Annotated in this window: 51 protein-coding genes (1 of these 51 cut by a window edge); 24 read left to right on the top strand and 27 right to left on the bottom strand. The window is 62.6% G+C overall.

The genetic code is table 11. The features are described from left to right. Both uvrA and LG30_RS0105845 read right to left on the bottom strand, forming a co-directional pair. Window positions 1–1136, bottom strand: partial view of an excinuclease ABC subunit UvrA gene (gene uvrA / locus LG30_RS0105850; protein WP_033129778.1) — the 5' portion only. It extends 1693 nt beyond the left edge of the window; only the first 1136 of its 2829 coding nucleotides appear in the window; its start codon is at window positions 1134–1136; its stop codon lies beyond the left edge, outside the window. Between the two features lie 95 nt (window positions 1137–1231). Continuing rightward, the gene (locus LG30_RS0105845; protein WP_161785817.1) at window positions 1232–1870 is read right to left on the bottom strand and encodes a LuxR C-terminal-related transcriptional regulator; all 639 of its coding nucleotides are present in this window, start codon (window positions 1868–1870) and stop codon (window positions 1232–1234) included. A gap of 510 nt (window positions 1871–2380) precedes the next feature. On the opposite strand from LG30_RS0105845, the gene LG30_RS0105840 reads away from it, so the two are divergent. Continuing rightward, entirely contained in the window at window positions 2381–2962 is a 582-nt protein-coding gene (locus LG30_RS0105840; RefSeq protein WP_033129776.1) for a single-stranded DNA-binding protein, read from the top strand. Window positions 2963–3129: 167 nt separating this feature from the next. Beyond that, window positions 3130–3900, top strand: a complete 771-nt coding sequence (locus LG30_RS0105835) for a substrate-binding periplasmic protein (RefSeq protein WP_033129775.1) — start codon at window positions 3130–3132, stop codon at window positions 3898–3900. A 47-nt stretch (window positions 3901–3947) separates the two neighbouring features. Here the strand turns inward: LG30_RS0105835 and LG30_RS22875 are convergent, their stop codons facing one another. Then, a complete protein-coding gene (locus LG30_RS22875; RefSeq protein ID WP_100860060.1) occupies window positions 3948–4070 on the bottom strand; it encodes a hypothetical protein in 123 nt (40 codons plus the stop codon). 534 nt (window positions 4071–4604) lie between these two features. Here LG30_RS22875 and yjbD point away from each other — a divergent pair. Both yjbD and cspE read left to right on the top strand, forming a co-directional pair. Continuing rightward, the gene (gene yjbD, locus LG30_RS0105830; RefSeq protein ID WP_033129774.1) at window positions 4605–4889 is read left to right on the top strand and encodes a DUF3811 domain-containing protein; all 285 of its coding nucleotides are present in this window, start codon (window positions 4605–4607) and stop codon (window positions 4887–4889) included. A gap of 390 nt (window positions 4890–5279) precedes the next feature. Then, window positions 5280–5492 (top strand): transcription antiterminator/RNA stability regulator CspE, encoded by a 213-nt coding sequence (cspE, locus tag LG30_RS0105825; protein ID WP_025328559.1) that lies wholly within the window; start codon window positions 5280–5282, stop codon window positions 5490–5492. A gap of 367 nt (window positions 5493–5859) precedes the next feature. Here cspE and LG30_RS0105820 read toward each other — a convergent pair whose 3' ends face one another. Both LG30_RS0105820 and LG30_RS0105815 read right to left on the bottom strand, forming a co-directional pair. Further along, window positions 5860–7245, bottom strand: coding sequence for an ATP-binding protein (locus LG30_RS0105820; protein ID WP_033129795.1), 1386 nt, complete (start codon window positions 7243–7245; stop codon window positions 5860–5862). Window positions 7246–7255: 10 nt separating this feature from the next. Then, entirely contained in the window at window positions 7256–7978 is a 723-nt protein-coding gene (locus tag LG30_RS0105815; RefSeq protein ID WP_033129773.1) for a response regulator, read from the bottom strand. A gap of 200 nt (window positions 7979–8178) precedes the next feature. Between LG30_RS0105815 and LG30_RS0105810 the strand changes: the two genes are divergently transcribed. Next, the gene (locus LG30_RS0105810) at window positions 8179–8544 is read left to right on the top strand and encodes a hypothetical protein (protein WP_033129772.1); all 366 of its coding nucleotides are present in this window, start codon (window positions 8179–8181) and stop codon (window positions 8542–8544) included. A 145-nt stretch (window positions 8545–8689) separates the two neighbouring features. On the opposite strand, the gene LG30_RS0105805 is transcribed toward LG30_RS0105810, so the two are convergent. The 3 genes from LG30_RS0105805 to LG30_RS0105795 form a co-directional block, all read right to left on the bottom strand. Further along, the gene (locus tag LG30_RS0105805; protein WP_033129771.1) at window positions 8690–9109 is read right to left on the bottom strand and encodes a hypothetical protein; all 420 of its coding nucleotides are present in this window, start codon (window positions 9107–9109) and stop codon (window positions 8690–8692) included. A 129-nt stretch (window positions 9110–9238) separates the two neighbouring features. Next, window positions 9239–10240: a sensor domain-containing diguanylate cyclase gene (locus LG30_RS0105800; protein WP_033129770.1), complete on the bottom strand. Its 1002-nt coding sequence runs from the start codon at window positions 10238–10240 to the stop codon at window positions 9239–9241. Window positions 10241–10411: 171 nt separating this feature from the next. After that, window positions 10412–11332: a helix-turn-helix transcriptional regulator gene (locus LG30_RS0105795; protein ID WP_033129794.1), complete on the bottom strand. Its 921-nt coding sequence runs from the start codon at window positions 11330–11332 to the stop codon at window positions 10412–10414. A gap of 75 nt (window positions 11333–11407) precedes the next feature. On the opposite strand from LG30_RS0105795, the gene LG30_RS0105790 reads away from it, so the two are divergent. Both LG30_RS0105790 and drt2 read left to right on the top strand, forming a co-directional pair. Next, window positions 11408–11806, top strand: coding sequence for a VOC family protein (locus tag LG30_RS0105790; protein WP_033129769.1), 399 nt, complete (start codon window positions 11408–11410; stop codon window positions 11804–11806). A gap of 609 nt (window positions 11807–12415) precedes the next feature. Next, window positions 12416–13693 carry an antiviral reverse transcriptase Drt2 gene (gene drt2 / locus LG30_RS0105785; RefSeq protein WP_033129768.1) on the top strand — a complete coding sequence of 426 codons (1278 nt, stop codon included), beginning with the start codon at window positions 12416–12418 and terminating at the stop codon, window positions 13691–13693. Window positions 13694–13755: 62 nt separating this feature from the next. On the opposite strand, the gene recD is transcribed toward drt2, so the two are convergent. The 6 genes from recD to LG30_RS0105755 form a co-directional block, all read right to left on the bottom strand. Beyond that, window positions 13756–15810 (bottom strand): exodeoxyribonuclease V subunit alpha, encoded by a 2055-nt coding sequence (recD, locus tag LG30_RS0105780; RefSeq protein WP_033129767.1) that lies wholly within the window; start codon window positions 15808–15810, stop codon window positions 13756–13758. Next, the gene (recB, locus tag LG30_RS0105775) at window positions 15807–19421 is read right to left on the bottom strand and encodes an exodeoxyribonuclease V subunit beta (RefSeq protein ID WP_033129766.1); all 3615 of its coding nucleotides are present in this window, start codon (window positions 19419–19421) and stop codon (window positions 15807–15809) included. Before recB ends, recD begins: the two co-directional genes overlap by 4 nt. Beyond that, window positions 19421–22792 carry an exodeoxyribonuclease V subunit gamma gene (recC, locus tag LG30_RS0105770; RefSeq protein ID WP_033129765.1) on the bottom strand — a complete coding sequence of 1124 codons (3372 nt, stop codon included), beginning with the start codon at window positions 22790–22792 and terminating at the stop codon, window positions 19421–19423. The genes recB and recC overlap by 1 nt, the downstream gene beginning before the upstream one ends. 242 nt (window positions 22793–23034) lie before the next feature. After that, window positions 23035–23427 (bottom strand): DoxX family protein, encoded by a 393-nt coding sequence (locus tag LG30_RS0105765; protein WP_033129764.1) that lies wholly within the window; start codon window positions 23425–23427, stop codon window positions 23035–23037. An 83-nt stretch (window positions 23428–23510) separates the two neighbouring features. Beyond that, entirely contained in the window at window positions 23511–24197 is a 687-nt protein-coding gene (locus LG30_RS0105760; protein WP_033129763.1) for a pirin family protein, read from the bottom strand. Window positions 24198–24227: 30 nt separating this feature from the next. Beyond that, on the bottom strand, window positions 24228–24554 hold the full coding sequence (locus LG30_RS0105755) for a hypothetical protein (protein WP_033129762.1): 327 nt from the start codon (window positions 24552–24554) through the stop codon (window positions 24228–24230). A 259-nt stretch (window positions 24555–24813) separates the two neighbouring features. Here LG30_RS0105755 and LG30_RS0105750 point away from each other — a divergent pair, with 259 nt between their 5' ends. Continuing rightward, window positions 24814–25728, top strand: a complete 915-nt coding sequence (locus tag LG30_RS0105750) for a LysR family transcriptional regulator (RefSeq protein WP_033129761.1) — start codon at window positions 24814–24816, stop codon at window positions 25726–25728. Window positions 25729–26166: 438 nt separating this feature from the next. After that, window positions 26167–26931 (top strand): helix-turn-helix domain-containing protein, encoded by a 765-nt coding sequence (locus tag LG30_RS0105745; protein WP_033129760.1) that lies wholly within the window; start codon window positions 26167–26169, stop codon window positions 26929–26931. Between the two features lie 71 nt (window positions 26932–27002). On the opposite strand, the gene LG30_RS0105740 is transcribed toward LG30_RS0105745, so the two are convergent. Continuing rightward, the gene (locus tag LG30_RS0105740; RefSeq protein WP_052100865.1) at window positions 27003–27836 is read right to left on the bottom strand and encodes a UTRA domain-containing protein; all 834 of its coding nucleotides are present in this window, start codon (window positions 27834–27836) and stop codon (window positions 27003–27005) included. Window positions 27837–28099: 263 nt separating this feature from the next. On the opposite strand from LG30_RS0105740, the gene LG30_RS0105735 reads away from it, so the two are divergent. The 6 genes from LG30_RS0105735 (at window position 28100) to LG30_RS0105710 (ending at window position 33414) form a co-directional block, all read left to right on the top strand. Continuing rightward, window positions 28100–29146, top strand: a complete 1047-nt coding sequence (locus tag LG30_RS0105735) for an ABC transporter substrate-binding protein (RefSeq protein WP_033129759.1) — start codon at window positions 28100–28102, stop codon at window positions 29144–29146. A 9-nt stretch (window positions 29147–29155) separates the two neighbouring features. Continuing rightward, window positions 29156–29989 carry an alkaline phosphatase family protein gene (locus LG30_RS0105730; protein ID WP_033129758.1) on the top strand — a complete coding sequence of 278 codons (834 nt, stop codon included), beginning with the start codon at window positions 29156–29158 and terminating at the stop codon, window positions 29987–29989. Continuing rightward, window positions 29989–30885, top strand: coding sequence for an ABC transporter permease (locus tag LG30_RS0105725; protein ID WP_033129757.1), 897 nt, complete (start codon window positions 29989–29991; stop codon window positions 30883–30885). Before LG30_RS0105730 ends, LG30_RS0105725 begins: the two co-directional genes overlap by 1 nt. Next, window positions 30878–31654 carry an ABC transporter permease gene (locus LG30_RS0105720; protein ID WP_033129756.1) on the top strand — a complete coding sequence of 259 codons (777 nt, stop codon included), beginning with the start codon at window positions 30878–30880 and terminating at the stop codon, window positions 31652–31654. The genes LG30_RS0105725 and LG30_RS0105720 overlap by 8 nt, the downstream gene beginning before the upstream one ends. A gap of 6 nt (window positions 31655–31660) precedes the next feature. Continuing rightward, entirely contained in the window at window positions 31661–32668 is a 1008-nt protein-coding gene (locus LG30_RS0105715; protein ID WP_033129755.1) for an ABC transporter ATP-binding protein, read from the top strand. 86 nt (window positions 32669–32754) lie between these two features. After that, window positions 32755–33414: an HAD family hydrolase gene (locus tag LG30_RS0105710; protein WP_033129754.1), complete on the top strand. Its 660-nt coding sequence runs from the start codon at window positions 32755–32757 to the stop codon at window positions 33412–33414. Window positions 33415–33429: 15 nt separating this feature from the next. On the opposite strand, the gene LG30_RS0105705 is transcribed toward LG30_RS0105710, so the two are convergent. Then, window positions 33430–34992, bottom strand: a complete 1563-nt coding sequence (locus tag LG30_RS0105705; RefSeq protein WP_052100864.1) for a sensor domain-containing diguanylate cyclase — start codon at window positions 34990–34992, stop codon at window positions 33430–33432. Between the two features lie 167 nt (window positions 34993–35159). Between LG30_RS0105705 and LG30_RS0105700 the strand changes: the two genes are divergently transcribed. Continuing rightward, window positions 35160–35600: a DUF2214 family protein gene (locus LG30_RS0105700; protein WP_033129791.1), complete on the top strand. Its 441-nt coding sequence runs from the start codon at window positions 35160–35162 to the stop codon at window positions 35598–35600. A 133-nt stretch (window positions 35601–35733) separates the two neighbouring features. After that, window positions 35734–36645 (top strand): DMT family transporter, encoded by a 912-nt coding sequence (locus tag LG30_RS0105695; protein ID WP_033129753.1) that lies wholly within the window; start codon window positions 35734–35736, stop codon window positions 36643–36645. Window positions 36646–36806: 161 nt separating this feature from the next. Here the strand turns inward: LG30_RS0105695 and LG30_RS0105690 are convergent, their stop codons facing one another. Together LG30_RS0105690 and LG30_RS0105685 are read right to left on the bottom strand one after the other, a co-directional pair. Then, window positions 36807–37667: an AraC family transcriptional regulator gene (locus LG30_RS0105690; protein WP_033129752.1), complete on the bottom strand. Its 861-nt coding sequence runs from the start codon at window positions 37665–37667 to the stop codon at window positions 36807–36809. Window positions 37668–37820: 153 nt separating this feature from the next. Then, the gene (locus LG30_RS0105685; RefSeq protein WP_033129790.1) at window positions 37821–38309 is read right to left on the bottom strand and encodes a GNAT family N-acetyltransferase; all 489 of its coding nucleotides are present in this window, start codon (window positions 38307–38309) and stop codon (window positions 37821–37823) included. A 163-nt stretch (window positions 38310–38472) separates the two neighbouring features. Here LG30_RS0105685 and LG30_RS0105680 point away from each other — a divergent pair, with 163 nt between their 5' ends. Then, window positions 38473–39921: a catalase gene (locus tag LG30_RS0105680; protein WP_033129751.1), complete on the top strand. Its 1449-nt coding sequence runs from the start codon at window positions 38473–38475 to the stop codon at window positions 39919–39921. A 468-nt stretch (window positions 39922–40389) separates the two neighbouring features. Here the strand turns inward: LG30_RS0105680 and LG30_RS0105675 are convergent, their stop codons facing one another. Continuing rightward, window positions 40390–40701, bottom strand: a complete 312-nt coding sequence (locus LG30_RS0105675) for a DUF1496 domain-containing protein (RefSeq protein WP_033129750.1) — start codon at window positions 40699–40701, stop codon at window positions 40390–40392. Between the two features lie 223 nt (window positions 40702–40924). On the opposite strand from LG30_RS0105675, the gene LG30_RS0105670 reads away from it, so the two are divergent. Continuing rightward, complete coding sequence (locus LG30_RS0105670; protein ID WP_033129749.1) at window positions 40925–42154, top strand: hypothetical protein; 1230 nt, start codon at window positions 40925–40927, stop codon at window positions 42152–42154. 79 nt (window positions 42155–42233) lie between these two features. Here LG30_RS0105670 and LG30_RS0105665 read toward each other — a convergent pair whose 3' ends face one another. Next, on the bottom strand, window positions 42234–42611 hold the full coding sequence (locus tag LG30_RS0105665; RefSeq protein ID WP_033129748.1) for a hypothetical protein: 378 nt from the start codon (window positions 42609–42611) through the stop codon (window positions 42234–42236). Window positions 42612–42805: 194 nt separating this feature from the next. Between LG30_RS0105665 and LG30_RS0105660 the strand changes: the two genes are divergently transcribed. From LG30_RS0105660 to LG30_RS0105650, 3 genes are all read left to right on the top strand, one after another. Then, the gene (locus LG30_RS0105660) at window positions 42806–44194 is read left to right on the top strand and encodes an NUDIX hydrolase (protein WP_033129747.1); all 1389 of its coding nucleotides are present in this window, start codon (window positions 42806–42808) and stop codon (window positions 44192–44194) included. A gap of 10 nt (window positions 44195–44204) precedes the next feature. Further along, on the top strand, window positions 44205–45302 hold the full coding sequence (gene ydiK / locus LG30_RS0105655; RefSeq protein ID WP_033129789.1) for an AI-2E family transporter YdiK: 1098 nt from the start codon (window positions 44205–44207) through the stop codon (window positions 45300–45302). 202 nt (window positions 45303–45504) lie between these two features. Further along, window positions 45505–46209 (top strand): SDR family oxidoreductase, encoded by a 705-nt coding sequence (locus LG30_RS0105650; RefSeq protein ID WP_033129746.1) that lies wholly within the window; start codon window positions 45505–45507, stop codon window positions 46207–46209. 90 nt (window positions 46210–46299) lie between these two features. Here LG30_RS0105650 and LG30_RS0105645 read toward each other — a convergent pair whose 3' ends face one another. From LG30_RS0105645 to LG30_RS0105635, 3 genes are read right to left on the bottom strand one after another with little or no spacing between them, the layout of a single operon-like run. After that, the gene (locus LG30_RS0105645; protein WP_033129745.1) at window positions 46300–47421 is read right to left on the bottom strand and encodes an agmatine deiminase family protein; all 1122 of its coding nucleotides are present in this window, start codon (window positions 47419–47421) and stop codon (window positions 46300–46302) included. Between the two features lie 17 nt (window positions 47422–47438). Then, complete coding sequence (locus tag LG30_RS0105640) at window positions 47439–48551, bottom strand: extracellular solute-binding protein (RefSeq protein ID WP_033129744.1); 1113 nt, start codon at window positions 48549–48551, stop codon at window positions 47439–47441. Between the two features lie 42 nt (window positions 48552–48593). After that, entirely contained in the window at window positions 48594–49646 is a 1053-nt protein-coding gene (locus LG30_RS0105635) for an agmatine deiminase family protein (RefSeq protein WP_033129743.1), read from the bottom strand. A gap of 115 nt (window positions 49647–49761) precedes the next feature. Here LG30_RS0105635 and LG30_RS0105630 point away from each other — a divergent pair, with 115 nt between their 5' ends. Both LG30_RS0105630 and dhaR read left to right on the top strand, forming a co-directional pair. Further along, window positions 49762–50655, top strand: a complete 894-nt coding sequence (locus LG30_RS0105630) for a LysR substrate-binding domain-containing protein (RefSeq protein ID WP_033129742.1) — start codon at window positions 49762–49764, stop codon at window positions 50653–50655. Window positions 50656–50707: 52 nt separating this feature from the next. Continuing rightward, on the top strand, window positions 50708–52630 hold the full coding sequence (dhaR, locus tag LG30_RS0105625; RefSeq protein WP_374941471.1) for a dihydroxyacetone kinase operon transcriptional regulator DhaR: 1923 nt from the start codon (window positions 50708–50710) through the stop codon (window positions 52628–52630). A 79-nt stretch (window positions 52631–52709) separates the two neighbouring features. Here dhaR and dhaM read toward each other — a convergent pair whose 3' ends face one another. The 4 genes from dhaM to LG30_RS0105605 form a co-directional block, all read right to left on the bottom strand. Next, window positions 52710–53426 carry a dihydroxyacetone kinase phosphoryl donor subunit DhaM gene (gene dhaM, locus LG30_RS0105620; RefSeq protein ID WP_033129741.1) on the bottom strand — a complete coding sequence of 239 codons (717 nt, stop codon included), beginning with the start codon at window positions 53424–53426 and terminating at the stop codon, window positions 52710–52712. Window position 53427: 1 nt separating this feature from the next. Then, window positions 53428–54057, bottom strand: coding sequence for a dihydroxyacetone kinase subunit DhaL (gene dhaL / locus LG30_RS0105615; protein ID WP_033129740.1), 630 nt, complete (start codon window positions 54055–54057; stop codon window positions 53428–53430). 15 nt (window positions 54058–54072) lie between these two features. After that, complete coding sequence (gene dhaK / locus LG30_RS0105610) at window positions 54073–55143, bottom strand: dihydroxyacetone kinase subunit DhaK (RefSeq protein ID WP_033129739.1); 1071 nt, start codon at window positions 55141–55143, stop codon at window positions 54073–54075. A 231-nt stretch (window positions 55144–55374) separates the two neighbouring features. Further along, on the bottom strand, window positions 55375–56599 hold a 1225-nt coding region (locus tag LG30_RS0105605), incomplete at its 5' end, for an NCS2 family permease (RefSeq protein WP_033129738.1).

Here is a 56599-nt window from a genome sequence, read left to right as displayed (position 1 = left end):
AGGATCCCCTCGAACGGGTGCTTGCGCACCACAACATCGCCGCGATCGTTCATGTAGCGGAACTCGATCTCGGTGCGGCCCGAACCACGCAGGATCACCTCCTGGGTCTTGGCCGGCAGATCCTCCCAGGGGCTCTCCAGATCGAACTTGTAGTGCTCAGCAAGAGATTTGAGCATCTGGAAGTAGTAGAAGCTGCGCTTGTCCCAACCGCGGATGGCGCCGCCGGACAGGCTCTGGCTCGGGTCGTGGATCAGCTTGGCGGGATCGAAATATTGCTGCACCCCGAGGCCGTCACAGGTCGGGCAGGCGCCGGCCGGGTTGTTGAAGGAGAAGATCCGCGGTTCCAGCTCCGACATGGAGTAACCGCACTCGGGGCAGGCGAAGTTGGCGGAGAAGATCATGGGTTCGACCCCTTCTTCCCCGTCCATGGGCGCCACCAGTACGATGCCGCCGGAGAGCGTCAGCGCCGTTTCGAAGGATTCGGCGAGGCGCAGCGCCAGATCGGCGCGCACCTTGAAGCGGTCCACCACCACCTCGATGGTGTGCTTCTTGTGCAGCTCGAGCGGGGGGGGATCGGAAAGATCGCACACCTCGCCATCGATACGGGCACGGATATAGCCTTGGGCCGCCAGGTTTTCCAGCAACTTGGTGTGTTCGCCCTTGCGATCGCGCACCACGGGGGCCAGCAGCATCAGCTTGCTGCCCTCGGGCTGGGCCAGCACCAGATCCACCATCTGGCTGATGGTCTGGGCGGCGAGCGGGATGGCATGAGTAGGGCAGCGCGGCTCACCGACCCGCGCAAACAGCAGCCGCAGGTAGTCGTAGATCTCGGTGATGGTCCCCACGGTCGAACGCGGGTTGTGGGAAGTGGATTTCTGCTCGATGGAGATGGCCGGTGACAGCCCCTCGATATGATCCACGTCCGGCTTCTCCATCAGGGAGAGAAACTGGCGGGCATAGGCGGAGAGTGACTCCACGTAGCGGCGCTGTCCCTCGGCATAGAGGGTATCGAACGCCAGCGAGGACTTGCCGGAACCGGACAGACCGGTGACCACGATCAACTTGTCGCGGGGCAGGGTCAGGTTGATGTTCTTGAGATTGTGGGTGCGGGCACCCCGAATCACGATTTTTTCCATCTTCTTGCACGCTCGATACACAAATCAGAGCGAATCAGTATGGCATAGAGACTACTGGATGAATAGACAGGTTTTTATCATCCTCACCCTGCTTTTCAGAGAAATTCTTTGGCCCAGCTCACCGCCTGCAGGCGGTTCTTGACGTTCAGTTTCTTGAACACGTTATAGAGGTGGGACTTGATGGTATGCTCGCTCACGAACAGGCTGTCGGCGATCTCGGTGTTGGAGGCCCCCGTCATCAGGTGGCGGACGATCTCCTGCTCCCGGGCCGTCAGCAGCGTCTGATTGCGCAGCGGCTGTCCGCTCCCCTTGCGGTAGTAATCCACCAGATCACAGAGCAGGTGGCGCGGGATCCAGTACTCCCCCTGCAGCACCTTGCCGATGCCGATAACCAGTCGATCCAGACTGTCCTGACGGAAGAAGAGCCCGCTGGTGTGGGGCCACATCAGCAACAGCTCCCTGTCCGTGCTGGTCGGGGCATTGAGCAACACAGCGCTGGCCTTGTCGAAGCGGTCGCAGATCGCCTTGCTCCAGTCGGCTTGCTGCGCCGTCTTGAGGTAATCCAGATCGATCAGGAACAGCGGCTGACTATCCGCCTCCGAGGGGGCAGGCAGCGCATCCAGCTCTCCGACCAACAAAATGGACAAGCCAAGCTGCTCGCCGAGGTGACGCTGGAAACTGACGGCTTGTGCATTATGTTCGGTGATCAGCACTAGGGGATATTCGGGCGTCATCAAGAAAACTTCCTTGCACATTCGGGTCAGGGCTTTTCGGCAAGAAAGAGTACCAATCCCCTTCCTGGCTGCAGCATTAAAAAAGTATTAGGCGCCGCAGCGACCCCTTTGAAGCTTAGTAATTTCTCAACCAATACAAATGACTAGCACGACCTCCCCATTTGGGGGGTCTACTAGTGCCAGCCCACACCTTAACAGCCCTCCCCTGTCGGCGCAGCACTCTGTGGTGTTGCTCCCTTGCTGGCAGCCCCACACCTCGGGTAAGTTACTCAGAAATCCAGCGATTGATTGGCGCACTCCGGGCAGTGAAGGTGTGCGATTATGCCCGCCAACTGATACTATTGCGGGCCAACGCTGCGATGGACGGCCAGTCACTACTCTGTATCGGACACCGTCATGACATGAGTGAAGATGCGCCTCACCACAGTGGGCGCCACTCACCGACAGCAAACGAATGTTGAATGGTCCGGGCATCAGGCCTGGCCGGTATATAAAGGTGGAAGAGAGATTATGGCCAGTCGAGGCATCAATAAAGTCATTCTGATCGGTAACCTGGGGCAAGACCCGGAAGTGCGCTACATGCCGAGCGGCGGTGCCGTGACTAACATCACCCTGGCCACCTCCGAATCCTGGCGCGACAAGCAGACCGGTGAGCAGAAAGAGCGCACCGAATGGCACCGTGTTGTGTTCATGGGCAAGCTGGCCGAAGTCGCCGGTGAGTACCTGAAGAAGGGCTCCCAGGTCTATGTCGAAGGCAAGCTGCAGACCCGCAAGTGGCAGGATCAGGGTGGCCAGGAGCGTTACACCACCGAAGTGCTGGTCGATAGCTTCACCGGCGTGATGCAAATGCTGGGTGGCCGTCCGCAAGGCGGCGCTGGCCAGGGCATGGGTGGTCAACAGTCTCAGGGCAACTGGGGCCAGCCACAACAGGCGGCGCCACAGCAAAACATGCAGCGCCCTGCCGCCGCTCCTCAACAAAACATGCAGCAACAGGGTGGCTACAGCCGTCCTCAGCAACAGCAGCAACCTCAGTCTGCCCCGCCGGTTTACAACGAACCGCCGATGGATTTCGACGACGACATTCCGTTCTAATCCGACAAAATCACTGCCAGGCCCTGACTGTTCAGGGCCTTTTTTTGCCTACTTCTGACGCAGCCACCCGCTCTCACATCATGTTATTGCGACTATCCCTCCCGTCTCGTCTCCCCCGCCTTCGGCTGTGGTTATCATCAGGGCGAGTCATCCGCCTGAGAATATGCATGGGATCCTTCAACCGCCTGCTAAGCGCCATCCTGCTGCTGCATATCGGCCCCCTGATCGCCGAGCCACTGCGAGTTGGTGTCAGTTTTGCCATCCCTCCTTATGTGATAAAGCACCAGGGCCGCGGCATCGAACTCGATCTGCTGACGGAGGCATTTGCCGGCAGTGGCGACGAGATCCGATTCGAATACCTGCCGCTGGAACGCACCTTCCGCATGCTGGAGAGCGGCAAGCTGGACGCCATCATCAATGTGAAACCCGGTATGTTGAGCCACGCCTATTTGTCACAACCGGTGATCACCTTCCACAACCGGGTCTTTACCCTCGGCCAGACCCGGATCCACGCATTGGAGGATCTGAAGTCATTGCGTGTCAGCGCCTTCCAACGGGCACGGCAGATCCTGGGAGAGGATTTCGCTGGCGTGGTCGATCAGAATCCTCGCTATGAGGAGGTCGCAAGACAAGAAGGACAGGTGCAGCGGTTGCTGCTGGGGCGCACGGATGCCGTGATCCTGGAACAGAGGGTGTTCCATTACTACCTTGCGCAGCTGAGCGGCAGTGAGCCCTACTCCGGCCGCTATAACCCCAACCAGGTAAGGCAATTCGAGCTGTTCGCCCCCACCCACTATCACTTCGCCTTTCGCCAGGCGACGCAGCAACAGTGGTTCGATCGCGAGCTGACCCGGATGAAAAAGGACGGACGCTATGAGCGGATCTTTGCCGCCTACGGCACGACTTCATCGACCAAAAACATAAAAGCCAGCCCATGACAGGCTGGCTTGATACTGGCTCCGAAGGAACTACAGCATGGGGAGCGTTACTTTATCGCGCTGCCATTTTTCAGGTCGGCTTTCTGCCGTTTAGCATCGCGCTTCTCTTTCAGTGACATCTGCGGTTTTTTCTTGGCATCTTTGCCGTGATGCTGTTCTTTGTTGCTCATCATCAGACTCCAAAATGTTACCCAGACAGTTGGAACCGGGGTTCCAGCGTGTCAGCCGAATCATAGGTCACAGTACGCTTGCAGTGACGATCTGGGATCGCACTGATACCAGCATACCCCTAACCTCCTACCCGGATCCAGCCTCTCAGGATAACGGCAGATCAGCGGCCAGAGGCTGCATCGACCCCATGGAATGAACCTCAGGGAACTCTCCCACAGCAGCCACAGTCGACTAAATCGAGTCCAAACCTGGATAGCGTCAAGCGGCTCAATCTCTCGTTCTGCCAAGAATGGTGACCGGGTCCCTCTCCTGACTTGCTCCTGGATGGGCCTGGCTCGGGCTGCACAGGCCATGCCCTCATTCGCGAAACACAAAGTCCATGCACCACAAGCCACCGGATGTTGCCTGGAACAGGGTAAAAACAGACTAGAAATAGCACTCAACCTGCACTTTTGATCGCAAGTCGACGATTGCATAAGAGTCGGCCCCCGGAGTGTGCTAGGGTGGACCATCACCTGCCGCAGGAGCGCGCCATGAAAAAGCTGGAAATGAAAGACCTCACCGAGGCAGAGAAGGCCGAGATCACCCTGTTGCTGCAGAAGGCACAGGCCAATGCCGATCACACCCTGACCAATGGGGAACGCAACAAGATCCGTGAAGAGGGGCGCCTGAAAATCGCAGCGGATCGTGCAAAGGTCGCCAAGGTGGCCTCCGCACTGGCACGAGAAAAGGCCAAGGAGCGCGCCAAGAATCAGGTATTACCCGATACCTTCAGCTGGGCCGACTCCGTCAGCAACAAGTACCGCAGCAAACGATAGTCCCTTCATGCCCATGTCCGGGCGCTTATCCTGCCGTCCGGACATGGCAACCCATCCTCGCTATTTTCGTCCTGAACACATCTATAACTATCTGGTGAAAAACAACTTTTACAAAACAAACACCTTCAAACACTCTGGGTGGAGGTAATTAACACCAAGATAAAGATTGCCATGACGAGGAGAGCGTGTTTTAATCACTCTCGATGGTTCGGTAGTTCAGACCTGATTATGTTAGGCAGTCATTTTAAAGCAGTGATTTGTGTATAGAGTTGTCCCAGATGATTCTTGCCAAATAATTTCCTTCTTTAGTGCTCCTCATACGTATTGCTGACGAAAAATCATGGATTGCCGCAACCGTGGCGTTTCAATATCACTATTAAGGAAATTATTATGTCTAACAAAATGACTGGTACCGTAAAGTTCTTCAACGCTGAGAAAGGCTTCGGTTTCATCTCCCCTGCTGACGGTGGCAAAGACGTGTTCGTACACTTCTCCGCTATCCAGTCCACCAGCTTCAAAACTCTGGACGAAGGTCAGCGCGTTGAGTTCACCATCGAGCAAGGCCAGAAAGGCCCGGCTGCTGCCAACGTAGTTGGTCTGTAATTCAAGCCAGGAAGCCTTCCCGTTCATCGGAAAGACCTTCTGCAAGAATTGAAAAAACCCGCCTAGGCGGGTTTTTTGTTGCCCGATTTTCGGCGCACTCTCCTCACGTCCCCTCCCGGCAGCCACAATGTCGCGACCAGTGACACCGCATGATCAGCCACCGGGTGACTATGCCCAAGCTTGCCCGCCTTACCCATCCAGATACGAAATAGCTCGCATCGACCGTTGCTTCGCAGCCAGCTAGCTCCCACAGTCAGCCGCCCAGAAGACTACACCCCAGATCGCCAGCCTCAGCCATCCAGGGGCAGGACGCGGATACAAAAAAGGGCACCCAGATGGGCACCCTCTCGATTGCTGAGGCCAGTGTTCACAGCGGCAGGCGGATCCTCGCCTCCAGTCCACCCTGAGATCGGTTGTGCAGGCTGAGCTCCCCGCCATGCTGATGCACCAGGGTGCGGGCGATGGCGAGCCCTAGCCCCACGCTGCCGGACTCGGTATTACGGGCCTCATCGAGCCGCACGAAGGGCTTGAACACCTCGTCCAGCTGGCTTTCAGCTATGCCCGGTCCCCTGTCACAAACCCGGATCAGCAGTTCATCCTCACCGCGCTCCAGCGACACCTCGGCACTGCCCGCGTACTTGATGGCATTGCCGATGAGGTTTTGCAGCACCCGCCGCAGGGTATTGGCACGGCAGGCATAGACCTGCTTGCCCTCGGCCAGGCAGGTGACTGGCTGACCGGTATCGGCGTAGTCGTCACACAGGCTCTCCAACAGGCTGACCAGATCCAGCTCACGGGTCGCCTCCTGTTGCCCCTCTTCCCGGGCAAAGCTCAGGGTGGCCGCCAGCATCTGCTCCATCTGCTGCAGGGTCTGCTGGATCCGCTCCTTGTCCTCCCCGTCGTTCAGGAATTCGGTGCGCAGCCGCAGGCTGGTGATGGGGGTACGCAGATCGTGGGAGATGGCGGCCAGCATGCGGGTCCTGTCCTGCACGAAGCGAGCGAGTCGGGTGTGCATGCGGTTGAAGGCCTGAATGGATTCGCGGATCTCGGTCGGCCCCTCCTCGCGCAATGGTTCTATGTCCTCCCCGCGCCCCAGCCGATCCGCATTGGCGGCCAGCAGCTTGAGCGGCAGGGTGGCCCGGCGGAACAGCCAGATCATCAGGCCTATCACCAGGCTCGCCACCAACAGCAGGTTGAGGGTGGTCTGCCAGGACCAGCTCGCCGACTCCTTGTCCACCAAAGAGCTGAATTGCAGCCAGCCGCCGTTTGGCAACTGGATGGAGCCATAGAGCCGCATGTCCTGAGGTGGCGGCATGCCGCCGCGATCCTTCATCATGCGGTTATGATGCCGCCAGGCCTGGCTGCGCTGGAACTCCTGCTTCAGCTCGGCACTGATCTCCACCGCCAGCTGCGGCGGATAGTCGAGCTTGGCCCGCACCAGCTTCTCGAAACGGGGGCTACGGTTATCCGGCTGCAACGGCTCGTCGGCGAGGCGCAGCAGCAAGGTTTCGCTGCGGCTCGCCTTCAGGATCTCGTGATAGAGCGAGGGGGGCGAAAGGGTGAGCAGCCGCACCACAGAGACGATCCGTTGCATGGCATTGCGACTGTTGACGTAGCCGAGCGCCTCTTCCCGATCCGAGCGGTAGATCTGGATGCTGAGCAGTTGGATCAACACCAGCCCCACCAGGGCAACCAGCACGATCTGGCCGGTCAGCCCCTTTGGCAAGACTCTGGAGCAGAGTTGCTTGATCATGGCCACCGGCTCACTCCTGCGTCACGTCGGCGGCAAACAGGTAACCGCCACCCCAGATGGTCTTGATGAGCTCGGGATTCTTGGGATCCCGCTCCAGCTTGCGCCGCAGCCGGCTCACCAGGGTATCGACGGCGCGATCGAAGGCCACCGCCTCACGGCCACGGGCTAAGTCCAGCAACTGATCCCGGCTCAGCACCCGCTGGGGCCGCTCGAGGAACACCTTCAGCAGATCGAACTCGGCGGTGGAGAGGCTCATTCCCACACCGTCCTCATCCACCAGTTCCCGGCGATTGATATCGAGCAACCAGCGATCGAAACGCAGATCCCGGGTCAGGGTGTCCGGTGCAGGCTGGGGCTCAGCCTGAGTGCGGCGCATCACTGCCTTGATCCGGGCCAGTAACTCACGGGGATTGAACGGCTTGGCGAGATAGTCATCGGCCCCCATCTCCAGCCCTATGATGCGATCCGTCTCCTCTCCCATGGCGGTGAGCATAATGATGGGCAGACGGGATTTCACCCGCAGCTCGCGGCACAGGGTCAGGCCATCTTCCCCTGGCATCATCAGATCCAGCACCAGCAGATCGAATTCCCGCTCGTCCAGCAGCCGCTTCATCTCCTTGCCATCGCGGGCACAGCTGACCCGCATCCCGTGTTGTTCCAGAAAGCGTTTCAGCAGATCGCGGATCTCGCTGTGGTCATCGACCACCAGAATATGAGGGCTACCTTGGTTCATCACTGTCTCTCCCGTGTTCGAGCTGGAGCGATTATACGAAAATCAACCGGGCGTATTATGTCAAACTGTGCCAGAGCGGCAGGATGCCACACTCTGCTACAAAATAGGCTCCAACTGGCAAAATTCAGACACTTCCACGGTGTTTACTGGATACCAAGGCGAAAGAGCCTCTACCCGTATTCATCCGACAGGAGTTACCCATGAAAAATCTGACCAAGACCCTGCTGACCGCCACCCTGATCCTCGGCCTGCCCCTTGGCGCCTATGCCGCCAGCGAAGCCGTGACCACGGCCCAGCCCGCAGCTGCCGCCACGGCCAAACCAGAGGGTTGCCCCATGGATGGCTCCGGCATGATGGGCGGCAAACACCATGGGGGCCGCCACGACAAGATGGCCCGCATGCAGAACATGACCCCGGAGCAAATCCAGACTCATCTGCAGCAGCGCTATGACAAGATCGAGGATCCGGCCAAGAAGGCCGAGTTCATCAAGAACCTGGGCCTGCGTGCCGATGGCATGACCAAGCACGCCGAAGTGATGAAGCAGTTCGCCGAAGCAAACCAGTAAGCAGCTCCGGATACCAGAGAGGGTGGCCAAGGCCACCCTCTGTCGTTTCTGACCCCCATCCGTTGCAGACCGAACAGCGGTAGCGGTAAGCATCGACCAGCAAAAAGGGGCCTCTTGGCCCCTTTCTCATGCACGTCGTTCAGACTCAGGCCTTGGTTTTGTCAGCCAGATTCAGGGTCTTGACGGTCTCGCCTTCGAACTTGATGAGGACGTTCTTCTGAGCGGCTTCGGTATCCTTGAACAGGGTCTTGGTGGTCTCGGCCAACATGGGGGAAACCTTGTTCAGGGCACCCAGATCATAGGTCCACACTTCCAGGCCGGCTTCGGTCTGGGTGCTGGCCGGGGCGCCCAGCTTGTCCTTGATGGCCTGCTTGTTGGAGCCGCCTTCCTTGATATCCAGCGCTTTCTTGATCGCTTCGTTGGAGGCGCTGTCCATGGCGGTGCCAGCCATCGTCTTGGCGCTGCTGGTGACACTGCTGGTAACGGTATCGGTCAGGGAATCCATCAGGCCGGCGTGGGCAACCAGAGGCAGGGCGGTCAGGGCAATCAGGAGGCACTTCTTCATTAAGATACATCTCACAGGAATGAAAGAGCGCGCATCAGACCAGTGAGCCGGGTCGGAGTCAAGTTGAACCCAAGGTCAAGCCGCATTCGGGGGGGAAGGGTGCATCTTGATGGCGGCAAAAGACAGAACCTAACCGCAGAGCTGATCCTTGCCCGCCAGCTTGGCCTGATAGAGCGCCCTGTCTACCCTCGCCATCAGCTGACTCAGGGCCTCCTCCGGCTGAGACTCGACCAGACCGAAGCTCATGGTGATCGGCTCCTGCCCCTTGACCCTGGCATGACCCAGCTGCTGGCGCAGCTTCTCGGCAACCACATGGGCATCCACCAGACGGGTATTGGGCAGGACCAGCATGAACTCGTCGCCCCCCCAACGGGCCAGCAAGTCGATCTCGCGGATGCAGCCCCGCGTCAGCCGCACTATGTCGATCAGGGTCAGGTCGCCGACGCCGTGGCCGTAGCGATCGTTGATCTGCTTGAAATTGTCCACATCCATAGCGACGACGGAGAAAGGCTCCTTGAAGCGCCTGGCCCGCTCATATTCCAGCCGTATAGTCTGCTCCAGCCGATAACGGCTGGCGGCACCGGTCAGGGAATCCGTTTCCGCCAGACGGCGATTCTCCTCCACCTGGCGTTGCAACTCCCGGTTGAGCCGCTCCAGCTCGGCGGTGCGCTCCACCACTTGCTGCTCCAGCGAGCGGTTGTGCAGCTCCAGCCTTGCATAGAGCTGCTTCTGGGCATGAATATCGCGGTGTGCCCCTATCATGCGGGCCACAGATCCATCGGGGTTGCGCGTGATGACCCGGCCGTAATCCTCGATCCAGACGAAGTCGCCCCCCTGACAGCGGCAACGGTACTCGACCTTGTAAGTGGCCGCCTCACCGCTCAGGTAGGCGTCGAAGCAGGCCATCACCCGCGCCAGATCCTCGGGATGGATCACGTTCTCCCAGGTGAATACGGTGTTGTTGAGCGAATGCGGCTCATACCCCAGCATCCGGTACCAGCCGGGGTTGCGGTAGACGAAGCCGGTGTTGGCATTCCAGTCCCAGATGCCTTCACTGATCACCTCGAGGATGCCATGCACCACCCCCTCGCTGACGTCAGAAATCCTTATCCTGTCCGTTTCCAGCTCCATGCGAGATCATCCTTTTCCTCTTAATCTCCGCCGGCGCGAAGATCCAAACATTGAGTGTAGAAGCCCGAGGCATCTTCTCCAGCCCATCTTGTTCGTGACATCCCCCGGGATCCGTCGTGATCGTTATCGGCCAAACCCAGATCCATGTGAGCAAAATTCAGCCAGCAACGCTCAGCCCTGTCCGGTTTTAAAGCCGGGATGGTGCAAGTTGCGGTAATGGCTGGGGGCCAGCCCGTGCTGGCGCTTGAAGGCGGTGGAGAAGTGGTACTCGTTCTTGAAGCCACACAGCCTCGCTACTTCCTTGACCGGATCGCCTCGACTGGCCAGCAGCAGGGCGGCCCGTTGCAACCGCAGCCATTGCAGCAGCGCCATGGGGGCCAGTGAAAAATGCTGCTGGCAGAGCCGATAGAGCTGGCGCTCGGAGAGGTGCAGCGCCCCGGCCATCCGCCCTATGTCCCAGCATTCGGTCGGCGCCTCTTTCAATAACAGTTCCAGCCGCAGTGCCAACCGCTCGCCACGCTTCTGCCCCTCCCCTTTTTGCAACAGGCGGCGCAGATAGAAGCCGAGTTGCTCCACCAGGAGTGCGCTGAGCAACGGGTCCTGATGGCGCTCCTGCTCCGCATAGAGGTTCTCCAGGGTATGCAGCAGGGTGGCCTGTTGGGAGGTGCAGCCGAGGCGGGGATGGCTTGCGAAGGCATCCCAGGGGGAGCCCTTGTGCAGCAGCAGCCATAGCAGATCCCAGCCGCCATTCTCCTCTACGGACTGCGGCTCCGGTAACCCGGTCTCTGGCAACTGCGTCTCTGCTAACCGATAGTAGAGCGGCTGGCCCGCCGGGATCAGCGCCCACTCTCCGCTGACAAGCCGCTCATAGCGCTCACCGATCAGCACCTCCCCCTCACCGCCCAGGGTGATCAAGAAACAGTGCACGTCCGCGAAGCGGCGTTCGATCCGATAGTGGGTTTGCAAGCGGGAATGGCCCGCCAGCCACACCCGCTCTTGTGCGAGCGCGGGCAACAGGCTGTCGCAGCAGATCTGCTCGCGGCAGTCGGGGGAGACTTCGATCACTTCCAGATTGGCAGTTTTAGACATCATCAGGACGGGCTCAGCCATGTCGAAGGATTAGGCCAGAGCATAACATCAAGGGCATCAACTCAAAGGAGACAGGCCATGCACATCCATCACGTTGCCATCTGGGCGCAGGATCTGGAGGCACTCAAGGCATTCTACTGCACCCTGTTTGGCGGGCAGGCGAATGAGCGCTACCACAATCCGACCAAGCAGTTCAGCTCCTACTTTATCCGCTTCGAGGAGGGCGCCAACCTGGAGCTGATGCACACCCCCATCCTCTTCCCGGCGGATTTGAGCCTGCCGCACCCGCTGCAGGGGCTGGCCCATATCGCCTTCGCCCTCGGCAGCGCGGAGGCGGTGGACAAGATGACAGCCCGCCTCAAGCTGCTGAAGGGGGCCGAGGTGAAACACCTGGACGGCCCCCGCTGGACCGGCGATGGCTATTACGAGAGCACCTTCCTCGATCCCGAAGGCAACCGGCTGGAGCTGACTGTTTAGCCCCTTGGTTGGCCCCTCACCCTGGCCCTCTCGTAAGTTCGATTAGCGAAGCGTAATCGGACAGCGGTAACGGTATTGCTCCCTTCTCCCGTTTATTAAAAAAGGAGGAGAAGGGCTGGGGATGAGGGGAGGAAAAAAGAGATTTGACGGTAAACGTTGGGCTTCGCTTCGCTCAACCACAACCTACACAATCGGTAGGTTGGTGCTGAGCCTGCGAAGCCCAACATACGAAACTTTTAAAATATAAAAAGTTGTTTTACGAGGTGGAGTGCAAAGCTCAATATATATAGACAATATTTTATTGTGTTAGCTCTCATCACAATTTATTATGACTTCGCTTACTTATTTAGGAAGTAAGGTGTATCACAAGCTGTCAAGTAGAACGCGCACCAGTACACTGGCTAGCAGACGACTTGCATGGCCGCAGATGGCTAGTAGACTCACGTCGAACACTCCTGCGATGATGGTATCATATATCATATCTGACATTCGTGGCCGACATCATATCGATGTTGTGAATGCGTATTTAAGTACGTTTGTTAAGCCCGGATTGGGAATCGGATGGCCACAGTCCTTTACCTTTCCGGGTTTTGCAATTAAAGGCTCTACATGATGAACTCAGAAAATAAATGGTTTCGGAGTCGTGGCTACTTACATTTTGATTCTCCAGTAAAATTACGGAAAGCATGTCAAATAGTCAAATCTCCTCTTAATATCGCCCAGCATGCTTTCTTTCCGCTAATCAAGTACGATATACAAAGTCTTAAAATATCAATAGACAAAGATGGCAATGTTCTAAAAAAAATCAAAACAAGACCAATCTCATACGCATCACATATCGACTCTCATATTTATTCTTACTATGCAGAGTTATTATCTGATTTATATGAAAAAGCTCTCGATAAATCACAACTGCAAGACTCAGTACTTGCTTTTAGAACTCTTGGGAAAAGTAATATTGATTTTGCTAACATAGCCTTTGAAAAAATAAAGGACCATGGTAATTGCACTGCAATCGCGATGGATATCTCTGGTTTTTTTGATAATTTAGACCATGATATACTCAAATCAATGTGGTGCAAACTACTCCAAAAGAATTCATTACCCAATGACCACTTCAATATATATAGGTCTCTAACTAAATCTTCTGTGGTCAATAGAGACCTATTGTATACAGCACTTAAAATATCGAAAAACAACCCCAAAGCTGCAGGATTAAGGCTTTGCGATATAAAAACCTTCAGAGAGAAAGTGCGAGGCCTTGAGTTAATAAAAACCAACTCGACTGGGAGAGGCATACCACAAGGAACATCTATAAGCGCCCTTCTTTCTAATATATATATGCTAGATTTTGACAAGAAAATAAAAGACATAGTTAAATCTATTTCAGGAGAATACTATCGCTACTGTGACGATATGCTTTTTATCATCGACAGTGATAAAACTAGCGAGTTGATTTCTCTAGTGACACAACATATCTCCGAACTAAAAATAGAGATAAATGATAAAAAAACAGAAGTTAGAACTTTCCATACATACTGTGGAGTTCAAAAATGCGACAAGCCACTACAGTACTTAGGCTTTATTTATGATGGCGAAAGAAAATTAATTAGATCAGCAGCCCTGGCTAGGTTTTCAGGCAGAATGAAAGCTGGGATAAGGTTAGCTAAAAAGACACACCAAAAAGCCAACCTCATTGAAGAAAAAGAAGGAGTGGCTAAAACACCACTATTTAAAAAGAAAATTTATGAGCGTTACTCGCATTTAAGCAAGAGAAATTTCATCACCTATGGCCATAAGGCGGCGAATATAATGGGATCTAATGCGATCAGAAAGCAATTAAAGCCTCTTTGGGGGCGCCTTATTAAAGAAATAAATGAGAAATAATATTTCATTCCTAAAAAATTATACGTTGACAGCGGCGAATCCCTTTACCGCCGTCCAATCGCTCACTCCCCCAACCTCTGTGCCAATCCTGAATACCGCTCGGTCTTTTTCCGTACCGCCTGTGCCAATAGGGCGCGATCGCCGTAGAGATCGAGCCGCGCCTTGGCGCGGGTGATGCCGGTATAGACCAGCTCGCGGGTCAGCAGGGGGCTGGGGCTGTCGGGCAGCACCAGCACTGTGTGGGCAAACTCGGAGCCCTGGGATTTGTGGATGGTCATGGCATAGACGGTCTCGTGAGGTGGCAGCCGGCTCGGCAACAGGGCGCGCAGACTGCCGTCCGGCTGCTCGAACCACACCTTCAGCCGGCCGGTTTCATCGGGCAGGCAGAGCCCCATGTCGCCGTTGTAGAGGCCGATGCCGTGATCGTTGCGCACCACCATCACGGGGCGGCCGGCATACCAGTCGCCATCGCGCTGAATAAGGCCAGCCCGAGACAGGGCCAATTCGAGGCGCTCGTTAAGCCCCAGCACCCCGAAGGGGCCGTCCCGCAGGGCGCAGAGCAGCTGGAAGCCATTGAACGCCTTGAACACGGCGGCGGGATCCATGCCCTCGCGGGCAGCCTTGAGATAGGCGCCGTAACCGGCCACCCCCTGGGCAATCAGGGCCTCGTAGGCCTCTCCCGCCCAGGGGTGCAGGCTGATGTCCTTGAATCCCGCACTCCAGACCGCCTCCAGCGCGGCGGCATCGCCGCCGTTGCAGGCCCGCGCCAGCTGGCCGATGCCGGAATGCTGGTCGAAGCGCCAGCTCTTGGTGAGCAGGCAGAGGCTGTCGCGCACCGGAGCCCCTGCTGGCCTGCCCTGCAGCCGGTAGCCGGTCTGGCGGGAGAGCCAATCCGCCTGCTCGGGGCTCATCCCCTGAGCGGTGAAGCTGCAGATATCGCCGAGCACGGCCCCGGCCTCTACCGAGGCGAGCTGATCCTTGTCGCCGAGCAGGATCAGGCGGGCGTGCCTGGGCAGGGCGTCCAGCAGGCGCGCCATCATGGGCAAGTCGACCATGGAGGCCTCATCCACCACCAGCAAGTCCAGATGCAATGGGTTACCTGCGTGATGGCGGAACTGACTGCGACCGGGGATGACCCCGAGCAGCCGGTGCAGGGTGCCCGCCTCGGTGGGGATGGCGGCCACCACCTCGGGGGCCAGATCCAGCCCCTGCAAGGCGCTGCCGATACTCTCGGTGAGCCGCGCCGCCGCCTTGCCGGTGGGGGCCACCAGCCGGATGGCGGTTGCCTTGCCTTGCTGCAGGCCGGTCTCCACCAGGATGGCGAGCAGCTTGGCGACCGTGGTGGTCTTGCCGGTGCCGGGACCGCCGGAGATCACCGCGAAGGGGCGCGCCGCCGCCGTGGCCGCCGCCAGCTTCTGGCCGTTGCAACAGAGCGCCTCGGGCACCAGGGCATCGAGCGCGCTCAGCTCGCTCGCCGCCTGGGCGCTGGCCAGCAGGGCTTCGACCCGAGGCCAGTCCACCTCGGCCGGTGACACCAGATCCAGATACTTCTCGACGAAGTGGCGAGCCGAAAAATCGGAGGAGAGGCGCGCGTCCAGCAGGGCGCCGAAGACGAGTCCATAGTCGCGGGCAAACAGCCGCGACAGAGCCGGGGCTATCTCCGGCCATTCGGCCTTTTCGCTCAAGAAGCGCAGATGGCGGGCCACCCCCAGCTCAAAATCGTGGTAGCGGGTGAGGTAGAGCCGCCCCTGCCACAGCCGCAGCGGCCAGCGGGGGGCTTCCCCTTCATGCTCCTGCGTTCCGACCAGGGGGCAGGTCGCAAACAAGGCGGGCCAGCGGGCTGGAGCTTCCAGATCCCCCAGCAGATCCCGGCTCTGATCCGGATCCAGCCCGAACGGGCGCCAGGATCCCTTGTCCCGGCCGTCGTGTGTCAGCAGTGCCAGCGGCAGGCAGACGTGGCCGCGGCCCAGCTCGAAGCAGGCGAGCGCCGCCCCCAGCACCAGCTCGGGACTGCCACCGAGATCCGCCACCAGTTTGGAAAATTGCAGATCCAGCTGGCGAATGCGGCCCGCCAGGGCCAATTGTTTCAAGCGCGCGATCATGTCTGTGCCCGTCATGCGTCCACCTTGTTCGATTCTTCTAAACGATAACCCTCGGGCATCACACCTTGGCTAAACAACTTGTCGAGCCCCAGCACCAGATCCCGGCTCGGGCGGGTATGGAAGACGCCCCCCTCCGGCATGCCGCGCAGGAACAGATAAAAGACGCCACCAAAGTGTTGGTCGAAGTCGTAGCCCGGCAGCCGCAGGGAGAGCAGCCGATGCAGCGCGAGAGAGTAGAGCTGATATTGCAGGTCGTAGCGATGATCACACATGGCGCGCTCCAGCGCCGGACGGCCGTAGTCCGCCGCGCTCATGCCGAGGTGATTGGACTTGTAGTCGAGCAGATACCAGCGCCCCTGCCACTCGAACACCAGATCGATAAAGCCCTTGAGCATCCCCTGTACCGTGCTGAAACTTAACGGTTTGTTGCCGGCCGACAGCGGATCGAAGCGCTGGCACAGGGCGGTGAGGGCCGGAGCCGTCACCCGCCCCATGGGCAGGAAGAACTCCAGCTCCACCTGCTTGCGATCGGCCGCGAGATCCCGCAGCCGCACCGGCGCCCCAAGCCCTGTCTCCAGCGGGGTGTCCAGCACCGCCTCCACCTGCTGTTGCAGCAGGGGAGCCCAGTGCGGGTCGAAGCCATCCCGCACCAGCAGCTCGGCGATATGGGTGCACAGTGCCTCGCCCCCTGCACTTTGGAAATCGATGGTCTCGAACAGGCTGTGCAGCAAGGTGCCGGGACGGGCCCCCTTGGGGAAGGTAAAGATGGATGCCTCGGGAGCCTCCTCCGGGGTCACGCCGGCGGCGGATTCGGTCACCACCTCATCATCGAAGCCGGGATTGGCCAGCACCCCCTTGCTGTGGCCCTGCCCCTGGGCCGCGAGCCCGGAGTAGGAGCTGATCCACCAGTCTCGCTCAAGCGTTCCCTCAACGCGGCGCACCTGGGGCTCACCCAGCTGCTCCAGCTCCGGCGGCAGCGGGGCCGGCCGGGTCAGCGAGGGCTCACCGACCGCCACCCCGGGCAGCCCCTGGGCAAGCTCGCCGAGGGCCGTGTTCAGGGTTGAGGCATCCCCTTCCTCTCCCTTCTGCAGCAGGTAACCGATGGCGGTATGGTGCAAGTCGGTCTGCTCCGACTTGCCATTGCCGGATCGCACCGGCGCCAGCCCGAGCCAGGTGGCATAGACGCCCCGGGTCAGGGCCACATAGAGCAGTCGCAGGTCTTCGGCGAGGCGCTCCTTGTCCGCCTGCGCCAGGGAGCCGTCGGCCCCGGTGAGATCCAGGACGCTGCGGTTCTGGCCCTCCACTTCCTCGTGGAACAGCGGGGTCTCGGCGGCGCGGTGGCTGCAGATGAAGGGCAGGAACACCAGCGGGTACTCCAGCCCCTTGGATTTGTGGATGGTGACTATCTGCACCAGCTTGCGCTCGGATTCGAGGCGCAGCACCTGCTCCGCCACCTGGCCGTTGGGGTGGCTCACCGCCTCCCCCAGCCAGCGCAGCAGGGCGTATTCCCCGTCCAGCTCGCAGCTCGCCTGTTGCAGCAGCTCCGCCAGATGAAGGAAGTTGGTCAGTCGCCGCTCCCCATAGGGGCTCGCCAGCAGGGAGGCGGCCAGGTTGCGCCGCTGCAGCAGGGCCCGCAGCATGGCCAACACGCCGCCGCGATGCCAGATCTTGCGGTACTCCATGAACTCCTGCACCGCACTCTCCCAGGCCCGCTCGTCCGAGGCAAGCGCCTCCAGCGCCCTGGCATCGAGATCGAACAGGCCGGTGGCGAGCGCCGCCCGCAGGCTGCGCTCCTCGCTCGGGTTCTGGCAGGCGTGCAGGATCAGCAGGATCTCCCGCGCCTCCACCTGGGCCAGCACGCTCTCGCGATTCGACAGATAGACGGAGGCGATGGCGAGCCGTGCCAGCTCCTGCTGCACCAGCCGCCCCTCGGCGCCGGTGCGCACCAGCACGGCCACGTCCCCCGCCTTGACCGGCTGGTCCCCCAGCAGGGCCTTGCCCTCCCGGGCCAGACTCAGCAGGCGGTGGATCTCCGCCGCGGTGGCGCGGGCCATCAGGCTCTGGTACTCCCCCCGGTTGAAGGTGGGCTGACCGCCAAGCTGCCAGCAGTGCAGCACGGGGGCGGCCTGCCCCTCCAGCATCAGCGCACGACCCTTGCCCTGCGCCTCGACCGGCAGGAAGGGAATATCCGCCTCATAGATGAAGGGATCTTTCGCCCGCTCGAACAGGCCGTTGACCGCCGCTACCAGCGCCGCGCTGGAGCGGTAGTTACGGCCGAGGCTGTAGTGGGCGCTCACATTTCGGCGCGCCTGGATGTAGGTGAAGATATCGGCGCCGCGAAAACCGTAGATGGCCTGCTTGGGGTCGCCGATCATCAGCAGCGCGGTATCCTGTTTTCCGCCATAGAGGCGGTGGAAGATGCGGTACTGCTGGGGGTCCGTGTCCTGGAACTCATCGATCATGGCGACTCTGTAGCTCGCCCGGATGCGCTCGCACAGCCGCTCCCCCAGCGAAGAGCCAAGCGCCCCGTCGAGATCCTTGAGCAGATCGTCGAACGACAGCTGATGGGCCTGCCGCTTGCTGGCCTGCATCCGCTCACGCACCACCCGCGCCGCCCGCTGCAGCACCAGATCCCGGATGCCGGGGCGGCTGGCCAGCAGCGCGTCTATTTGAGTGAACAGCGGCAGGGTCGGCAGCGCCTTTCCCTTGCTCAGCTTGGCTTCCAGCACCTCTTGGCCGAAGCGTTCCAGCTCCTTGGGGATGGCGTAGCCGCTGGCGGGATCCTGCGCCCAGTCGCCTACCTTGGCGAGCCAGCCTTCGTAGTTCTTGCCGGTGTAGAGTTTGATCTGGCCCTCGGTCTGGCGGCGGATCTCGTCGGTTTGCGCCAGCCACTGCCCCTTGATGGCCTCGATGCGCGCCATGGCCTCCCGATGACGTTCGATGAGCGTCTCCTCCCCCAGCTGGGGGCGGATCGCCAGCTCGCCGTTGTCGAGCCAGCCGTTCATCTCCCGCAGCAGGGCGGCGGGGCTGGGCCAGTGTTTGCGCACGGCGCGGGCCAGCGCCTCGTCCACCGGATAGAACTCGGCGCGCCAGTAGTCACTCACCGCCTGCAGCCTGAGCTGGCTGTCGTCGGTCAGAAATTCCGTTTCGAACAGGGCGCCGGATTCGAAGGCGTTCTGCTTGAGCATCCGCTGGCAGAAACCGTGGATGGTGAAGACCGCCGCCTCGTCCATCTGCCGCTCGGCGGCGAGCAACCGGCTGGCCGCCAGGACATGATCCTCGACCTCTGCCAGCAGACCCGCCAGCAAAGGATCCTTGTCTGGATCGGCGATGCTGCCACGCAGGAAGGCGAGCCGAGCCTCGTGGATACGGGCGCGGATCCGCCCCCGCAGCTCGGCGGTGGCCGCCTCGGTGAAGGTCACCACCAGGATCTCGGTCACCGACAGCGGCCGCTCGTGGGCGCTGGGCTGGCCCGCGTCCTCTCCCTCTTCGATCTGCGGGCCGTGGCCCAGCAGCAGGCGCAGATAGAGGCCGGCGATGGTGTAGGTCTTGCCAGTACCGGCGGAGGCTTCGATCAGGCGCTCGCCGTGGAGCGGAAAGCGCAGGGTATTGAGCGGGTTGGCCATTATGGGAGCGCCTCCAGGGTGTCGTGCAGCGCAGTCAGGTGTTCGCGGGCCAGGGCCCGCAGCTGGGTCAGCACCTCATCGTTGAGCTCGGGGAAGCAGCGGGCGACGTAGACGTCCTCCCCTTCCCCTGTGACCATGTAGCCGCCGTTGAAACGGGCAAGCGCCACCTTGTCGGCGGCCTCCGGTTTGTCGGGATCCTTCTCCATCGCCTTGAGCCACTCCCAGGCGGTGTTGGGGAAGAAGGGCAGCGGCCGCTTCATCCCCTGCTGCCAGAGCGCCACCAGCGCCGCCAGTCTGGGACGTGCCTCGTCGGCGGGCAGCACCGGCAGCCGCCAGCTCTGCTTGGCATCGAACAGCAGGGTGTCGCCGGGGGAATCGCTCAGGCAGAGGCAGAGGTGTTGCACCCAGCCCAGCAGCAGATCCTTGCCGTTGAAGCTGCCGGGTTTGATCACCAGAGCCCGGCCCTTCTGGGTATCAATCCAGCCCTGCAGCTGACCCTGGGCCAGGGCGATGTCGATCTCCACCGCCCGTTTTTCATCCTCCCCCTCACCGGCAATCCAGGGTCGCAGCCGCGCGGCCAGGCCGCCCATCTGCTCGTCCAGATCGTCCAGCAGCAGGTTGCCGAACCAGCCTTGTGGCAGCTGGCCGCTGAGCCGCAACCGCTCGCGCCGCACGTCACTGCTGCCCTCGTCGAGGTGGGCATCCAGCAGCAGGGCTTTGAGCTGATAATGTTGCAGGCCGTCCAGTTCGAACGGCTCGCTGTCCTCGATGTTCGCCTCGTTGAGTTCGAACCACACCTTGAGGCGGCGATTGAGGAAGTACCTGGCGGGCTGACGATAGAAGCGCAGCAGCTCGGCCAGCTCCAGCCCCTGCTCCTTGCCCCATTCGGGCGGTAACGGGAGCTCGCCGCTCTGGAAGTTGCTTGCCCCCGGCACGGGATTGAGGGCCGGCAGCCAGTCGGCGGCATAGGTGAACAGCCGCGACCCCGGTTCGGGATAGAAGTAGCTGTGGCTGTAAGGGGTGAGCGGGTGTTCGATGATCAGGTGTTTGAGCAGCCGCTCCCCCGAGGTCTCGTCATCGAGCGCCTCGTCCCCCGCCAGCACGAAGCCCTGGCGCACATAGTCGATGAGCTCCGCCAGCAACACGGAGGGTACCTTCTCGCTGTTGTCTTCGGCGCTGAACCCCTGATAGCTGATATAGAGCCCCTGCTGGGCGCTGAGCAGCGCCTCGAGGAAGAGGTAGCGGTCATCGTCCCGCCGGGATCGATCGCCGCGCCGGGAGGCTACCGCCATCAGATCGAAGCCCATGGGGGCCAGAGTGCGCGGATAGACGCCGTCGTTCATGCCGAGCAGGCAGACCTGGCGGAAGGGGATGGAGCGCATCGGCATCAGGGTGCAGAAGTTCACCTGACCGGCGAGGAAGCGCTGGCTGGAGCGCGACTCCCCCAGCACGCTGCCGAGGTAATCCCGTAGCAGCTCGGGGCTGATGGGCTGCTCGAAACGCGCCTCGGCCAGCCCCTCTTGCCAGTCCGCAAGGGCAGTGCGGATGAGCTGCAGCAGCCGCTCTTCGTCCTCATCGGCGAGGTAGAAGCGCTCGAGCAGCGCGTTGAGACAGGCGACCCAGTCCCCCAGACGCTGCGCCTGTTGCAGGCGCGGCAGGAATTCGGCGAGGGAATCCACAAACCAGGCCAGCTTGCCGAGGGCCAGGCCCTGCTGACCCTCGATGTCAGCGTAAGGCAGTATGCCGTCCACCGGCTCCCCGTCTCCCATGGCGAAGCCGAGCAACATGCGACGCAGGCCGAACAGCCAGCTGTTGCCGGACAGCGGCGGCAGCGCGAAGCGGGTGGGATAGGCATCGTCCAGCCCCCAGCGGATGCCAGTCTCCTGCACCCAGCGCCGCAGCTGGTTGAACTCGTCGTCATCGAGCTCGAAGCGGCGTAGCACGGCGGGCACTTCCAGGATGGCGAGCAGCTCCCCCGCACCGAAGCGGGCGTTCGGCAGCCCGAGCAGAGCGAGAAAGCTTTGCAGCAACGGGCTCTCCTGGCTGGCGGCCCTGTCCGACACCGCGAACGGGATGTGCCCGCGCGCCCCCGGCTTCTCCTTGCCGAAGACCGCCTGGATATAGGGGCCGTAGCTGTTCACGTCCGGCATCATCACCACCACGTCTTTCGGGGTGAGGCTGGAGTCTTGCTCGAACAGCGCCAGCAGTCGATCGTGCAGCACCTCCAGCTCGCGCATGGGGCCGTGGCAGGCGTGGATCTGCAGGGATCCATCCGCCGGATTGATGGGGCTCTTGTGATGGCTGCTGTCCAGTTCGAACTGACCCTCCCCTCGGGATCCCAGCTCCAGCACGTCCTTCTGGATGCAATGCAGCAAGCTGGTTTCGTCGATATCGACGAAGGCCTCTATCTGCGGCACCTCCAGCTCCATCAGCTGGTGCAGATAGTCCCGCCCCAGCTTGCCCATGGAGGCGAGCAGCGGGTTGGCCGGGCCCTGCAACGCCTCTATGTCGGTGCCGGGCTTGAGTTTGTTGGCGAGTCGCGCCAGCGTCTTGCGATCGAGCAGATCCCCCCAGTAGTAGCGGCAGGGGTTGGTGACGAACAGGTGCACCTCCACCTCGTCCCGACTGCCGAGGGCCAGCAGTGCCTCCACGTAGCGCGGCGGCAGCGCCGAGATGCCGAACACGAACACCCGCCGGGGCAGCTTGCCCGGCAGATCCCGGGTGCGCGCCAGCTCGTGGATAAATTCCTCGTAGAGATTGGCTCTGTGATAGCCGCTGGGCGCGAGCGCCAGGGTGCGGGCCACCAGCTCGCGCCACAGCTCCGGCTGCCAGTCCTGGCCGCTCACCTCCGCCAGCTCCTGGCGGCCGGTGCCGACCAGACCCTCTCCCTCTTCCCAACGGGCGATCCAGTCCGGCCGGTAGACCAGATACTGGTCGAACAGATCCGCGACCTTCTGGCACAGCTGCCAGAGCCGCACCTGGTCCGGTTCGGACGGCTGATCTTCTGCTCGCCGATCGGCGCCCCCCAGATAGGCGGCCAGGGGTGCGAAGGCAGGTCTGTCCAGCAGGGCCGGCAATATGGTCATCAGCTGCCAGCTCATGGCCCCCTTGTTGTAGGGGCTTATGCAAGGCACATCCGCCAGCACCTGGGTAAACATCTCCCAAATGAAGCTGGCGGGCAGGGGAAAGTCGATGTTGGCGGCGATGCCGAATGCCTTGGCCAGCTCCAGCTTGAGCCACTGGGCCATGCCCGGGCTCTGCACCAGGATCTGTTCCCGCTCGAAGGGGTGGGCAAGCGGCGCCTGCCGGATGCGATCCACCAGCAACTCTTTGAGCAGATCCAGCTGATTGGAGTGGTAGAGGGTAAACATGGGCAAGTCCCGCCAATTCAACGATGCAAGGGATGAGGTGAGGGGGCAAACAGCAATGACCGCCGTCACGTCGCACGAAATGGGATTGTCAGGGATCGGGGGGGAAGATGCAAAAGGCGCTTGTCGGCGGGGATCACAGCCTCATCAAGGACGGAGCGTGAGGGCGGCAAAAGGCAGCCAATAAAAAGGCCGGTGCAGCTGCACCGGCCAAAAGGCGTTGGAAAACTTAAACTTGCAGAGACTTACCAGTTCTTGCCGAGACGGGCGTCCAGGCTGAAGGCACCGGCACCGGCCGCCGCCAGGGCCAGGAAGCCACCGGCAATGGAGAGGTTCTTCATGAACATCAGCATCTGCATCTGCTCGGCAGGCTGATAGTGGAAAATAAAGGCGGCCATCAGGGTGAAACCACCCATCAACACGGCGATGCTACGGGTAAACAGGCCCAGCATGATGGCGAGGCCACCCCCCAGCTCCAGCAGGATCACCAGCGGCAGTATGGCGCCGGGCACCCCCATGGCTTCCATGTAACCCTGGGTACCGGCATAGCCGCTGATCTTGCCCCAGCCTGCAATCACGAACATCAGCGCCAGCAATACACGACCCACCAGCAGTGCCACGTCTTTCATCTTTTCCATTTTCAGATTCCTTTGATTACCAGTAACTCGTTAATAGTGTAAGACCGAATTGTTAACTCATTCATTTTGCCGAGATTTATTTATCAGGGCAGATCAAACAGCAGAGCCTCACTCCCTTGGGAGGCCCTGAGCGACCAGCGCTGCTCGTCACGACTGAGCAGGCCATCGCCGGGTCGGGCAGCCAGACCGTTGCCAGTCAGCTCCCCTGAAATCAATTGCAGGTATCCGTGTCGTCCTTGCAATGCCCATTCGAGGGTCTCCCCCTCGGCGAGCAGCAACCGCCATACCTTCGCCTGCTGGCGGATCCTGAAGGATCCCCCCTCGCCATCCGGTGACGCCACCAGCGTCAGTCCGGGCTGGTTTTCAATCTTCTTCTGCTGATAGCCCGGTGTCGTGCCGACTTCGTTCGGCTCGATCCAGATCTGCAACAGGGAGAGCGGTTCGGTCTGCGAGGGGTTGTACTCGCTGTGCCGGATGCCGGACCCTGCGCTCATCAGCTGGAAATCCCCCGCCGGGATCTGCTCGGCATGGCCGAGGCTGTCCCTGTGCTCTATGGTGCCTTTCAGCACGCAGGTCAGGATCTCCATGTTGGCGTGAGGGTGGGTGGCAAAGCCGCCACCCGGCGACACCAGATCCTGGTTGATGACCCGCAGGACAGAGTGTCCCATCCAGTCCGGGTCATAGTAATGACCGAACGAGAAGCTGTGACGTGCATCCAGCCAGCCAAAGTTGGCCTTGCCTCGCGCTTCTGCGGCTCTCAATTTCATCATGGTGTGCTCCTCAGGTACCAATAGGGTTGCTTAACGCTGGCGACCGTCACCCAGACCGAACGGGATGCGGTAGCTGCTGTTCTCGTTGCCCAGGCTGACCGTCAGGTTGCCCTGGGTGCGGCTCGGGATCTGTACCAGCTGGGTGCCCGTCAGGTTCGCATGGACGGATGCCAGCACATCACCGGACTCGTCACGCACCTCCAGCATGGGGTTGGCCTTGCCGTCGATGGCGGCGTCCGCCTGCCAGTTGACCACCAGCACGCCAGGGGCGGCGCTGAAGTTGGCGGGAACGGCAGCCTGAGCTACACCGGCGGTCATCAGGCCTGCAACGGCCAGCATCTTGATTACGTTTTTCATGTTTCACTCTCTTGTTTTATATGTCATTGCCAAGGCCGGGTCGGCCCGAATCAATGCATCCATGCAAGAGGTTATTCAAATATAGTGTTGTTCTTTTACTGACATCAGACATCTCATCTTGGGTGTCACAGTCCTGAACTATCGCTTATTTGGCCGCTCGGCCTTCCTGCCGAAGCGTTGGTTGAATATTAAGGTCACTTGCCCTAAGTTGTTAGCGAGATAATCTGGCAAACATGTTCAAAAAAATTGAAGGGTAGATATGGCCAAGGAGACCAACAAGGAACGGGCGCTGACCCTGGAAGCCATCCGGGTGCTGGATGCCATCGACCGTCGTGGCAGCTTCGCGGCGGCCGCCGATGAACTCGGCAAGGTGCCCTCGGCGCTGAGCTACACGGTGCAGAAGCTGGAGGACGAGCTGGACGCCATGCTGTTCGATCGCAGCGGCCATCGCACCAAGTTCACCCCGGCCGGGCGCATGCTGCTGGAGCAGGGCCGGGTGCTGCTGGAGGCCGCCGAGCATCTGGTGGGCGAGACCCGGGCGCTGGCCCGCGGTTGGGAGACCGACATCACGGTGGCCGTCGATGCCCTGGTGCCGGTGCAGGCGCTCTACCCGCTGGTGGAGCGGCTGGCCGAGCTCACCGACACCCGTCTGCGGTTTCGCGCCGAGGTGCTGGCGGGCAGCTGGGAGTGTCTGGAGGATGGCCGCGCCGACCTGCTCATCTCCTCCCTCAACCCCGATCTGACCCTGACCGGCATCAAGCATCAGCTGTTGCAGGAGGAGGTGATGCTCTACGTCGCCCACCCGGATCACCCGCTGCACCAGGAGGCCGAGCCTCTGGCGGACGATACCCTGCGCCGCTACCGCGCCATCGCCATCGCCGACACCGCCCTGCGCAAGCCGGTGCTCACCTACCGCCTGCTGGACAAGCAGCCGCGCCTCACCGTCAGTACCATGAGCGAGAAGCGCGATGCCCTGCTGGCGGGCATCGGCGTCGGCACCATGCCCCAGAGCTGGATCGAGGAGGACATCAAGGCGGGACGGCTCAAGGTGATAGGGCCCGAATATCGGCACCAGATCCAGGTCGCGCTGGCCTGGCGACGGGATACCATGGGCAAGGCCAAGAGCTGGCTGGTGCGGGAGATCCCCAAGCTGTTCCCCTGCAAGGGGGAATGAGGCCGCCGACTGAGGGCCGACAGCGAGAAGTATCGAAAGATGCGCCTCAGCCTTGACGGCGGGCTCAGATTTGGAGAAAAGAAAAAGCGGATCTCTCGCGAGTTCCGCTCAATGCCAGGAAAGAAAAAAAACCTTGCGGTTTAAAAACCCTTAATTTGGAAGCAAACAATCGTTTTCCAGGCCCCAGGGGCCGCGAATCCGATCCGGTTCGGATTATGTGCGATGTGCCGTGCATCACCAGCAAAATGTTGAAAGGTTGAAGGATATGCACCGCAAGGTGTCATTATCTGCCACCGGCCTCCTTCCTGGTCGGGCCACGCCGGTCTCTGCCGGCGGGTTTATCTTGCTCAAGCTAGACAGGTGTCAAAACTTGAGCCCAAAACAAAAAAAGAACTCACTCTCTGACACGACACAAAATGCAGATAAAGGATTAGTTGCATGACCTACAGCCAGACCCTGGCCAACCAGATTCTCGACACCCTGAAGAAGGCCCTGACCGACAAGGGGATCCGCTACCAGACCCTGGCGGAGGCCATGGGCGTCTCCATCGCCACCATCAAGCGGATGATGAACAAGTCTTCCCTGCCGTTCGATACCCTGCTGGAGCTCTGCCACCTGGTGGGCCTGTCGTTCGAGGAGCTGCTGGATCGCACCCAGGATGCCCAGAGCCGGCGCGCCGTCTTCACCCAGGAGCAGGACGAGGCATTCCACAAGGAGCCTGGCCTCTACGCCTTCCTCGCCAACATCTTCTGGCGCGACAAGGCCCTGGTGGATCTGAAGCGGGAGTACGGCCTGACCGATGCGTCCTGCTACCTCTACCTGCGCAAGCTGGAGCGGCTCGGCATACTGCAGCTCGGCCTCGACAACAGCTACCACTTTCTCATCAGCGAGCGCATCAGCTTCGAGCAGCACAGCCGCTTCGCCCGCCAGCAGGCGCGCCAGGCCATGGCGGTGCTGGGGGACTATCTGGTGGAGAACATGCACAAGTCCAACAACTACATGGCGCTCTGTCAGCTCCATCTGGACGAGACCGAGGCCATGGCGCTGATCGATCGGATGAAGGAGTACTGGCATCAGGAGCTCAAACTGAACCGCCCCGCCATCGGCCAGCGGGAGCACACCAAGACCTACACCATGTCCCTGCAACTGGCGGACTGCGGCTACCAGAGCTTCGACGATCTGATCCCCAATATCGACAACTGATCCCCTGGCCGGGCGCGAGGATCCTCTCTCTGTACAGGATCCTTGCCCCCATCAGGACAGGATCCCCTTCCTCATGCCCGGATCTTCCCCTGACTCTCCACTGGCGCTCCCGCTCTCGTCCCCAACGGGGGCAGGAGCGCCCGGGTGTCCAGGCAGATGCGGATCGCATCCGGCCGCCAGTGCTCGATGTCGCAGTCCACCAGACTCCCCTGCTCGTCATAGTTGACCCGCACCAGTCGCAGCACCGCGCTCCCCGGTGCCAGGTTGAGGGCGCGGGCGATGGGGCCTCGCGCCGCCGAGGGGGTGATCTCCAGACTGGCGCCGCCTTGGCCTATGCCATAGCGCTGCTGATAGAGCTCGGTGAGGGAGCTCGCCAGGGGGGCGCTGGCGATGTCGGGGAAACGGCTCGCCAGCAGATGATGGCTGACGTGCAACACGGGGCGACCGTCGATCAGCCGCTGACGGCGGATCTCGTAGAGCGGGGTGAAGGGGGCCAGCCCCATCCAGCGGCACAGCTCGCTGCTGGCCAGGGCGCCACCGTGGGCCAGCACCCGGGTCTCGGCCACCCGCTGCTGCTCGCCGATCCACTGGTGGAAGTGGGTGTGGATGGCGGGATCATAGGTGAGCCTTGGGGGCGCCACGAACCAGCCGCGCCGCTCGGCTCTGTAGATGAGACCGTCCGCTTCCAGGCTGGACAGCGCCTCCTTGACGGTGATGCGGGTGGTGGCGAAACGCTCGCTCAGGGCACGCTCGGCGGGCAGCTGCTGCCCCGCCCCCAGCTGGCCGCTGCCGATATAGCGGCGCAGGGTCTGGCAGATCTGTTCACTCTTGGAGGGGGTTCGGCCATCGGCCACCACCTGCTCGCTCAGTCGCGGCTCTCTCACTGTCACATCCCTGTTAGTCATTCGGCTGGAGTAGACCAGCGGCTCTCGGCCATGAGTTGTAACCCGGCGGGATGACAGCCAGGTGACAGGCTCATCAGTCTTCAAGCGGCTATCTACACACGCGCCCGCCACCGCCCTATCCACACCTTGAAGCAGCTCTGCCCTTCGAGAGGCCGCGGGTCTCATTTGTCATCAAACTGCCATTCAAATGCCCCGCCACCGTCATATTTCCCCTCTAGCATCCCTCTCGAACCTTAACTGACCTAGTCCAGAGGGATGGGATGATGAAAAGCGTGATCGCAAGTGCACTGGCCCTGGCGGCCATCAGTCAACCGCTGTTTGCCGCCGACAATATCGCGGATCTGGAAAAAGCCGCCCGCGGTGAAGGCCAGCTCAACAGCATCGGCATGCCCGACAGCTGGGCCAACTGGAAGGACACCTGGCAGCAGATCGGCAGTGTCTATGGCATCAAGCACCAGGACACCGACATGAGCTCGGCCCAGGAGATCGCCAAGTTTGCCGCCGAGAAGAGCAATGCCACCGCCGACATCGGCGACGTGGGTGGCGCCTTCGGCCCGGTCGCGGTCAAGCAGGGGGTCACCCAGCCCTACAAACCCTCCACCTGGGCGGACATTCCGAACTGGGCCAAGGACGCGGACGGCCACTGGATGCTGGCCTATACCGGCACCATCGCCTTCCTGATCAACAAGGATCTGGTCAAGGCCGCCCCCACCAGCTGGCAGTCCCTGCTCGGCGGTGACTACAAGGTGACCCTGGGAGACGTGGGGGTCGCCTCCCAGGCCAACAACGGCGTGCTGGCGGCGGCCTATGCCACCGGCGGCAGCGAAAAGGATCTCAAACCCGCGCTGGAGCTGTTCGGCCAGCTGGCCAAGCAGGGCCGCCTGTCGCTGAACGACCCGACCATAGCCAACATCGAGAAGGGTGAGGTGGAGGTGGGCGTGCTGTGGGACTTCAACGCCCTCAACTACCGCGACCAGATCGATCCCAAGAAGTTTGATGTGGTGATCCCGAGCGACGGCTCCGTCATCGCCGGCTACACCACCATCATCAACAAGTGGGCCAAGAACCCCAACGCCGCCAAGCTGGCGCGGGAATACATCCTCTCGGACGCAGGGCAAATCAACCTGGCTCGTGGCTATGCCCGCCCCATCCGCGGCAACGTCACCCTGCCGGATGACGTCAAGGCCAAGCTGCTGCCGGCGGAGCAATACGCCAACGCCAAGCCGGTGCAGGATCACGCCGCCTGGGAGCAGAGCTCCAAGGCCCTGCCGCGCCAGTGGCAGGAAACCGTCATGATCAACATGCAATAAGGACAGCCTGTGCAACACAAGGTGATAGTGGTACTTGTGGATGGCCTGTCTGCCGAGGTAGCCCACACCATGGGCTACCTCGCTGGCATGGTGGAGGCAGAGCGCGGGCTCTACACGACCCTGACGTGCGCCCTGCCCTCCCTCTCCCGGCCGCTCTACGAGTGCATCCTGACCGGCGTGCCGCCCGTGGCGAGCGGCATCACCCACAACGGTGTCAGCCGCCTCAGTCAACACGACTCCATCTTCCATCTCGCCCGCGCCGCCGGCAAAGGCACCGCCGCTGCGGCCTATCACTGGGTCAGCGAGCTCTACAACCAGAGCCCCTGGCAACCGCTGCGGGATCGCTTCACCCATGACGAGCAACTGCCGATCCAGCACGGCTGCTTCTACTGGGACGACGGCTACCCCGACAGCCATCTGCTGTTGGACGGCGAATGGCTGCGCAGCCAGTACGACCCCGACTTCCTGCTGATCCATCCCATGGGGGTGGACGACGCGGGCCATCGCTTCGGGCTGGATTCCCGCCAGTACCGCAATCAGGCACGGCGCATGGACAGCCTGCTGGCAGATCTGCTGCCCCAGTGGCTAGGAGAGGGCTATCAGGTGCTTATTACCGCGGATCACGGCATGAACGAGGATCTCAGCCACGGTGGCACCCTGCCCGAAGAGCGCGGCGTGCCGCTCTGGCTGTTTGGGGAAGCCTTCGTGACCCAGTGGCCGGCCGGTCCCGCACTGCAACAGACCCAGCTCTGTGCCCTGATGGCGGACCTGCTCGGGGTGCCCCACGACAAGCCGAGCGGCCCCCAACTGCTCAAGGCGAGCCACCAGCGGGAGGTGCACTGATGATGCCCGCCGCCACTGACACCCTGACAACACAAGACGCACACCAGGGCCGCACCCGCCGCCACTGGCTGCCCGCCCTGGTGCTGCTGCCCTTCGCCCTGCTGATGATACTGTTCCAGCTCGCCCCCATGGTGTGGGTGCTGGTGGGCAGCTTCCAGACGCCAGACGGCTGGGGACTGGCCCATTACCGGGAGATCCTGAGCTCCCCCTTCTACCTGCAGTCGTTTGGCAACTCGTTTCGCATCGCCGGCATCGCCAGCCTGGCGGGGCTCGCCATCGGCACCCTGGGGGCGGCGGCCCTGCGTCATAGCGGCGAGGGGATCAAGCGCCTGCTGCTGGCGTTTGTCACCATGACCAGCAACTTCAGCGGCGTGCCGCTGGCCTTCGCCTTCATCATCGTGCTCGGCATCAACGGCGCCATCACCCTGCTGCTGAAATCCTGGGGCTGGATCGACGGCTTCAACCTCTACTCGGGCAGCGGCCTCATCCTCATCTACACCTACTTCCAGATACCGCTGGCCCTGCTGCTGCTCTACCCGGCCTTCGATGCCCTGCAGGATGACTGGCCCCAGGCCGCCGCCCTGCTCGGCGCCAGCAAGCGGCAATATGTATGGCACGTGGCGCTGCCGGTGCTTACCCCTGCCCTGCTCGGCACCCTGATCATCCTGTTTGCCAATGCGGTAGGCGCCTATGCCTCCGCCTACGCCCTCACCACCGGCAACTTCAACCTGGTGACCATACGAGTGGCCAGCCTGGTCTCCGGCGACATCTTCCTCGAACCGAACCTGGCGGCGGCGCTGGCGGTGATCCTGATGGTGCTGCTGGGGGTCGTCACAGCCGCCAACCAGTGGCTGCTGAAAAGAAGCTATGTGAACAAGGGGAACCAGCATGCGTGATCTCAACCCCCGCTGGCCAAAGTGGGTGCTTGGCGCCCTGGTGGCGACCCTGCTGCTGCCCCTGCTGGCCACCTTTATCTACTCCATCTCCACCCGCTGGGGGGCGACCCTGCTGCCGGACGGCTTCACCCTCGACTGGTATCTGAAGTTGTGGGGAGATCCCCGCTTCCTGGCCGCCTTCGGCCGCAGTTTGCTGGTCTGCTTCGCCACCCTGCTGCTGGGGACAGTCGTGCTGGTGCCCACCGTGTTGGTAGTGGCTTACTACTTTCCGAAGCTGGATCCCTGGATGAATCTGCTGATCCTGCTGCCCTTCGCGGTGCCGCCTGTGGTCTCCTCGGTGGGCCTGCTGCAGATCTACGCCGACGGCCCCCTGCCCCTCATCGGCACGCCGTGGATCCTGGTGGGCACCTGGTTCACCATAGTGCTGCCCTTCATGTACCGGGCGCTCGCCAACAACCTGCAAGGGATACCCCTCAAGGATCTGATGGACGCCGCCCACCTGCTCGGTGCCGGCAGCGCCCGCGCCTTCGCGCTGGTGGTACTGCCCTGCCTGCGCAAGGGCTTGCTGGCGGCGCTGTTCCTGTCCCTCTCCTTCCTGCTCGGGGAATTTGTGTTCGCCAACATGCTGGTGGGCACCCGCTACGAGACCCTGCAGGTCTATCTCTACAACATGCGCGCCACCTCGGGGCACTTCACCAGCGCCCTGGTGATGAGCTACTTCCTGCTGACCCTGCTGCTCACCTGGGCGGCGAACAGATTCCATCGGTGATCCAAGATGTTTCATCTAGAAGTCAATCAGTTACACAAGTCCTACGGCGAGACCCGGGTGTTCGAGGGGATCGAATTCGGCATCCGCAAGGGGGAGCTGGTCACCCTGCTCGGCCCCTCCGGCTGCGGCAAGTCCACCCTGCTGCGCGCCCTGGCCGGGCTGACCCCGGTCGACGGCGGCCAGATCCGGGTCGCCGGTGAAGACATCACCTGGCAGGCCCCCCAGCAGCGCGGCATCGGCATGGTGTTCCAGAGCTATGCCCTGTTCCCAAACATGACGGTGTGGGACAACGTGGCCTTCGGCCTGCGCATGAAGCCCCAGCCGGGGCGGGAGCTGGCCGGCAGCGTGCGGGAGGTGCTCGAACTGGTGGAGCTCGAAGACCTGGCGAAGCGCTACCCGAGCGAGCTCTCCGGCGGCCAGCGCCAGCGGGTCGCCCTGGCCCGCGCCCTGGTGGTACGACCGCGCATCCTGTTGCTGGACGAGCCATTGTCGGCGCTGGATGCCCGCATCCGCCGCAGCCTGCGCCAGCAGATCCGCGAGATCCAGCAACGGCTCGAGCTGACCACATTGTTCGTCACCCACGATCAGGAGGAGGCGCTGACCATGTCGGATCGGGTGTTCCTGATGGACAGGGGGCGCATAGTGCAGAGCGGCAGCCCGGAGCAGATCTACACCCAGCCCGCCAACGCCTTCGTGGCGAGCTTCATCGGCCACTACAACCTGCTGGATCCCGAGCAGGCCAAGTCACTGCTCGGCCCGCGAACACATAGCCGGCTGGCCCTGCGCCCCGAGTCCATCAGCCTGCTGCCGGCGGGCACCGAGGGCCATGAACACAGCCTGCCCGGCATCATTCGCCAACAGCAGTTGCTCGGCAACGTCATCCGCTACCAGGTCGAATGCGAGGCCGGGCTGCTGACGGTGGACGTGCTCAACCGCTCGGCCAGGGATCTGCTGGCGGTGGGCACCAGGGTCACCCTGGCGGTGGCCCGGGATCAGCTGTGTGAGGTAGCATAAGCCCATGGTTTGCATTCTCTTTTCAGCGGTTGCGCGGCCAGAGCGCGGCCCCTCATCATCCCCCGTTTTGATAGCAAGGAGCCCACATGGCACTGGCACTGTTTGATTTGGACGAGACCCTGATCGCCGGAGACTGTGCCAGCCTCTGGCTGGAGTACATGGTGGCCGAGGAGCTGGCCCCGGCGACCATGGTGGCCGAGGAGCAGGCCATGATGTCCCTCTACCATCAGGGCAAGATGGACATGCACCAGTACATGGCCTTCACCCTGCAACCCCTGGTGGGCAAGTCACAGGCCTGGCTCGAGCAACAGTGCCAACACTTTGCCGAGGGAGTGCTGCGGGAGCGGCTCTACCCGGAAGGGCTGGCCCGCATCGAGTGGCACCGGGAGCGCGGCGATGTGCTGGTGCTGATCTCCGCCTCCGGCGAGCACCTGGTGGCCCCCATGGCCCGCATGCTGGGGATGGATCACTGCGTCGCCATCCTGCTGGACGAGGAGGCCGGCATGCTGACCGGCCAGACCAGGGGCACTCTCAGCTTTCGCGAGGGCAAGGTGGCCCGCATCAACCAGCTGTTCGCCGGACAGTCCGGGATCTGGCAGGAGAGTCACGGCTACAGCGACTCCCACAACGATCTGCCGCTGCTGCGGGCGGTGACTCATCCCTATGCGGTCAATCCCGCCCCCGGCCTGCGCCAAGTGGCCAAGGCGCAGCGCTGGCCGATCCTGGCCTGGCAGCTGACGGCCTGAACGCAGAAGGGACCCTCAGGTCCCTTCGTTGCTCAGTGTGGCGATCCTGAGCGCTGACGCCCCCGCCGATCCCGGCGGTTGGCCGAAGTAGATACGGTTCTTGCCGTCATGTTTGGCGCGATACACCTCGGCATCCGCCAGCTCCAGCAAGGCCTTGGCATCCAGACCCGGCGCACTGGCCACCAGCCCGCCGCTGAAGGTGATGGCGAGGCCGGGTTCGCGCCAGTCCAGAGAAGCAACCCCGACTCGGAACTGCTCCAGCAGCAGGTGGCAGAAGTGGATGTCCGGGTTGATCAGCAGCACCGTCAGCTCCTCACCGCCGTAGCGGAAGACCCAGCCGTGATCCCCCAGCAGCCGGTTGCCGAGCGCAGCCACCCGCTTGAGCACCACGTCCCCGGTCTGGTGGCCATAGGTGTCATTGACCCGTTTGAAGTTGTCCAGATCCAGCATGGCCAGGCAGAAGGGCTGCTGCTCCACCAACAGATGATGCAGCCGCTCATCGAAGAAGCGCCGGTTGTAGAGGCCGGTCAGCTTGTCCAGGTTGGCCTGCTGGCGCACCTCGTGATAGTCCTTGCTCACCTCCGCCAGCTCCGCATAGACATGCCTGAGCTCGCGCATGCCGCCCTGGGGCACATCATCGGGTTGCAGACGGCTGGCGCGGATCATGGTGGAGATCTCGTCCAGCATGCGCCTGAAGTAGCGGGCCCAGAACAGCGCCAGCAGCGCATAGAGCACGCAGGCCAGCACCAACACTCCCAGCACGTTGAAGGAGGCGCGCGCCACCACGGCCTGGAAGCTGGCCGCCGGTTGCACGCTGATCAGCACCCAGTTCCAGTGGGGCAGCCGGCGATAGGCCACAAACTGCTGGGTTTCGGTGTCGAGGAAGATGCCCTCTGTGCTGTCGAAACGCGAGAGCCAGTGGGGGCTGGGCATGGACTTGAGCAGCCAGGCGGGGTCCGGATAGGCCAGCACCTTGCCGGACTGGTTGATGATCATCTGGTAGCCCGCCTCCGGCTGCTTGTTCAGCTGGGCCGAGAAGGGGGCCAGTACCACATCGATGGCCACCACGGCCTGTATCTTGCCCTCCCGATCGGACAGGGTCCGTGCCAGGGAGATCATCAGCTGGTCGTGCAGCTCACCGTAGCCCTGATAGGGGTCCGTCCACACCAGCTTGCCCGCCTGCTGGCTGGCCAGCCGATACCAGGGGCGCGTTCTGGGATCGTAGTCGGCGGGTACCTCGGGTCTGGGGTAGATGAGGAAATCGCCCTTGGCGGTGCCGACATAGGCGGAGTCGAGATCGGCCATGACCCCCTTGTAGAGCGCCCACTCCTGCAGATAGCGCTCCCCGTGCCGCAGCCCGCCGCCACTGAAGTCCTCGACCAGCGTCCGGTCGTAGATCAGATTGAACTGGCGTTCCAGCTCGTTGAGGTAGGGCTCGATGAAGGTATGCTGCAACTGCTTGTTGGTGGCGAGCAGGCGCTGCTGCAGATCGATTTGGAGGCTGCGCTCCATGTGCAGGTAGTAGATACTGCCCAGCATCAGCACCGGCAGGAAAAGCAATGCCAGCCCCAGTCGCATCCTGGCAACCAGAGACCAGTGTTGAGTGATATCAACCCGCGTGTCGTGCTTGGCCAATCCAGACCCTCGGCTATCGTCAGATGCGATGTAGTGTGAGAATATCAGCCCCGCCTAATGGCGTCCAAGAGGAAGCTTGTGGTGTGCCGGACGAGAAGGAATTTGCCCAGATGTTGAACCAGGACCTGCTGACGGCGCTCCATTATTGTGCCGTGATCACCCTGACCGGCGCCGTGACGTCGGAATATTTTCTGTTTCGCCGCGGCATGTCCATCGAACAGGTGCGCAAGCTGCTGATCGCGGACAGCCTGGTGGCGCTGGCCCTGTTGCTCATCTTCATCACCGGCGTGTTGCAGGTGTTCAACCACGATCTGACACCGAGCGTCCTGCTCGCCAATCCCGGCTATCGCATCAAGCTGCTGCTGTTCTTCTGCATGGTCATCAGTTTTGGCTACCCCAGCCGGCTGTTCCAGCGCTGGCGCCACTCCCTGCGTCAGGGGCGCGCCCCCATGGTCTCCATCCAGCAGCAATTCTGGGTGGTCTGGATCCTGCGTGGCAACCTGCTCTTGCTCGCCCTGATCCCCCTGCTGGCCAAGCTCGCCAATGGCTGAAAACCCCTGACGCGCCACCCCACCCGCAGATCAAAGAGTGAAAATGGCTGGCGACAACTCCCCCCGCGGACGGGTATCGTACTGACAGAGGCCGTGGAGTGCCGCTGTGACTGTTTTTCAGGGATGAATCCGTATGCGTTCGAACATGATGTTATTGATGGCCGCCGCCATCTGGGGACTGGGCTTCGTGGCCCAGCGCCTGGGCATGGATCACATGGGGCCCTTCACCTTCAACGGCCTGCGCTTCCTGCTCGGCGCCCTCTCGCTGCTGCCGCTGTTGTGGTGGCTCAAGTCGCGCCAGCCCAGCGCGCCATCCGGGTCATCGTCCGGCGAACGCCGGCTGCTGCTGACCGGCGGCCTCATCGCCGGTACCGTGCTGTTCAGCGCCGCCTCCCTGCAACAGGTGGGGCTGCTCTACACCACGGCCGCCAAGGCGGGTTTCATCACCGGGCTCTACATCATACTGGTGCCCGTCATCGGCCTGTTGCTGCGCCACAAAACCGGGGCCAACACCTGGGTCGGCGCCCTCATCGCCATGGCCGGGCTCTACTACCTCAGCGTGACCGACGACTTCACCATCGGCTACGGGGATCTGCTGCAGGTGGTCGGCGCCCTGTTCTGGGCCATTCACCTGTTGCTGCTGGATCACTACTCGAACCGGGTCGCCCCAATCCGCCTCGCCGGCGTGCAGTTCGTGGTATGCGGCCTGTTGAGCCTGGCCACCGCCTTCTTCATCGAGACCCCGACCCTGAGTGGTGCCGTGGCGGGCTGGCAGGCGCTGCTCTATGCCGGGCTGGTGTCGGTCGGCATCGGCTACACCCTGCAGGTGGTGGGCCAGCGTGGCGCCCACCCGGCCCATGCCGCCATCATCCTCAGCCTGGAGACGGTGTTTGCCGCCATCGGTGGCGTGCTGCTGCTGGGCGAAACCCTGGATGAACGGGCTATCGTCGGCTGCTCTCTGATGCTGGCGGGTATGCTGATCTCCCAGATCCGGCTGCGCTGGTGGTGGAAATCCCGTCGGGACAAGGTACCCAGCCAGTCCTGACCCCACGCTACCCCACAGGCTCCCTAATGGATGAGGTGTGATAGCCGACCATGCCGAAGCGGGATCGCGAGCGCAAATGCAAAGAGGAGCCATCACTGGCTCCTCTTGGTTTTATCTCGTATATCCACTGCTTTTTTATCTTGAGGCAGTCGCCCTGACTATCAGACCTTAACGCTGGAGCAGAAGCTGACGTCGTCGCGCAGGGGATCGTTGCTCACGCTGTGATAGAGCTCGAAGCAGGGTCCACTGCCAAATTCCAGCCCGGCGGCGACGATGTCATTGATATGCTCCTGCCAGCGCGGTCCGTACTGGCTTCTGTCCGTGATGAGATAGCGGGACTGGGCGTAGCGACCGGCGGGAATGAGCTGAGCCTCCACCTCCCCCTCGCCCCGGGTCTGGGGCGGCACAGTGATGCCGATGTCGGTGCGGCACTGGGCCGGCGGCGTCACCTCGGGGTTGTCGTGGTAGATGAAGATCCACTCCCCGCCCTCGAGTCCGCGCGCGGCAGCCCATTGATGCAGGCGGCCGCAGACCACGTCATAGCCTTCCCCATAGGGGCCTGTCACCCGGATATAGGCCAGGGTGCGGGCATCCATCTCGACGGTTTTCATGTTGTTGCTCCTTGCTGATGAGTGGCCTTCAGCATAAGGGAGCAGTCCGTCCCAGGCGTGTCCATCCTTGCTCTCCTGGTGTCCATTCTTGCGCTTGTCACGGCGAAACTCGCCGGGGGCACAGCCGTAGTGGCGGCGAAATGCCTTGGCAAAGGCCTGGGAACTGGCGAGCCCCGCTCCCAGCGCAATGGCCGTGACGCTGGCATCCGTGTAGCACAGCTGCCAGGCCGCTCGCTGCATGCGCAGGCGCCGGCACATCTCCCCCGGCGCCTCCCCCACCACGGCGGTGAATACCCGGTGGAAGTGGAAGAGGGAGAGGCAGGCCAGCGCCGCCAGTGCCTCGATGGAGAGCTCGGGATCCTGCTCCAGCGCCCGGATGGCGGGCCGCAGGCGGGCGCGATAATCGATCATGGCTGTTTCACTCTTATGGCAATCAGATCAGTCCCACTCTCTAGCGCATCGACGCAGTAGAACTGGTGATATGACCCTTGATGGCGGGAGCATCTCTGACAGGCACGACAGTCAATCATGGCTGCTTCACTCTCATAGCACTCTCACTGGCTCTCACGGCAGGCGGACCCGCCCCATATGCAAAACATCGACGAAACGCCCTTCGCGAAACGCATAGGCGGGCGAGCCCCCCTCCTGCTCGAAGCCGAACTTGTGGTAGAGCGCGATGGCGGCCGCGTTGTCGCTGTAGACCGTCAGCTCGAGCCGCTGCAGGTTGAGCCAGTTGTCCGCCAGATCCACCGCCGCCCCCAGCAGGGCCGAGCCCACGCCGCGGCCGGCCCAGTCATCCCGGACCCCCATGCCGATGCCAGCCACATGGCGACGACGTGGATTCGGCTCGAGCCAGAGCCCCAGATCGCCGACCAGCAGCTCATCCACTATGGCCACCAGGCCGTAGCCGCTACGCTCCGCCAACCGTTTCTGCCACATGGCCAGGGTCGGATAGGGCATCTGCAGGGTGCCTGCCTGAGCCTTTGGCATGGCATAGAGATCCCGCAGCCCCTGGGCATCCCCGGCCTCCGCCTGACGAATCCTGATATCAATCATCCCCTCTCCTCCCTGATCCATGAACGTCCGTCCAAAATAGCGCCCTTTGTGTCCGTAGCCAACTCCATTAGGGCTACCTATCAAACACTTAGAGCTGACCGATTGGCCCCGCTCGCGCCCCTTGCCGTATCGTGCCTCCATCATCACAAGGAGATGCCCCATGACTGACAAGACCCTGCACAGCGCCAACGGTGCCCCCGTCGTCGACAACAACAACAGCCTGACCGCCGGCCCCCGTGGCCCGGTGCTGATGCAAGACATCTGGTTGATGGAAAAGCTGGCCCACTTCGATCGGGAACGGATCCCGGAGCGGGTGGTGCACGCCAAGGGCTCGGGCGCCTACGGCACCTTCACCGTCACCCACGACATCAGCCAGTTCAGCAAGGCCGATCTGTTCAACGCTGTCGGCAAGCAGACCCCGGTGTTCCTGCGCTTCTCCACGGTCGCCGGTGAGAAGGGGGCCGCCGATGCCGAGCGCGATGTGCGCGGCTTCGCCCTGAAGTTCTACACCGAGCAGGGCAACTGGGATCTGGTGGGCAACAACACCCCGGTGTTCTTCATCCGCGACCCGTTGAAATTCCCGGACTTCATCCACACCCAGAAGCGGGATCCCCGCACCAACCTGCGCAGCGCCACCGCCGCCTGGGACTTCTGGTCCCGCCACCCGGAATCCCTGCACCAGATCACCACATTGTTCAGCGATCGCGGCATCCCCAAGAGCCTGCGGGAGATGAACGGCTACGGCAGCCACACCTTCAGCTTTATCAACGACGCCAACGAGCGCTTCTGGGTCAAGTTCCACTTCAAGACCGAGCAGGGCCACAGCTTCTACACCGATGAGGAGGCCGCCAACGTTGTCGGCCAGGATAGAGAGAGCAGCCAGGCGGATCTGTTCAACGCCATCGATCGCGGCGACTTCCCGCGCTGGAAGGTCTATGTGCAGGTGATGCCGGAGGCCGAGGCCCAAAGCTACGAGATCCACCCCTTCGATCTCACCAAGGTGTGGCCGCACCAGGATTACCCGCTGATCCCGGTCGGGGTGCTCGAGCTCAACCAGAACCCGGACAACTACTTCGCCCACGTGGAGCAGGCGGCCTTCACCCCGGCCAACGTGGTGCCCGGCATCGGCTTTTCACCGGATCGTATGTTACAGGGTCGGCTGTTCTCCTACGGCGATACCCAGCGCTACCGCCTCGGGGTCAACCACGGCCTGCTGCCGGTCAACGCCCCCCGCTGCCCCTTCCACCATGGTGCCCACCGCGACGGTGCCATGCGAGCGGACAGCAACGGCGGCGCCAGCCCGAACTACCAGCCGAACCGTTTCGGCACCCAGCAACCGAGCGGGCAGCAGGAGCCGGCCCTGAGTCTGGAGGGAGCCGCCCTGCACTACGATTTTCGTGACTACGATGACGACTACTACAGCCAGCCGGGCAACCTGTTCCGTATCATGGACGAGGGCCAGCGCTCGCGGCTCGCCGCCAACCTGGCGCGCTCCCTCATCCATGTGGAGGATGACGCCATCGTCCAGGCCCAGCTCAAGCACTTCGAGCAGGCGGATCCGGAATACGCCAAGCGGGTTGCGCTGGCACTGGCCGCCTTGCAGCGCTAACCCTCTGACAGACAATAAAAAAGTAGGCCAATCGGCCTCCTTTTTACGCTCTAAACGAAATATAAAATCGGGCCCCTAAGGCCCCGTTTTCCAATTAATCATCAATTCCAAACACAGCGCCCTCGCACTCTGCCCGCTCCCGTACCAATAGGCGTTTGTACCACCAGCACTGCGACGACGTTGGATATCAACAAGGAGTGGAAGAGCGACGAACTCCTGCCACCCACGGACAAGATATAAAAACGGGACCCTAAGGCCCCGTTTTCCAATTAATCATTAATCCCGAACGGAACGCGCTTCGCGCTCTGCCCGCTCACGTACCAATAGGCGTTTGTACCACCAGCTACTACGACGACGTTGCATATTGGAAGAGCGACGAGCCATTGCTTAGATCCCACCCAAGAGAAGAAAGAGCCGCATTATGCGACAGAGGTCACGCCCATGTCTGTAGCTGGATCAAGAAAAGGCTCACTGACCCGCCCTGATCGTCTCCCGGTTGCCACTCTCTTCGGCGGCGGGCCGGCGCAGCTGAGGCTCGTGCCAGGCCAGGGGGCCCTTGCTCTCCAGCACGTGCTGGGGACCACACTCCAGCCAGACATCCCCCTGCTGGATGCGGGCGCCCTGGAAGTATTTCTGATCCTGATACCAGCAGACCCGCTCGGGCAGTGAGCCGAGGGGCAGCACCAGATCCGTGCCCACCGAATGGGTCAGGGTATTGGGGGCGGCAAGGGCGGGGGTTAGAGCACTCAGGGCAAGCAGACAGAACAAGGATCGGATCATGGGAAAACACCTGTGACAACGGAAGCCTGATCTCCCAAGGCGACCATCCGGGTCGCCGACTTGACCAATAAATGTCGGCCCGTCTGGCATTCCGGAAGCAATATGGTAGCCTGCCTGCGCCCGTCGCTTCCATGGTGGAAGGGGCGGCCCAGTTCAGGTGATGTTGTCGGGACATGACAGCATAACCCCATATTAATCAAATAATTACTTGGATATGTCGTCGATGCGTATCATGCCGTTGCTCAAGGCTGCCTGCCTGAGCCTGATGTTGTCCGCCTGCGTTGCCCCCCTGCTGCTGATGAGCCCCACCAGCCAGCTGATGTGGGCACTGCTCAAGCCCCTGGTCGGTTTCGATCCGAACGAAGCCAACCTGTTCGAGCAGCCGATCATCAAGGATCGGATGACCGCCATGCTGGGACCCAATTACGACAGCACCATGCAGCTGCTCAAGACCGCCAACGAGTTGCAGCAGGAGGGGCCACTGTTCTACGTGGTCTCTCGCTACGCCCCGGTGCCGGATGCCGCCAAGCAGGCGGGCATGGTGTGGAACGCCGAGACCAACCAGCTCTCCGTCATGCTGCAGAAGAAGGATGGCGCCACCCAGGTGTTTGGTGAGAACCTGACGGCGGCCACCCCGAGCTGGCCGAGCGCCATGCAGGATTGGCAGAGCCAGAGTGACACCACGGCCACCGCCCTCAACGGCGTCGGCCAGGCCATGACAGGATCCGGAGGTTCCCTGCTCGGCAACATGATGGGTAACCTGCAGCAGAGCGCAGCCCAGGCGATAACGGGCTCCGCCAGGCAAGCGGTCGGCAGCGCCACCGGCGCGGTGCAGCAGCAAGTGAGCAAGAGCGCCACCGGCACCCTGCAGCAGGCCAACCAGGCCGTGACGGATTCCGCCAAGCTGGCGGTGAGCAGTGCCGTTGCCAGTACCCAACAGCAAGCGACCAAGACAGTGGCCGACACCGCCAGGCAGGCGGTCGGCAACACCACCACCACTGTGCAGCAGCAGGCCAGCAAGGCCGTCGCCGACACAACCAAACCGGCGGTCAGCGACACCACCGCCACGGTGCAGCAGCAAACGACCAAAGCCATGGCCGACACCACCAAGCAAGCCGTTAGCAGCTCCGCCGCCAGCACCCAGCAGCAGGCGGCCAAAGCCGTGGCCGAACCCGCCAAGCAGGCGGTCAGCAACGCTACCTCCACTGCGCAGCAACAGGCCGGCAAGGCCGTGACCGAACCCGCCAAGCAGGCGGCCGACAATGCCACCACCACGGCGCAGCAGCAGGCCAGCAAGGCCGTCGCCGACACTGCCAAGCAGGCGGTCAGCAACGCTACCGCCACCGTGCAGCAGCAAGCCAGCAAGGCCCTGGCCGATACCGTCAAGGCCGCAGAGCCGGGCGACCAGGCCAGGGCAGACGCCGAGGCAGAGCTCGAGAAACTGCTGAACTGATTTCTGGTGGAATATCCCACCATGAAAACAGGCCACCCTGGGGTGGCCTGTTGTTTATCTGCGTATAGGCAGTGGATCCTTAAAGATGGCGATCCTGCTCGACCTGCTTGGTCTCGGCCCCTTCGCTGTGCTCGATGGCGGTGCGAATGAGGTCGACGCCGGCCCGGATGATCAACACCCCCATGTTGACCAGCTTGACGCAGACCCACAGGAAGGTGATCAGCAGTATCAGCTTGAGCACCGTCTGGAATGCCTCCAGGAAATTCTGCTCGAGCTGGTTGGTGAGGCCGCTGGCGCTGGTCATCAGCCAGGTGTAAACCTCACGCACGAAGGGGATGCGGCTCGGCATCTCCAGCACGTCCAGTGCGGCGGGCAAGGCCTGAAAGATGACGATGCTGCCAAAGAGTATCAGGATGACGCCAATGCCTATCCCCAAGAAAAAACCAATCTGTCGCATGGAAGGCCCCAAGCAGTGTTGAATGAGAAGAACAATAGCCGCCAATAGTAGGGACTGCCTCGGCCGACGGCAATCCTTGTGGCTCGATTTGGGCCCGAACTGCGCCGCTTCGGCCGGGATTTCATCAGGAATTCATTGCCCAAGTATCTGATTTCTGTGACCCTTGCCCCAGTCGTCAACCCCATGGACCCGCCATGATCCGCGCCTTTTTTTTCCTGTTGCTGCTGCTGTCGCCGCTGCTCGCCGTCCAGGCCGCCCAAACGGCCCCCAGTGCGGCCGCCTGCGTGATCCGCCACCAGCAACAGTTGTTGCTGGTGCAAGACAGGATCTCCGGGCGCTACAGCCTGAGCGGCGGCTATATAGATGCTGGGGAGACCCCCGAGCAGGCGGCCCTGCGGGAATTGTTCGAGGAGACAGGGCTGCACGGCCGCATCACCGCCGATCTCGGGCGCTGGCAGCGGGCCCAACTATTCGCCTGCCAGACCCAGGATCCCATCCAGGCTCAGATCGGCACGGGCTTCGTCTCAATACTGCAGGCCCCCAACCTCGGCGGCGAGATCCAGAATGCCAGGCTGATCGAACCGGCCCGGCTGCCAGACAACCAGCGTCGCTTCCCGGCGCAGCTCGACTGGCTCGGCCCCAGGCTCGCAGAGGTGCCCGAGAGTCCGGTGCAGTGGCAGGCCGACTTCAGCGCCACCGACGCCGGAGCCAGCAGCGCCCTGCACCGGGCCGAGCTGCCGCTGATCCAGCGCCTGCAAGGCTGGCTTGGCCCGCACGCCCGCTGGCCCCTGGCCGGCAACCTGCTCGGCAGCGCCCCGGTCCAGCTTGGGCTGGCCCTGCTGCTCTTGCCCCTGCTCGGTTGGCCGAGGTTCTACCGGCTGCTGTTTGCCATGGTGCTGCTCACCCTGCTGGTGCAGCTGCTCAAGGAGGGGATCGGCTGGCCCAGGCCATTCCACCTGGATCCTGCGCTGGCGCAGCGAAGCGCTCAGGGCTTCGGCATGCCGAGCGGCCACACCGCCTCCACCCTGCTGTTCTGGGGCCTGCTGCTGGGCTGGCTGCCGGGGCTCAGGGCCTGGCAAGGCATCCTGCTCGCCCTGTTGCTGGCGGCCCTGGCCGGCCTGGCCCGGGTCTGGCTCGGGGTGCACTTCATCTCGGATGTAGTGGTTGGCCTGGGCCTCGGCGCCCTCTTGCTGACCCTGCGCTCGCCGCTCTGCACCCTGGCGAACAGCCGGCTCGCCTGGTGGGGCCTGATCCTCGCCAGCCTGCTGGGGGCCGGATTCACCCAATCCAGCGCCCTGGGGGCGCTGGCCATGTTCACCCTGGGGCTGGTATCGGGTACTCTGTTCCCACTCGAACGACACCCTGTGCCCGCCATCCGTTGCGTCCTGCTGGCGCTGATAGGGTGCCTGGGTGTCGGCGGCCTGCTGCTCGCCCTGCCCATGCTCACCAGCAGCTCCCTGCTGATCCTGGCGGGGCAGGGATTGCTGGTCGGCAGCCTGGGGCTCTGGCTGAGCGCCGGCCTCTGGTGGTCCCTTGATCTCATCAACCCCGGCTCCGCACACCGGGGCCCAACCCCTCGTTAAAGGGAATGCAATACCTATGAAAAAAGTGGATTTGGCCAAGATAACCCTGGGGGTGCTGTTCCTCAGTCTGCTCATCATCTCGTGCTTCATGGTGCTGCGCCCCTTCCTGCCCGCCCTGGTGTGGGCCACCATGATCACCATCGCCACCTGGCCGCTGATGCAGATGGCCCAGCGCCTGCTGTGGGGCAAACGGGCCCTGGCCGCCCTGCTGATGAGCGGCATACTGCTGCTGATGTTCGTTATCCCGCTGTTCATGGCGCTGGCCAACGTGGCGGAGAAGGCCCCCATGCTGATCGAGCTTGGCACCCGCATCAGCCATTCCCCACCCCCCGCGCTGCTCTGGTTGCAACAGTTCCCGCTGGTCGGCGGCAAGCTGTATGAGTTCTGGCAACAGATCCTGGCGAGCGGCGGTCAGGTGCTGTTCACCAAGCTGACCCCCTATTTCGGCCAGACCGCACGCTGGCTCGCCTCCCAGGCCGGCAATCTCGGCCTGTTGCTGGTCCACTTCCTGCTGACGGTGGCCATCTGCGGCCTGCTCTACCACTCCGGGGAGAAGGCGGCCGACGGCATTCGTCGCTTCGCCCACCGGCTGGCGGGCCAGCGCGGTGACAACGCCGTCGTGCTGGCCTCCCAGGCCATCCGGGCCGTCGCCATGGGGGTGGTGGTCACGGCGCTAGTGCAATCCTCGGTGGCCGGGCTCGGCCTGTTGATTGCCGGCATTCCCTACACCATGATTCTGGTAGTGCTGATGTTCCTGCTGATCGTCGCCCAGATAGGCCCCTTCCCGGTGCTGCTGGCCAGCGTCGGCTATCTCTACTGGAGCGGCGACACCACCTGGGGCACCTTCCTGCTGGTGTGGTCCATGCTGGCAGGCACCATGGACAACTTCCTGCGCCCCTTCCTTATCAAGCGCGGGGCCGATCTGCCGCTGATCCTGATCCTGGTCGGGGTCATCGGCGGCCTACTGGCCATGGGCATCATAGGTCTCTTCATCGGCCCGGTGGTGCTGGCGGTGGCTTACACCCTGCTGGAGGCCTGGATCAAGGAGGACGAACACCCGGCTACCGAGCCGACGCTCGCCCCGCCTCAGGACAAACCGATGCCCTGATGCAAGACGCCGCCCCTGGGCGGCGTCTCGTTTTCTACCCCAGCTTGATGCCCCGAGCCTGAAGGGTTCAACGCCGTCCTAGAACCAAAGTTCGAACTCCTTGGCCCAAATCCGAACCAAGGTTCGAGCCAACGCCGCCTCCCCTCTACCCTCCCCGGTCGCCCCCCGCCACAATGCCTCCATCATTCAGGAGGAACACAAGATGAACGAACTGAGAGCAACCCGCGCCCTGATCACCGGCGGCGCCAGCGGCATAGGGCTGGCCATCGCCGAGGCACTGGCCAGTCAGGGAGTGGAGCTGGTCCTGGCCTCCCGCCGCCAGTCCCTGCTGGAGCAAGAGGCCGATCGCCTTCGCGCTCAATACGGGGTGAGAGTGCTGCCCCTGGTGCTGGATGTGTGCGACGGCGCCCAGGTGCGCGCCCAGCATGCCCAGGCCAGCGCCCTGCTCGGTCCCATCGATCTGCTGATCAACAACAGCGGGGTCGGCAGCGACTATCTGGTGCAGGATCTGCCGGAATCCGAGTGGGACAGGGTCATGGATACCTGCGCCAAGGGGACCTTCCTGCTGACTCAGGCCTGCCTGCCGGACATGCTGGCCCGGCGTCATGGCACCATCATCAACATCGCCTCTCAGGCCGCCAAGAACGGCTATGCCAGGGCCAATGTCTACTGCGCCGCCAAGTTTGCCGTGCTGGGCTTCGCCAAGGCGCTGCGCGAAGAGGTGCAACATCAGGGCATCCGGGTGCATACCCTCTGCCCCGGTCTGGTACAGGTGCCGCCCCCGGCCTGCGCCGCTGAGCGCAAGCCAGGCTGGTTGCAGGTAGAGGATCTGGCCGAGGCCGTGCTCTACACCCTGCGCCAGCCCGCCCACGTTCAGCTCGACGAGATCGGCATGACGGGGATCTGACCAAGGCGCCATCGGACGACAGCAATGACATGGGGCGCCGAGGCGCCCCATATGGTATTTCACGCTGCAAGAATCAACCTTGTCAGAACATCAGGCAGGCTGATGCAGGGTAATGCAGTGGATACCACCGCCCCCGGCGGCCACCGGATCTATGTCGATCTGCACTATCTTGCGACCCGGATAGAGGCGGGCCAGCAGATCCCGGCAATGACGGTCGGCCTTGGCATCCCCAAACTGGGGGGCGATGACGGCACCGTTGATGGGCAGGTAGTTGATGTAACCGGCGGCAAAGTCCGGGCTGCGACTGAATTTGTTGTCTCGCCCGCCCAGCGGGGGCGGCAGCTGATGCAGCTCCAGCTTGTTGCCATCGGCGTCCGTCGCCTGCTGCAAGATGGCCAGATGCTGGCGGGTCACCTTGTAATCGTAGGAGTCGGGATCGTTATCCATGTTGATCACCACCACCCCGGGGCGCACGAAGCGGGCGTAGAAGTCCACGTGGGCATCGGTGATGTCTTTGCCCTTGATCCCCGGCAGCCAGATGATCTTGCGCAGCCCCAGGTTGGCTTTCAGCTCCGCCTCCACCTGCGCCTTGGTGAGGCCCGGGTTGCGGTTGCTGTTGATCCAGCTGCTCTCTGTCATGATGGCGGTGCCGTTGCCATCCACCTCTATGCCGCCCCCCTCGCCGATCAGCTCGCTCTGCAAATAGTGGGCATCCGTCTGCCGGCCCACCAGGGCGGCTACCCTGGCGTCATAGCTGTGCTCCTGCTTGTCGCCCCAACCGTTGAAGTTGAAGTCCACCAGCCCGAGCGCGCCCTGCTCGTCCTGCACGAAGACGCCGCCGGTGTCCCGCAGCCAGATGTCATCCAGCTCGGCGTGGATGAAGCGGGTGTTGTGCTCGCCGCACAGCTGGCGCGCCAGATCTTCTTCCTCCTCGTGGCAGAGCACGCACACCTGGGTGTAAGGGGTCATGGCCCTGACCAGCCGACCTATGGTGGCCTGTACGTCCTTGTAGTTGCGACCCCAGATATCGCTGTTGGCGCCGAAAGCCACCCAAACCTGGGCCTGGGGCGAGGACTCCTCCGGCATGTGATAGCAGCCGGCGGCACTAGTCTCGCCGGCGGCGAAGGCCGAGCGGGCACCGGGCAGGCTGCCGAACCCGGCAATGGCGCCGAGGGCGACCAGCTGTTTCAATACGTGGCGTCGGGAAAACATCTTTCTACTCCTGAGGTTCAGAGGCTGCTCTTGAAGCGAGTCCAGGCTCGCATGCGGGCACGCATCTGGGATTGCGCCAGATCCTGGCCCGGGATGAGGCGTCCGTAGCTGGCCTCATCCAGATAGATATCCGGGTTGGCCGTCATGGTGGCATCCACCATGGATCTCGCCTTGGCACTGGCGGTAGGATAGCCGGTGCTGTTGGTGATGGCCGCCATGTTGGCCGGGCGCATCACGAAATTGATGAAGGCGTAGGCATAGTCAGGATGGGGGGCATCCACCGGGATCGCCATGGTATCCATCCAGATGGTGCTCCCCTCCTTCGGCAGCCGGTATTCAAAGTCGCTGCGCTTGCCCGCCTCGGCGGCAGCGCGCCTGGCTTGCGTCATGTCGCCGCTGTAACCCAGCGACAGGCAGAGGTCGCCGTTGACCAGCTGGGTCACCGGCTGGGACTGGAACTTGCGGATATGGGGCTTGAGCCCCTTGAGCAGCGCCAGCGCGGCATCCAGATCCTCGGCCTTGCCGCTGTGGGGATCCCGCCCCAGATAGTGCAGCACCACCGCCAGCACCTCGTCGGGGGAGTCGATGATGGAGATGCCGCAGTCGGCAAATTTTGCCGCCAGTTCGGGCTTGAACAGCAGGTCGAGACTGCCCACCGGGGCATCCGCCATCCGCTGCCGGATCATGGCTGCGTTATAGGTGAGCCCTATGGTGCCCCAGGTGTAGGGCACTACCGCATCCCGTGAATGGGGATAGGCTTGCTGCAGCCGCCGCAAGCCGGGCTCTATGTCCGCCAGGTGCTCTAGCTTGCCCTGATCCAGTGGTTGCAGGCTGCCCGCCCGCATCAGCCGCTCCGCCACCGTATCGCCGGGAAAGATGAGGTCATAACCGCTGCGACCAGCCATCAACTTGGCCTCCAGGGTCTCGCTGCTGTCCATGACGTCATAGATGACCCGGATCCCTGTCTCTTTGGTAAAAGCGCTGAGGGTATCGGGGGCGAAGTAGTCGGCCCAGTTGTAGAGCCGCAGCACCTTCTCCTCCCCTGTTGCCGCATCGGCCTCCCCGGCCTCGGCCGCAAGGCTCAGCAGCAGGGCCAGGCAGCCCATCCACCCGAGTGCCTTCCTGATCATGATGTGGTTACTCCCCTGTGATTGGCCGCCGCCGTGCAACGTTCAGCCCCGCAGCGGCCAGGCGGGCTGCTGCTGGGTGATGCAGTGGATGCCGCCGCCGCCGTGGGCCAGCCGGTTGATCGAGACCGGCACCACAGCCCTTTGCGGGAAGGCGCCTTGCAGCACAGCCGCCGCCTCCCGGTCGCTCGCCACCCCGTAGGCGGGCATGATGACGGCGCCGTTGGCGAGGTAGAAGTTGGTGTAGGAGGCGCAGAACACCTCGGCCTCCGTGTCTACGGCCTCGCTCGCGTCGTACAGATCCTGCAGCTCGAAGGCGCGCCCCCTGGCATCCGTGGCCAGCGTCAGGGCGCGGCGGTTCTCCCGTACCACAAGGCCGTAGGTCGAGGCGGCATCCCGGGTGGCATCCACCAGCAGCTGGCTGGGGCGACTGAAGGCGCAGACCCCGTCCACATGGCCGTCGGTCATGTCGCCGGTGACGTGGTCGGGATCCCCCGGCAGCCAGATGGTCTTCTCGATACCGAGCAGGCGACCGAAGATCTGTTCGATCTCACCCTTGCTGATCCCCGGGTTGCGGTTGCTGTTGAGCAGCACGGACTCAGTGGTGATCAGGGTGCCTTCGCCGTCCACATGGATGGCGCCCCCCTCGTTGGCCAGAAAGCTGCCGATACACTCCAGCTCCAGGCTATTGAGGATGCGGCGAGCCAACCCCTCGTCCAGCTGATGGACCGACTTGCCGCCCCAGGCGTTGAAGCGCCAGCTCACCCCGGCACTGCCCAGTTCGGGGTGGCAGATGAAGGTGGGGCCTGAGTCGCGGCACCAGCTGTCATCCACCGGGAGGGGGATCAGGGTCACCCTGCCGTCACAGAGGGCGCGCGCCTCGGCCAGCGCGGAAGGGTCGACCACCAGCCTGACCGGTTCGAACCGGACAATGGCGTTGACCACCCGGGCGAAGTCCTGCTGCACCTCGGCCAGGGTGACGCCCCAGCCGGATTCCCACAGCGCCTTGTTGTGGGGCCAGACCATCCAGGTCGCGGCGTGCTGGCACCATTCGGCGGGCATGAACCAGCCCTTTGCCACTATTCCCTGTTCCCGCATATTCCCTCTCTGATTAGGTACTATTAAGGTTGCTGACGATGGGAATAGACTATTCCCACATAACACGGCGAACAAACGATCGATTTTCAGTGCAAGTGATAAGTGGAGCTAATCAATGATGTTCAAACACTGGCCCCCGCTCAACGTGCTGCGGGGCTTCGAGGCGGCGGCCAGACTCGGTAGTTTTCATCAGGCGGCGCAGGAGCTGCACCTCACCCAGTCCGCCATCAGCCAGCAGATCCGCTCCCTGGAGGAGCTGCTCGGCCAACCGCTGTTTCACCGGCAGGGGCGCTCGGTCACCCTGACCGATGCGGGGCAGGATCTGCTGGAGACCACCCAGAGCGTGCTGCTGCAACTGGCAGTGGGGATCCAGCGTCTCGAGCAGTACCGCAAGCCGAACCAGCTGGTGCTCAACACCAGCACCGCCATCGCCCGCCACTGGCTGCTGCCCCGACTGGGGGCGTTTCATCGCCAGCACCCCGACATCGATCTCTGGCTCTTCACCAGCGACGAGGTGCCCGCTCTGGCCGAACAGACCATAGACCTCGCCCTGCGCTGGGATCTCGCGCCGCAGGCCGAGTGTCGCCATCAACCGCTGCTGGCGGACAGGTTGCTGCTGGTGGCCGCGCCTGCCGTGCTGGCTCAACCGGCGGCACAGCGCACTACCCTCCATGGGGAGCGAGAGCTGGACTGGCACCACTGGACGTTGAAAGGGGGGGAGGATCTGCAACTGCAGACCCGGGGGCTCAACTTCTCCGACCCCGGCCTGCTGCTGGAGGCGGCCAGCGCCGGGCTCGGGGTGGCGCTGGTGAGCGAACGGCTCTCCCAACCAGCCAGGGAGCAGGGGCAGTTGCTGCCGCTCTCCGCTTGCAGGGTCAAGGGGCCCCAGTGGAGCTTGCTTATCCACCAGGAGAGCGAAGGGATGCCGGAGTGCCGCGCCTTCTGTCACTGGCTCGAGCAGCAATTTGCCGAGGCGGCCATCGCCATGGACGAGGAGACGACTCCCTGAGGCGGGTCACTGAATCCGCCGGGGTGGCGTGGTTAAATGAAGGGCTTATCACTTGCCGGACATCACCGTGACCCTGTCTTCCTCCTCCCAGCCGCAACCAACCTGGCCAGACTATCTACAGGCCTCCTGGCTACGCTGCGCCCATCAGACCAGCGCCACCCTCTGGCATCCACCCCACAGTGCCAAGGGGCAGACCTTGCAGAGCCTGCGCCAGCGCAAGCGGGACTTGCTCACCACAGGCGAGATGGCCCTCGAGGATCTCTACGAATTCATGGAAGGACGCCCCTGCGCCCTGCTGCTCACCGACGAGAGCGGCTGTCTGCTGGCCCGCACCGGCCACCCCGACACGCTGGCAGAACTCGAAGCCCTGGGCTTTGGCCCCGGCGCTTTTTTTAGCGAGGGGCGCATCGGCACCAATGCCATCAATCTGGCGGCGCTGGAGGGAGTGCCGCTCTGCGTCAGCGGCCCCCAGCATTTCAACCAGACCCTGCACCCCTGGCACAGCTGCGCCAGCCCGGTCTACAACAGCAACGGCCGTCAGGTCGCCATCATGGCCCTGGTCTGCCGGGTGGAGGAGGCAACGGTCGGGGATCTGGCGCTCACCGTCAGCGCCGGTCGCGAGCTGGCCCATCTGCTGCAGATGGAGACCCTGATGCAGGAGTCCCAGCACCATCTGAGCGAGCTTTACGCTTTGCTCGACGGCATGGATGACGGCGTGCTGGCCTGGGATCCCCAGGGCAGGCTGCGCTACCTCAACGCGCTGGCGGCCAACCGACTGCGGCTCGATCCGGCGCTCTGTCTCGGCCAGCCCCTGGAGCAGCACCTGCTGCTGCCCCAGCGGTTGCAGCTGGCCATCAAGGGGCAGACGCCACTGAGTCATGTGGAGGTGACGCTGGAGCGGCTCGGCGGACAGGAGGGGGAGTTTATCAATGCGCTGGTGAGCCTCAAGCCGTTGCCGGGGCCGGAGGGGGTCAGCTTTATCGCCCTGCTGCACCCGGTCGATCGGCTGCGGGCCATTCACCAGCTACGGCAGACGGTGCCCGAGCTGTCGGCGCTGGTGGGGGAATCGAGCGCCATGCGCAAGCTGCTGCGCCACGCCAGACAGGCGGCCCAGAGTCAGGGGCCGATCCTGCTGCGCGGCGAAGAGGAGGTAGGCAAGGCCCAGCTGGCGGAGGCCATCCACTTTGGCAGCGAACGGGCCGCCGGGCCCCTCATTACTCTCAACTGTCAGGCGCTGCCGAGCGAGCGGATGGCGCTGGAGCTGATGGGCTCCGACGAGGCGGGGCAGGAGCGGGCGGGCAAGTTCGAGCTGGCCCACGGCGGTACCCTGGTGCTGGAGCAGGTGGAGTGTCTATCCGCCCCCATGCAGGCGGCGCTGCTGCAACTGCTCAAGACCGGCCGCATCCAGCGCTTCGACTCGGCCCGCGTGCTGCCGCTCAAGGTGCGGATCATAGCGACCAGTAGCGCCCCGCTGGAGCAAAAGGTGCAGGAGGGGCAGTTCGGTCGCCAGTTGCTCTATGCCTTGCAAGCCTGCGAGCTCTGGCTGCCGGGGCTGCGGGAGCGCGCTGCCGATCTGCCCGGCCTTATCAGCCAGCAGTTAGGGGCGCAGGGGCGCGAGCCGGTGCGCCAGTTCAGTCCGGCGGCCCTCGACTGTCTGCTCGCCTACCCCTGGCCCGGCAATCTGGGGGAGCTGCGCAGCGCGGTCGAGCATGCGCTGCTCCACGCCAGTCAGGGGCTGATCCCGCCGGAGGCGCTGCCCGCCGCCATTCGTCACGGCCATCAGCTGGTGGCGGACGAGGTGGTGGGGCAGCCGCTGCTCACCCTGGCGGAGTTGGAGCGCCAAGCCATCTTGCGCAGCGCCCACGCCTGCAAGGGACAGGTCAGCCTGATGGCCCGGCAACTGGGCATCAGCCGCACCACCCTCTGGCGGCGGCTCAAGCTCATCGGTCTGGGTCCCGCCGACTATCACGGATAACTGTCACGCACAGAAACGCCCTTGCAGAAAAAACGACAAGGCCCCGCACTGGCGGGGCCTTGATAAAGCAATATGAGCCTCAGTCGCCGAAGCGTTCCGCTGCCAGCTGCTGGAAGCAGCTCAAAGCCGCATCAGCATCCTCCCCACGCGCCAGCAGGGTGAGTCTGTCCCCCTGGCGCACGTTGAGCATGGCGAGCCGGGTCAGGCTGCGGGGGTTGGCCTCTTTGTCCCCCTTTTGCAACTTGAGTTCAGCGGCAAAGGGCTTGAGGGCGGCCACCAGACGAGCGGCGGGGCGCACATGCAGGCCGTGAGGGTTATCCACCACCACCTCGCAGTGCAGCCAGCCGTCGTCGGTTGCCGGTGCCGTCTCAGTGGCGGCCTGCGCCGCGCTGGCGGGCAGCATCGCCTGTTTCGGGCCCAGGGCACCGAGCGCTTCGGTGGCCACCTCATCCAGCGTCAGACCTGAACCGGCCGCCACCACGGCGGCCAGGGTGCCCTCGACCAGCGGGGCGGGGCAGAGTCGTACCCGGGCGCTTAACTCGGGGGGCAGCAGTTCGAGGGCGGTCTCGGCGCTCAGCAGGGCGCTGCCCAAGTCCATCAGCACCAGCACGCCGCTGCCGTCATCCGCTTCTTCAATCGCACTCATCACGGCGATGGCGTCCGTGCCTATGGGGTGGTCAGGGTCATCGACCCCGGCCGCCAGCAGCAATCTGGCCGGGCTGCCGAGCTGATCGGCCAGCGCTTTCAATCCGGCCGCCAGCATGGCGCTGTGAGAGACAACGACGATTCCTATCATGTCACAACCTCGCTCTGTCACGCAGGGCGGTCAGCAGCAACAGGGTCGAGGTGGCCCCGGCATCCTGATGGCCTATGCTGCGCTCGCCCAGATAGCTGGCGCGCCCCTTGCGGGCCTGCATCTGTATGGTGGCCTCGGTACCGGCTGCGGCAGCCGCGACTGCCTTGTCCAGCGCATCATTGAGGGAGAGCTCTTGCTGTTGGGCCTGTTGCAGGGCGGCCAGCGCTGGCCACCAGGCGTCGCACATTGTCTTGTCCCCTGGCTCGGCGCGGCCGCGGGAGACTATCCCCTCGACCCCGTCACTCAGCATCTTGCCAAGCTGGCTGAGGCTGAGGCTCTGACAGGCGTCGGTACTGGCCGCCGCCCGGATAAAGAAGGTGCCGTAGAGGGGGCCGCTGGCGCCGCCGACCGAGGAGAGCAGTGTCATGCCGGTGGTTTTCAGCACCTGACCTATATCTTTGTCCGCCACCGCGGGCAGCTTCTCGGCCACCTTGGTAAAGCCGCGCTGCATGTTGAGGCCGTGGTCGCCGTCACCGATGTCGGTATCCAGCGCCGTGAGGTAGTCACGCTGCTCGGCAAAGATATGCTCGCAGTCGAGCAGCCAATTGACGATCTGATGTTTGCTTAGCATGAGAATAAAGGCTCCTTAGCAGCCGCGACGCAGGGCTGGGGTGTGAACGGGGGCATCCCACAGGGTCATCAGCTCGTCATCCACCTTGAGCAGGGTGATGGAGATGCCGGTCATGTCGAGGGAGGTGCAATAGGGGCCAATCAGGTTGCGCACCAGATGGATACCCGCCTCTTCGCACAGGGTGGCGAGGCGGCCATAGACGCCATAGAGCTCGGAGATGGGGGTGCCGCCCAGGCTGTTGACCAGGGCGATGACCCGATCGCCCGCATTCAGCGGCTCGATAAAGGTGTGCTCCTCCTGCCAGCTGCCGGAGGCTCTGTCCCAGTGGCGCAGGGTTCGGCCATAAGGAGTGTTGTCAGAGAGCTCTTCGAACATGTCGTCCACCAGGGTATTGAGGTCGGTGAAGGGGCGGCGCGCTATGCCCGGTTCGCCGTGGATGCCCACGCCGAACTCCATCTCGTTGTCTGCCAGGGTGAAGGAGGGCTTGCCGGCGGCAGGCACTGTGCAGGCGTGCATGGCGACGCCTATGGTGCGGCTCTGGTTGTTGATGCGGCGGGCGAGTGCTTCGCAGCGGTTCAGGTCATAGCCCGCTTCGGCGGCGGCCCCCACCAGTTTTTCGCACAGCACTGTGGTGGCAACGCCACGGCGACCAGCGGTATAGAGGCTGTCTTTGACCGCCACGTCGTCATCGATCAGCGAGAAGCCCACCTTGACCCCGTCGCCGTGCAGCAGCTCGACCGCGGTTTCGAAGTTGAGCACGTCACCGGTGTAGTTCTTCACCAGGAACAGCACGCCCGCGCCGCCATCAACGGCCTGACCGCACTCGTACATCTGATCCGGGGTTGGGGAGGTAAAAATTTCGCCGGGGCAGGCGCCATCCAGCATTCCTTTGCCCACCAGACCGCCGTGCATGGGTTCGTGACCGCTGCCACCGCCGGAGACCAGCGCCACCTTGCCCATCACGGGGGCGTCGGCGCGGGTGATGTAGTGGGGTTCAATACGTACCTTGAGCTCGGGGTGGGCGGCAGCCATCCCCATCAGTTGTTCACGGACCACGGCATCGACGGCATTGATCAGCTTTTTCATGGCTCACTCCTTGGTTTGCCACCGCACGGGTAGGCAGATGGTTGATGAAGCCAGTCTAACGGGATAACACGGGATAAAAATGACGGTCGTTCCGGTTCGGATTTGAAACAGCAAGAGACGCGGCTTCGTTCCAATCTGAAACAAGGGGAGAGAAAGTGGGGAGAAACTGCTGGCTGGCTCACAACCATGAAAAAGGGCCCCCGCAGGAGCCCTTCACGCTAACCGGAAGCCTTAGATGGCCCAGCCACCGGCGTAGAATACCACCAGAGCTATCGCAATGATGACGGTGCCAGGATTAAGTTTCTTCCACTCGGCGGCAAACAGACGACCCACCACCAGTGCCACGAAGCCCAGCATGATGCCGGTGACTATGTTGCAGGTCAGCACTATGAAGACGGCGCACAACATGCCCGACAGCGCATCGACCGAGTCGCTGAAATCCAGCTTGGTCACGTTGCCCAGCATCAGCAGACCGACGTACATCAGGGCTGGTGCGGTGGCGTAAGCCGGTACCAGATAGCTCAGGGGGGAGAGGAAGATCATCAGCAGGAACAGCACGCCAACCAGCGCAGCGGTCAGACCTGTCTTGCCACCGGCGGCGGTGCCAGCGGCAGACTCGATGTACACGGCTGCCGGTGCACCACCCACCACGCCAGCAACCATGCTGCTGACGGAGTCGGCAGTCAGGGCCTTGCCGCCGCTGATGATGTGGCCACGTTCGTTGATAAGGCCAGCCTGACCCGCCACGGCGCGTATGGTGCCGGTCGCATCGAACACAGCAGTCATCACCAACGCCAGCACGGTTGGGATCACCACGGGGTTGAGGGCGCCCAGCAGATCCATGCTGCCAACCAGAGAGCCCTTCTCACCGGTCAGGCTCGGCATGGCGAAGAAGCCCTGCCAGGTCACCTTGGGATCGAAGGCCAGCCCCAGTGCGGAAATGGCGATGATCACCATCAGGATGCCGCCCGGTACCTTGCGGCGCTCCAGACCGAAGATGGCAGCCAGACCCAGCACCGTCATGATGACGGGGAAAGAGGTAACCTCACCTAGCTGAACCGGCAGGCCGGCCCCTTCGTTCTTGATCACCATGCCGACGCCGTTGGTGGCGATCAGCAGCAGGAACAGGCCGATGCCGATACCGGTGCCGTGAGCGATGCCGGAGGGGAGGTTGTCCAGGATCCACTGGCGCACGCCGGTCACGCTGATCAGGGTGAACAGCACCCCCATCAGAAAGATGGCGCCGAGGGCCACCGGGATGCTCAGTCCCTGCCCCAGCACTAGGCTGAAGGCGGTGAAGGCGGTGAGTGAGATGGCGCAGCCTATGGCCATCGGCAGCTTGGCCCAGAGCCCCATCAGCAAGGATCCGAAGGCGGCGATCAAACAGGTCGCCACGAACACCGGCCCCTGCTCAAACCCCGCGACACCCAGCATGTTGGGCACCACTATGACGCTG

The organism is Aeromonas aquatica (assembly GCF_000764655.1).
GTDB lineage: Bacteria > Pseudomonadota > Gammaproteobacteria > Enterobacterales > Aeromonadaceae > Aeromonas > Aeromonas aquatica.
The sequence above is the reverse complement of the archived record's forward strand: the minus strand, read 5'-3'. Positions and strand labels throughout refer to the sequence as shown.

What these genes read in the sequence shown, in the direction of transcription:
- dhaK (WP_033129739.1), bottom strand. Translation starts at nt 55,143, where the DNA reads ATGAAAAAGCTGATCAATGCCGTCGATGCCGTGGTCCGTGAACAACTG.
- LG30_RS0105790 (WP_033129769.1), top strand. Translation starts at nt 11,408, where the DNA reads ATGCACATCCATCACGTTGCCATCTGGGCGCAGGATCTGGAGGCACTC.
- LG30_RS0105845 (WP_161785817.1), bottom strand. Translation starts at nt 1,870, where the DNA reads ATGACGCCCGAATATCCCCTAGTGCTGATCACCGAACATAATGCACAA.
- LG30_RS0105660 (WP_033129747.1), top strand. Translation starts at nt 42,806, where the DNA reads ATGATCCGCGCCTTTTTTTTCCTGTTGCTGCTGCTGTCGCCGCTGCTC.
- LG30_RS0105735 (WP_033129759.1), top strand. Translation starts at nt 28,100, where the DNA reads ATGAAAAGCGTGATCGCAAGTGCACTGGCCCTGGCGGCCATCAGTCAA.
- LG30_RS0105695 (WP_033129753.1), top strand. Translation starts at nt 35,734, where the DNA reads ATGCGTTCGAACATGATGTTATTGATGGCCGCCGCCATCTGGGGACTG.
- LG30_RS0105645 (WP_033129745.1), bottom strand. Translation starts at nt 47,421, where the DNA reads ATGTTTTCCCGACGCCACGTATTGAAACAGCTGGTCGCCCTCGGCGCC.
- drt2 (WP_033129768.1), top strand. Translation starts at nt 12,416, where the DNA reads ATGATGAACTCAGAAAATAAATGGTTTCGGAGTCGTGGCTACTTACAT.
- LG30_RS0105795 (WP_033129794.1), bottom strand. Translation starts at nt 11,332, where the DNA reads ATGATGTCTAAAACTGCCAATCTGGAAGTGATCGAAGTCTCCCCCGAC.
- LG30_RS0105705 (WP_052100864.1), bottom strand. Translation starts at nt 34,992, where the DNA reads ATGCGACTGGGGCTGGCATTGCTTTTCCTGCCGGTGCTGATGCTGGGC.
- LG30_RS0105650 (WP_033129746.1), top strand. Translation starts at nt 45,505, where the DNA reads ATGAACGAACTGAGAGCAACCCGCGCCCTGATCACCGGCGGCGCCAGC.
- LG30_RS0105810 (WP_033129772.1), top strand. Translation starts at nt 8,179, where the DNA reads ATGAAAAATCTGACCAAGACCCTGCTGACCGCCACCCTGATCCTCGGC.
- LG30_RS0105750 (WP_033129761.1), top strand. Translation starts at nt 24,814, where the DNA reads ATGGCCAAGGAGACCAACAAGGAACGGGCGCTGACCCTGGAAGCCATC.
- LG30_RS0105800 (WP_033129770.1), bottom strand. Translation starts at nt 10,240, where the DNA reads ATGGAGCTGGAAACGGACAGGATAAGGATTTCTGACGTCAGCGAGGGG.
- LG30_RS0105640 (WP_033129744.1), bottom strand. Translation starts at nt 48,551, where the DNA reads ATGATCAGGAAGGCACTCGGGTGGATGGGCTGCCTGGCCCTGCTGCTG.
- LG30_RS0105745 (WP_033129760.1), top strand. Translation starts at nt 26,167, where the DNA reads ATGACCTACAGCCAGACCCTGGCCAACCAGATTCTCGACACCCTGAAG.
- LG30_RS0105835 (WP_033129775.1), top strand. Translation starts at nt 3,130, where the DNA reads ATGGGATCCTTCAACCGCCTGCTAAGCGCCATCCTGCTGCTGCATATC.
- LG30_RS0105630 (WP_033129742.1), top strand. Translation starts at nt 49,762, where the DNA reads ATGATGTTCAAACACTGGCCCCCGCTCAACGTGCTGCGGGGCTTCGAG.
- LG30_RS0105740 (WP_052100865.1), bottom strand. Translation starts at nt 27,836, where the DNA reads ATGACTAACAGGGATGTGACAGTGAGAGAGCCGCGACTGAGCGAGCAG.
- LG30_RS0105765 (WP_033129764.1), bottom strand. Translation starts at nt 23,427, where the DNA reads ATGGAAAAGATGAAAGACGTGGCACTGCTGGTGGGTCGTGTATTGCTG.
- LG30_RS0105720 (WP_033129756.1), top strand. Translation starts at nt 30,878, where the DNA reads ATGCGTGATCTCAACCCCCGCTGGCCAAAGTGGGTGCTTGGCGCCCTG.
- cspE (WP_025328559.1), top strand. Translation starts at nt 5,280, where the DNA reads ATGTCTAACAAAATGACTGGTACCGTAAAGTTCTTCAACGCTGAGAAA.
- LG30_RS0105635 (WP_033129743.1), bottom strand. Translation starts at nt 49,646, where the DNA reads ATGCGGGAACAGGGAATAGTGGCAAAGGGCTGGTTCATGCCCGCCGAA.
- LG30_RS0105700 (WP_033129791.1), top strand. Translation starts at nt 35,160, where the DNA reads ATGTTGAACCAGGACCTGCTGACGGCGCTCCATTATTGTGCCGTGATC.
- dhaM (WP_033129741.1), bottom strand. Translation starts at nt 53,426, where the DNA reads ATGATAGGAATCGTCGTTGTCTCTCACAGCGCCATGCTGGCGGCCGGA.
- LG30_RS0105760 (WP_033129763.1), bottom strand. Translation starts at nt 24,197, where the DNA reads ATGATGAAATTGAGAGCCGCAGAAGCGCGAGGCAAGGCCAACTTTGGC.
- LG30_RS0105755 (WP_033129762.1), bottom strand. Translation starts at nt 24,554, where the DNA reads ATGAAAAACGTAATCAAGATGCTGGCCGTTGCAGGCCTGATGACCGCC.
- LG30_RS0105820 (WP_033129795.1), bottom strand. Translation starts at nt 7,245, where the DNA reads ATGATCAAGCAACTCTGCTCCAGAGTCTTGCCAAAGGGGCTGACCGGC.
- LG30_RS0105665 (WP_033129748.1), bottom strand. Translation starts at nt 42,611, where the DNA reads ATGCGACAGATTGGTTTTTTCTTGGGGATAGGCATTGGCGTCATCCTG.
- LG30_RS0105675 (WP_033129750.1), bottom strand. Translation starts at nt 40,701, where the DNA reads ATGATCCGATCCTTGTTCTGTCTGCTTGCCCTGAGTGCTCTAACCCCC.
- LG30_RS0105815 (WP_033129773.1), bottom strand. Translation starts at nt 7,978, where the DNA reads ATGAACCAAGGTAGCCCTCATATTCTGGTGGTCGATGACCACAGCGAG.
- LG30_RS0105725 (WP_033129757.1), top strand. Translation starts at nt 29,989, where the DNA reads ATGATGCCCGCCGCCACTGACACCCTGACAACACAAGACGCACACCAG.
- recD (WP_033129767.1), bottom strand. Translation starts at nt 15,810, where the DNA reads ATGACGGGCACAGACATGATCGCGCGCTTGAAACAATTGGCCCTGGCG.
- LG30_RS0105715 (WP_033129755.1), top strand. Translation starts at nt 31,661, where the DNA reads ATGTTTCATCTAGAAGTCAATCAGTTACACAAGTCCTACGGCGAGACC.
- LG30_RS0105840 (WP_033129776.1), top strand. Translation starts at nt 2,381, where the DNA reads ATGGCCAGTCGAGGCATCAATAAAGTCATTCTGATCGGTAACCTGGGG.
- dhaL (WP_033129740.1), bottom strand. Translation starts at nt 54,057, where the DNA reads ATGCTAAGCAAACATCAGATCGTCAATTGGCTGCTCGACTGCGAGCAT.
- LG30_RS22875 (WP_100860060.1), bottom strand. Translation starts at nt 4,070, where the DNA reads ATGAGCAACAAAGAACAGCATCACGGCAAAGATGCCAAGAAAAAACCG.
- recB (WP_033129766.1), bottom strand. Translation starts at nt 19,421, where the DNA reads ATGGCCAACCCGCTCAATACCCTGCGCTTTCCGCTCCACGGCGAGCGC.
- LG30_RS0105670 (WP_033129749.1), top strand. Translation starts at nt 40,925, where the DNA reads ATGCGTATCATGCCGTTGCTCAAGGCTGCCTGCCTGAGCCTGATGTTG.
- recC (WP_033129765.1), bottom strand. Translation starts at nt 22,792, where the DNA reads ATGTTTACCCTCTACCACTCCAATCAGCTGGATCTGCTCAAAGAGTTG.
- LG30_RS0105690 (WP_033129752.1), bottom strand. Translation starts at nt 37,667, where the DNA reads ATGATCGATTATCGCGCCCGCCTGCGGCCCGCCATCCGGGCGCTGGAG.
- LG30_RS0105710 (WP_033129754.1), top strand. Translation starts at nt 32,755, where the DNA reads ATGGCACTGGCACTGTTTGATTTGGACGAGACCCTGATCGCCGGAGAC.
- LG30_RS0105680 (WP_033129751.1), top strand. Translation starts at nt 38,473, where the DNA reads ATGACTGACAAGACCCTGCACAGCGCCAACGGTGCCCCCGTCGTCGAC.
- LG30_RS0105805 (WP_033129771.1), bottom strand. Translation starts at nt 9,109, where the DNA reads ATGAAGAAGTGCCTCCTGATTGCCCTGACCGCCCTGCCTCTGGTTGCC.
- yjbD (WP_033129774.1), top strand. Translation starts at nt 4,605, where the DNA reads ATGAAAAAGCTGGAAATGAAAGACCTCACCGAGGCAGAGAAGGCCGAG.